Genomic DNA, 57,671 nt, shown 5'->3' with positions numbered 1-57,671 from the left:
GGCTCATCCGGCGATTCGCGTCTCTTTCGGTTTTTCGGCAGACCTTTCCCGCGGCTTAACCGGTATTGCGGCCCAGGAAAACCCTTAGCCGCCTTTTCCACAGCGGGTTATACATTTCGCCTTCCATCCGCCCCCGTTCGAGCGTACGCCGTGGCCCCCCCGTGAGCCCTCCGCGGCGCCCCCCCTCCCTCCGAAGCCCCCGATCGTCAAGTAATCGACGAATATGCCGAAACTTGGACTAGTCGGAAGGGCGGCATCCATCGGGGATTTCGCCGCACCGAAGAGTCCGCGCGGGAACGGGCCGGCCGGCCCGAACGGAAAACGAGACGGGAAGACCGGGAGAGGGCGCCGCGCGCTCCAAAGCCGCGCCGGCAGCCGCTAAAGCGAGGCGACACAATGCATACAAGCACCTTGCCGCTCGCGCGGAGAGGCTACACCGCGAACGATGATCCCGCCGAGGCGGCGCGCGAACTCCACGAACAAATCCACTGCGAAGAAACGGCGCTCGGCATTTTCTTCTGCTCGCCCCGGTACGACTTGAACGCGTTGGAAAGGGAACTGGCGGCGCGCTTCGGCGACGTGAACCTCATCGGGTGCACCACCGCCGGTGAGATCACACCCGCCGGCTACCGGAACGACTCGATATCCGGCGTCGGATTCTCTTCCCGCGAATTCCACGCGGTGACCCGGCGGATCGAGAACCTGGCCGGGTTCGAGGTGGGCGGCGGGCTGGAGATCGCCAAGTCCGCACTCGCGGAGCTTCGCGGAGCGGTGAAGGATTTCCGGCGCGAGAACGTGTTCGCCATGCTCCTGGTGGACGGGCTCAGCCTGCGGGAAGAGTCGCTGGTCAGTACGATCTACAACAGCCTGGGTGAAATCCCCCTCTTCGGCGGTTCCGCGGGCGACGGCCTCGAATTCGGGCGCACCTGGATCTTCCACGAAGGCGCCTTCCGGGCGAATGCCGCGGTTCTCACCCTGGTGCACACCTCCGCCCCCTTTTCCGTCTTCAAGACCCAGCACTTCATCAGCACCGACAACAAGCTGGTGGTGACCGGGGCCGATTCCCCCCTGCGCGTGGTCTACGAGCTGAACGGCGAACCGGCGGCGGACGCCTACGCGCAAATGGTCGATGTCCCCGTGAACGCTTTGGACCCGACCGTTTTCGCCACCCATCCCGTGGTGGTCAAGATCGGCGGCGCCTATTACGTCCGTTCCATACAGAAGATGAACGAGGACCGCAGCCTCTCCTTCTATTGCGCCATCGACGAGGGGATCGTGCTCTCCCTGGCGCGCGGGATGGACCTGGTGAAGGATCTTCACGATCTCTTCCGACATGTGCGGGACCGGGTGGGCGAGCCGCGGATCGTCATCGGCTGCGACTGCATCCTCCGGAATCTCGAACTGGACCGGAGAGGGATCAAGGACGAGGTCGGCCGGATCATGAGCGAGAACCACGTAATCGGCTTCAGCACCTACGGAGAGCAATTCAACGCCATGCACGTCAACCAGACCTTCACCGGGGTCGCGATCGGATCGAAGAAGGAAGGCGACGCGGAATGAACCCTCCGGAGACGGCGGGCCGGACGGAGGAGATCCATCTCCTCGAGGAGCGGATCGCCAAGCTCGAGAAGATCAACCGGGTCTTGATGGACCGTGTCGAGCGGAGCATGGATTCGCAGGGGAACGCCTTCTCCATGTTCCAAACGGCGATTCTTCTGGAGGACAAGGTCCGGGACAGGACGCGCGCTTTGGAAGCGGCGATGCGCGAGCTGGAGGAGACCAACACGCAGCTCCAGACCTCCAAGGAAAGGGCCGAAGCGGCGAACCTCGCCAAGAGCGAGTTTCTCGCCAACATGAGCCACGAGATCCGCACCCCGATGAACGGCGTGATGGGGATGCTCCACCTCGTCCTCGAGAGCGATCTCAGGGACGACCAACGGGAATACCTCCGTATCGCCCAGTCCTCCGCCGACAGCCTCCTGAAGGTGATCAACGATATTCTCGACTATTCAAAGATCGAGGCGGGAAAACTCTCCCTCGATTTGGTCCCCTTCCACTTGCGCGATCTGGTCGCCGAGTCGGTCCAGGCGATCGCCCTGCAGGGCCAGGAACGGCGGATCCGTTTCGTCCATCATGTCGAGCCGACCGTGCCGGACCGGTTGATCGGCGACGACGGGCGGCTCCGGCAGGTGCTCACCAATCTCGTGGGGAACGCCCTCAAGTTCACCGAGTCGGGTGAAGTGGCGGTCACCGTGAAACGCCTCCCCGAAGCGGAGCCGGGGCGGGTCCGCCTCCTCTTCCGCGTGCGGGACACGGGCGCGGGAATCCCGGCGGAGAAACGGGCGCTCATCTTCCACGCCTTCTCCCAGGCGGACGGCTCGACGACCCGGAAATACGGCGGCACCGGCCTGGGTCTCACCATCAGCACGCGCCTGGTCCGCATGATGGGAGGAGAGATCTCCGTGGAGAGCCGCGTCGGCGAAGGGAGCACCTTCTCTTTCACCGTTCTCTTCGAGGAAGCGGCCGCGGAAACGCGTCCCGATCTCAACTCGGGAGGGATGCGCGTTCTGGACGGCCTCCGGGCTCTCGTGGTGGACGACAACCCGACCAACCGGCGCTACATCCAGGACATGCTTCGCCAGTGGAAGATGGAGACCCTGTGCGTCGCGAGCGGCCCGGAGGGGCTTGCGGAGCTGGCGCGGGCGGCGGCCCGCGGCGAACCCTACCCCCTCGTCCTTCTGGACGGGGAGATGCCCGCCATGGACGGGTATGAAGTGGCGCGCCGCATTTTGATGAACCCCGCCGGCGGCGCCCCGCGCATCATCATGCTGACTTCCAGCCCGCGGCCCGGCCAAACCGACGAGTGCAAACGTCTCGGCGTCTTCTCCATTCTTCTGAAACCGGTCAAGCCGTCCAGCCTCCTCGAGATTCTGATCCGCTCGGTGAACGATCTGCCTCTAGGAGCGCTGTCGGCGGCGCGATCGGAGGCGGATGGGACGGAAAAGGCGGGGCTTCGCATCCTTCTCGCCGAGGACAACGTGATCAACCAGCAGGTGGCGGAGGCGTTTCTGCGCAAGAAGGGCCACACCTACCGGATCGCCTCCGACGGAATGGAGGCGGTCGCCGCATTCGGGGAGGAACCTTTCGACCTGGTGTTGATGGATCTGCAGATGCCGAAGATGGACGGCATTGAGGCGACCGCGGCCATCCGCGCCCGGGAGAAGGAAACCGGCGTGCACGTGCCGATCATCGCCATGACCGCCCACGCCATGAGCGGGGACCGGGAGCGTTGCCTCGAAGCCGGGATGGACGATTACGTGAGCAAACCGATTCAGATGAAGGAACTGACCGCCGCCATCGAGCGCCAGGCTCCGCGGCGATAACCGCCGGACCGATCCTCGCCTCGCCCCCGTTCCGATCAGCCTCCGGGGAAGTGCGTGACCCGCACCAGCCAGACGGTCATGCCGAAGCCGATGGCGAGTTTGATCGCCGAGGCGAGCGATCTTCCCAAAAAAGCGCCCCATCCCGCCCGCGCGGTGCGATCCTCGTCGGTACCGCCCAACCGCTCCCCCAGAACCGCGCCGAGCGCCGTCCCCGCGAAGGAACCGATCAGCGTCCCCACCAGCGGGAAGATGACGCTGCCGATCGCCGCGCCGGCCAGCCCCCCCGCGAAGGCGCCTCCCATCCCCCATCCGGTGGCGCCGTAGCGCCTCGCCACCAGCGATCCGAGAAGCGCCTCCAGCACCTCCCCCGCCGCGGTCAGCGCCGCGAGCACGAGCAAGGCGACCCAAGAGAAGAGGGTGAAACGGGTGACGATTCCGACCACGACCACCGCCCCGAGCAGGATGAAATTTCCCCCCAGCCCGAGAGGAATGGCGAGAAGCCCCGCCAGAAGAACGGCGTCGAGAAGAACGAGCCCCACGATCCGGAGCGCGGTCATGCCGATTTCAGACCACATCCGCTTCTCCTCCGCCCGGCGGCGTCCCTTTCCAGATTAACGGTCCGACCGGCGCGGCGCAAGGGAACGGTCCCGGGGAACACAAGGCGCCCCTCCGAAACGAACGGCTTTCCCGGCAAGGAGTTGCGCCGTTACACACCTCCCCTCCCTTATCCCGCCTCCCCCCCCACTCCCGGGGAAATCCTTGGATTTTCCGGGCTCCCTACCTACAATGGACGCGACATTCTACCGAACCGGTTTCCTTCAACTCGAAGATAGGAGCCCCAACGCGGTTCCCGGCACGGGGTGGGGCGCCCAAGGAGGGGTATAGAAGTGCCAAAAGGAGTCCCCACGACCATAGACGGTATCGAGGCGGTCGCCTATACCGCCTATCGGATCAACGAGGTCATCGCGATCTATCCGATCACCCCCGCGTCGGGGATGGGAGAGTGGGCCGACGCATGGGCGTCGGAAGGGATCCCCAACATCTGGGGGACCGTTCCCAACGTGGCGGAGATGCAGAGCGAGGCGGGCGCCGCCGGCGCCGTTCACGGATCCCTGCAGGGGGGCGCGCTCACCACGACCTTCACCGCCTCCCAGGGGCTGCTGCTGAAGATCCCGAACATGTATAAGATCGCCGGCGAGTTGACCCCCACGGTCTTCAACGTGGCCGCGCGCACCGTGGCGACCCACGCCCTCTCCATTTTCGGGGATCATAGCGACGTGATGGCCGCGCGGGCGACCGGCTTCGCGCTGATGCCCTCCGGCTCGGTGCAGGAGGCGACGGATCTGGCGTTGATCGCCCAGGCCGCGTCGCTCCGCTCCCGCGTTCCCTTCCTCCATTTCTTCGACGGCTTCCGCACCTCCCACGAAGTGCAGAAGATCGAACTGCTGTCCGAAGACGTGATGCGGGCGATGATCGACTACAAGCTGGTGGCGGAGCACCGCGCCCGCGCGCTCTCGCCGGATCGCCCCTTCATCCGGGGCACCGCGCAAAACCCGGACGTTTTCTTCCAGGCCCGCGAGACGGTGAACCCCTTCTACCTCGCCTGCCCGGAGATCACCCGGGAGGTGATGGATCGATTCGCCGAACTGACCGGCCGCCGCTACCGCCTCTTCGATTACTTCGGCCATCCCGAGGCGGAGCGTGTGATCGTCATCATGGGTTCCGGCGCCGAGGTCGTGCACGAAACGGTGGATCACATGGTCGCCGCGGGAGAGAAGGTCGGAGTCGTCAAGGTGCGTCTCTACCGCCCCTTCGACGTCCCCAGCTTCCTGGAAGCCCTGCCGCCCACGGTCAAGGCGATCGCCGCGATGGACCGCACCAAGGAGCCCGGCGCCGTCGGGGAGCCGCTCTACATGGATTGCGTCACCGCGGTGGAAGAGGGAATGGCCGGGGACCGGGGCACGCTCCAATCGCGGCCCCGCGTGGTCGGCGGCCGCTACGGCCTGTCGTCGAAGGAGTTCACCCCCGCCATGATCAAGGCGGTCTTCGACAACCTGTCCGGGGCGAAACCGAAAAATCGTTTCACCGTCGGCATCGAGGACGACGTGACCCACTCGTCGCTCCCCTTCGATCCCGAGTTCTCCACCGAACCGAAGGAAGTGGTCCGCGCCCTCTTCTACGGCCTCGGATCGGACGGCACGGTGGGCGCCAATAAAAACTCCATCAAGATCATCGGCGAGGGGACGGACAACTACGCCCAGGGTTACTTCGTTTACGACTCAAAGAAAGCGGGCGCGGTGACCGTCTCCCATCTCCGCTTCGGTCCGAAGCCGATTCGCTCCTCCTATCTCGTGACCAAGGCGTCCTTCGTCGCCTGCCACCAGACCGTGTTCCTGGAGCGTTACGACATGCTCCGAAACCTGATTCCGGGCGGCGTTTTTCTGCTCAACTGCCCCTGGGGGCCGGACGAGGTTTGGGACCATCTCCCCCGGGAGGTGCAGGAGGGGCTGATCGCCAAGAAAGCGCGCTTCTATGTCATCGACGCCTACCAGGTGGCCGGGGACAGCGGGATGGGCGGCCGCATCAACACGGTGATGCAGGTTTGCTTCTTCGCCATTTCCGGAGTGCTTCCCCGCGAGGAAGCGATCCAGGCGATCAAGGACTCGATCAAGAAAACATACGGCAAGAAGGGCGAAGAGGTGGTGAAGATGAACTTCGCCGCCGTGGACAACAGCATCGCCCACCTGCACGAGGTGAAGTACCCGGAGAAGGCGACCAGCGGAACCCGGATGCCGCCGCCGGTGCCGCCGGAGGCGCCGGAGTTCGTGCGCAAGGTGACCGCCGAGATCCTCGCCGGCCGGGGCGACTCCGTGCCGGTGAGCGCCTTCCCGGCGGACGGCACGTTCCCGAGCGGAACCACCCGCTGGGAGAAGAGGAACATCGCCCTCGAGATCCCGGTTTGGGACCCGGAGACGTGCATTCAGTGCGGCAAGTGTTCCGCCATCTGCCCCCACGCCACGATTCGGATGAAGGTGTACGATCCGAAGCTCCTGAAGGGAGCGCCGGCGACCTTCCGATCCACCGAGCCGCGTGACAAGGCGTGGAAGGAGAAGGGCTACGTCTTCACCCTCCAGATCGCGCCCGAGGACTGCACCGGCTGCGGTCTCTGCGTCGAGGCGTGCCCGGCGAAGAACAAGACCGAGACGGCGCGGAAGGCGATCAACATGGCGGCCCAACCGCCGCTCCGCGAGACGGAACGGGAGAACTGGGAGTTTTTCCTCGGCCTGCCGGATCCGGATCGAAGGGAGATCCGCGCCGATCTGCTGCGCCAGCAGCAGTTGCAGCTCCCTCTCTTCGAGTTCAGCGGCGCCTGCGCCGGTTGCGGCGAGACGCCCTACCTCAAGATGATGTCCCAGCTCTTCGGCGACCGCGCGCTCATCGCCAACGCCACCGGTTGCTCGTCCATCTACGGCGGCAACCTCCCCACCACCCCCTACTCCGTGAACGCCGACGGCCGGGGTCCCGCCTGGTCGAACTCGCTCTTCGAGGACAACGCCGAGTTCGGACTCGGCTTCCGTCTCGCCGTGGACAAACAGAAACAGTACGCGGCGGAGCTGTTGAAAAAGCTCGCCGGCGACGTGGGGGAAGGGCTCGTCAAGGAGATCCTCGGCGCGCAGCAGCAGACCGAGATCGACATCATGGCGCAGAGGGAGCGGGTGGAGCGCCTCAAGAAGGCGCTCGCCGCCAAGGACTCGGAGGACGCCCGCAGGCTTCTCGGCATGGCGGATCTCCTGGTTCGCAAGAGCGTGTGGATCATCGGCGGCGACGGCTGGGCCTACGACATCGGCTTCGGCGGCCTGGACCACGTTTTCGCCATGGGCCGAGACGTGAACATTCTCGTGCTGGATACGGAGGTTTACTCCAACACCGGCGGCCAGTGCTCGAAATCGACCCCGCGCGGGGCGGTGGCCAAGTACGCCGCGGCGGGCAAGCCGGCGCCCAAGAAGGATCTGGGCTTGATCGCCATGACCTACGGCACGGTCTACGTGGCGCGGATCGCCATGGGGGCGAACGACGGGCAGGCGCTCAAGGCCTTCCTCGAGGCGGATGCGTTTCCGGGAACTTCGCTCATCCTCGCCTATAGCCACTGCATCGCCCACGGCATCGACATGTCCACGGCGACGCGGAACCAGAAGATGGCGGTGGACACCGGGCAGTGGCCCCTCTTCCGCTTCCACCCGGGACGGGAGGCGGCCGGCGAGAACCCTCTGCAACTGGACTCAAAACCCCCGAAGGTTCCGGTATCGGAATTCATGGAGATGGAGAACCGCTTCCGGATGTTGAAGAAGAGCAAGCCGGAGAACGCCAAGCGTTTCCTCGCCGAGGCGCAGCAGGACGTGAACACCCGCTGGGCCTACTACCAGTACCTGGCGGATCGCGGCAAGGATTCGGCGAAAGGGAAATAGGAACGCGTCCCGCCCGGCGGACCGGACCGGCTCCGCGCCGTTTCCGGTCCCGCCGGGCTTCGCTAGGCCGGTTCGCGCCGGCGATTGGAGTGGCAGCGATCATGAATCTCACGACCCACTATCTCGGACTGGAGCTGAAGAATCCGCTCGTCCCCAGCGCCTCTCCGCTCATGCACGAGCTGGACACGATCAAGAGGCTGGAGGACGCCGGCGCCTCGGCCGTGGTGCTCCACTCGCTCTTCGAGGAGCAGATCCGCCACGAGAGCCGCGAGCTGGATCACCACATGACCGCGGGAACGGAGAGCTTCGCCGAAGCGCTCACCTACTTCCCCGAGCCCTCCGAGTTCCGGCTCGGACCGGAGGAGTATCTGGAACACATCCGGAAGGCGAAAGGCGCCGCGTCGATCCCGATCATCGCCAGCCTGAACGGCACGACGCCGGGCGGCTGGACCGGCTACGCGAAGAAGATGGAGGAAGCCGGCGCCGATGCTTTGGAGCTGAACCTCTACTCCATTCCCACCGACCGCGACGCGTCGTGCGTGGACGTCGAGAAGGCGTACCTGGAAGTGGTTCGCGCGGTGAAGGGTTTGGTGGGCGTTCCCGTGGCGGTGAAGCTCTCCCCCTTCTTCACCAACACGGCCCGCGCGGCGGCGGACTTCGTCTCCGCCGGGGCGAACGGGCTCGTCCTGTTCAACCGTTTTTACCAGCCCGACATCGACCTGAAGGAACTCGAGGTGAAGCCGGACGTTTCGCTGAGCACCTCCGCCGACATCCGGCTGCCGCTCCGTTGGATCGCGATCCTTTACGGCCGGGTCGAAGCGGACTTCGCCGCCACCGGCGGGGTGCACACCCACGAGGACGTTCTCAAGCTCCTCATGGCGGGCGCCAAGGTCACCATGCTCTGCGCCGCGCTCCTGAAAAAGGGGCCGGGCGAACTCGCCGTGATCGAACGCGGCCTCCGCGAGTGGATGGAGAAGAACGAATACGATTCCGTCGTCCAGATGCAGGGGAGCATGAGCCAGCGGAAGGTGGGCGATCCGACCGCCTTCGAGCGTGCCCAGTACATGCGCACCCTGCGCAGCTGGAAGCCCGTGATCTGATCGGTGCGCGAGACCGGGCCGGCGGACGTCCGAGGCGGGGCGCCCGCCGGCATCGGCGCCGAAACGAACGAGAAAGGATCCCACGGATCCATCCGAAGACGAATCCCCCGTAGGAAGGAGTGCGAGGCATGGCGCAAGAACTGCCGAAGCTGCCCTATCCGTACGACGCGTTGGAACCCCACATCGACGCGCGCACGCTGGAGATTCACCATTCGAAACATCACGCCGGATACGTAACCAACCTGAACAAGATTCTCGACGCGAACCCGGACCTGGCCGCGATGGATTTGAAGAAACTGATCTCCCATCCGGAGAAAGCGCCCGAAGCGGTCCGGCCGGGGGTGATCTTCCACGGCGGCGGAACCTGGAACCACACGCTCTATTGGAACAGCATGTCCCCCGACGGCGGCGGCGAGCCCTCGGGTCCTCTCGCGACGGCGTTGGACCGCGACTTCGGGGGTTTCGACGAGTTCAGGAAGGCCTTCGCCGCCAAGGCGGCGGGGCAGTTCGGGAGCGGCTGGGGCTGGCTCTCGGCGGACAAGAAGGGGAAGCTGATCGTCACCTCCACGCTCAACCACGAGGTGCCGATGACCGACGGCCTGGAGCCGATCCTGGTGGTGGACGTGTGGGAACACGCTTACTATCTCAAGTATCAGAACCTGCGCCCCACATACCTCGAGAGCTGGTGGAACCTGGTCGACTGGAAAGAGGTGGAGAAGCGCTTCGCGGCGATCGCCGTCTAGCGGTCCGCCTTTCGCCGGAAGGAATCGGAGAGGGCTCGGTCCGAACGACCGGGCCCTTTTCTCGGGCGGGCGGACCGGTCGCGCCCGGCTGCGCGCCCGTGGTAGAATAAGGGTTCGCTCCGGCGACGATGAACCAGGCCCACGCCCCGGGAGGAACGATGGAGGACCTGCGCTTCGACGACCGCGACCTCGAACGGCTCCGCCGCCACGGCGTCGCGCCGGAGGAGGCGGCCCGCCAGTACGAGCTGCTCCGAAACCCGCCGGGCTACGCCCGCCTCGACCGCGCCTGTCGCCCCGGCGACGGGATTCGAATTTTGGGACAAGAGGAGACTGAAGAAGCGCTCGCGGCGTACGAACGGGCCCGGGCGGCCAACCGGTTCAGCAAGTTCGTCCCCGCCTCCGGCGCGGCGACCCGAATGTTCCGGGCGCTCCAGTGGTTCCGAAACGAGCCGCGTGACCTCTCCCGTCGCGATGTGGAGGAGGCCGCGTCGAAGGGTGAGGATCGCGCCACGGGGCTCCTCCGCTTCCTGGACGCCCTCCCCCGGTTCGCCTTCTTCGAGGACCTGCGCGTCCATCTCGCCCGCTCCGGCGGAGGGGACGCGGAAAGCCTCGCCGCCGCTTTTCTCTATCGGCCTGTTCTGGACGCGCTCCTCGCGCCGGAGGCGATGGGATACGCCTCCCTCCCCAAGGGACTCATCCCATTCCATAAATACGGCGACGGACCCAGGACCGCCTTCGAGGAGCACCTGGTCGAGGCGGCGCTTTACGCCCGCGGCGCCGACGCCGGCGTCCGCCTCCATTTCACGATTTCCCCCGACCAGGAGACCCGCTTCCGGGAGGTTCTGGACCGCGCCTGCCCGAAGGGCGAGAGGGAAGGGACGCGCTACCGGGTCGGTTTCTCCGCGCAGAAGCCCTCCACCGATACGATCGCCGTGGACTTCGAGGACCGGATCTTCCGCGACGGGGACGGATCGATCCTCTTCCGGCCCGGCGGACACGGCGCGCTCATCGAAAACCTGAATGAACTTCATGGAGACCTGGTCTTCATCAAGAACATCGACAACGTCTCGCCTGCGCAGAACGGCGGCGAGGCGGTGCGGAGCAAGAAGACCCTCGCCGGTCTTCTGGTGCTTCTCCAGGAAAAAATCCACGCGCACCTGGAGGTGCTGGCCGGCGGCGCGGAGGGTGAGGAGCTGGAGGGGATCGCCGCCTTCGCCCGGACGACGCTCCACCTGGAAACGGACGGTATCGCGCGGCGCGGCGCCGGCGCTCTCCGGGAGTTCCTCCTTCGCCGGCTCGACCGCCCGATCCGTGTGTGCGGCATGGTGCGGAATCAGGGAGACCCCGGGGGCGGCCCCTTCTGGGTGCGAGGCGCAAACGGATTCGTCACCCCCCAGATCGTCGAGACCTCGCAGATCGACCGCGGTTCTCCGGAGCAGATGGAGATCCTCCGCTCGGCGACCCATTTCAACCCGGTGGACCTGGTCTGCGGCGCGCGGAACCATCGCGGCGAGCCCCACGACCTGACCCGCTTCATCGATCCCTCGGCGGTGTTTATTTCTCGCAAGTCCAAAGACGGCAAAGAGTTAAAAGCCCTCGAACGGCCGGGCCTCTGGAACGGCGCCATGGCGGGCTGGATCACCGTCTTCGTCGAAGTCCCCTCCCACACCTTCACCCCGGTGAAACAGGTGACGGACCTGCTGAAGCCGGAGCATCAGGCGGGGTAGGCCTTCCCCACACACGTACACGAAGATAAACCATGTACGGGTTCGGGTCCGTTCAGGCGCTGTCGGGCGTCACTCCCGATCCCGATAGCGATAAAAGAAAGGCCCCGTCCGGTGGGACGGGGCCCGTTCGTTTACATGCGGAGCGTTCCGCCGCCCGTCAGACCTTCTCCGAGATCGACCAGGCGGCGCGGACGTACTCCCGGTAGAGACGCTGGATGTTCGCCAGCTTGATCTCCTTGGGACAGGCGGCTTCGCACTCGCCCACGTTGGAACAATTGCCGAAGCCTTCCTTGTCCATCTGCTTGACCATGGCGACGGCGCGGCGCTTCCTCTCCGGCTCTCCCTGCGGGAGGAGCGCCAGCTGGCTGATCTTGGCGCCCACGAAAAGCATCGCCGATCCGTTGGGGCAGGAGGCGACGCACGCGCCGCAACCGATGCAGGCCGCCGCGTCGAAGGCGAGGTCCGCGTTCTTCTTGGGAATCGGGACCGCGTTCGCGTCCTGCGCGTTGCCGGTGTTGACCGAGACGAAACCGCCCGCCTGGATGATCCGGTCGAAGGCGGAGCGATCCACGAGCAGGTCCTTGATGATCGGGAAAGGCTTGGAACGCCACGGCTCGATCACGATCGTGTCGCCGTCCTTGAAGTTCCGCATGTGGAGTTGGCAGACCGTGGTCCCCTTCACAGGACCGTGGGCCTGGCCGTTGATCATCAGCCCGCAACAGCCGCAGATCCCCTCGCGGCAGTCGTGCTCGATGGCGACGGGCTCCTCCCCCTTCAGCACCAGGTCCCGGTTCAGATCGTCCAGCATCTCCAGGAAGGACTGGTCCGGCGAGACGTCGTCCATCGGGTAGGTGACGAGACGACCCTTGGCGTCCGGGCCGGCTTGCCGCCAGATCTTCAGCGTCAGCTTCATGTTGCCCGCGCTCACTTGTAACTCCTTGTCGAAAGCGAAACGAACTCGAAGTCGAGGTTCTCCTTGTGCAGCGCCGGTTCCTTGCCGACGCCCTGGAACTCCCACGCCGAGACGAAGGCGTACTCGTCGTCCTTGCGGACCGCCTCGCCGTCCGGGGTCTGGCTCTCCTCGCGGAGGTGACACCCGCACGATTCGGTGCGCTGAAGCGCGTCCTGCACCATCAACTCGGCGAACTCCAGATAGGCCGCCACGCGGTCCGCGTTCTCCAGAACCTGGTTGAGGTCCTCGTTCCGGCCGACCACCTTGGCGTCCTGCCAGAACTCCTCGCGGATCTCGGGGATCCTGCGGAGCGCCTCGCGCAGTCCTTCCTCGTTCCGGGACATGCCGCACTTCTCCCACATCAACAGGCCGAGATCCTTGTGGATCTCCTCCACCGTGCGGCTTCCGTTCAGGGAGAGAAGGCGGTTGATTCGATCCTTCACGCCCGACACCGCTCCGCGGCAGGCGTCGTGGTCCGCCGCGATCTTGGGGAGCTTCTCGCCCGAGAGATAGCCGCCGATGGTGTAAGGGAGGATGAAGTAGCCGCCGGCGAGCCCCTGCATCAGCGCGCTCGCGCCGAGCCGGTTGGCGCCGTGGTCGGAGTAGTTCGCCTCGCCGATCACGAAGAGGCCCGGCACGGTGCTCATCAAGTTGTAGTCCACCCAGAGGCCGCCCATGGTGTAGTGCGGCGCCGGATAGATGCGCATGGGCACCTGGTAGGGATCCTCGTCGGTGATCTCGTGGTACATCTGGAAGAGGTTGCCGTACTTGGAGTCGATCACGTCCCTGCCGTCCCGGGCGATCGCGTCGCGGAAGTCGAGATACACCGCGTGGCCCGTCGAGCCGACGCCGAAGCCGTCGTCGCACACGCGCTTGGCGGCGCGGGAGGAGACGTCCCTCGGGGCGAGGTTGCCGAAACTCGGGTAGATCCGCTCGAGATAGTAGTCCCGATCCTCATCGGGGATCTGTCCCGGAGGCCGGGTCTCCCCCTTGTTCTTGTAAGCCCAGATCCGCCCGTCGTTCCGGAGGCTTTCGCTCATCAGCGTCAGTTTGGACTGGCGGTCGCCGTGACGGGGGATGCAGGTCGGGTGGATCTGCCCCCAGCTCGCGTTGGCGAAGAAGGCGCCCTTCTTGTGGGCCTGCCAGATGGCGGTCACGTTGCTCGCCATCGCCATGGTGGAGAGGTAGTAGACGCGGGCGTAGCCGCCGGTGGCGAGCACCACCGCGTCGGCGGTGTGCGCCTCCACCTCGCCGGTGATCAGGTCGCGGACGACGATCCCGCGGGCGACGCCGTCCACGAGGACCAGGTCGAGCATGTCCTTGCGGGTGTGCAGCTCCACCTTTCCCGCCGCCACCTGCCGCATGAGCGCGCCGTAGGCTCCGAGAAGAAGCTGCTGTCCCGTCTGCCCGCGCGCGTAGAAGGTGCGCGAGACCTGGGCGCCGCCGAAGGAGCGGTTGGCGAGCAAGCCGCCGTAATCGCGGGCGAAGGGGACGCCCTGGGCGACGCATTGGTCGATGATGTTCACGCTCACCTGGGCGAGCCGGTAGACGTTCCCCTCGCGGGCGCGGTAATCGCCTCCCTTGATGGTGTCGAAGAAGAGCCGCCAGATGCTGTCGCCGTCGTTCTGGTAGTTCTTGGCGGCGTTGATCCCGCCCTGGGCGGCGATGCTGTGCGCCCGGCGCGGGCTGTCGTGATACGTGAAGACCTTGACGTTGTAGCCCAGCTCGGCGAGGGTCGCGGCCGCGGAACCGCCCGCCAGGCCGGTCCCGACGACGATGATCGAGAACTTCCGCTTGTTCGCCGGATTGACCATTTTCAGATCGAAGCGGTGCTTGTCCCACTTCTGCTCCAGCGGTCCGCCCGGCGTCTTGGAGTCCAGCTTCATATCTTAAGCTCCCCGCAAGAAGAGGTAGACGTAGATCGGAATCGATCCGAAACCGACGCCGACGATCACGCCCGCCGCCCGGGAGATCCACTCCAGCGCCGGGGTGTAGACGTCGTGGTTGACGCCGATGGAACGGAAGGCGCTCTGGAAACCGTGGCTGACGTGGAAGGCGAGAACGATCACGCCGAGAACGTACCAGAGCGAATAGAGACCGTTGGAAAAGACGTCCACGTTCTTGCTGTGGAAGTCCTTCAATCCGAACGCGTCGTGGTCGACCGTGCCGAATCGAAACACGGTCACGTGCAGGGCGATGAAGACGAGCACGACCAGGCCGGACCAGATCATCGTCTTGGAGACGGTGGTTTCCACGCCCCCCTTCTTGGTGCCGTATTTCTTGTACGATCCCGCCCGGGCGCGCCGGTTGTCGAACCAGAGCACCACCCCGAGGAAGATGTGCAGCAGGAAGAGGGCGTAGAGCGCCGCTTCGATGATCGCGAGAATCGGTATCTTCTCGAGAGCCCACGAGAATTTATTCAGGGCGTTCGGTCCCAGAAAGAAGAGCAGGTTCGCCGTCAGATGAAAGGCGATGAACCCGCACAACCCGAGACCGGTGATGCCCATCCACCATTTCTTCGCGACCGATGCCAGGAAGACCCTCTGGATCCAACTCATAGACGTCTCCGTTTCCGATAGGTGGCGAGTCGAAAACAACCGCCGGGCGCCGGGGATGGCCCGGTCCGCGCATCGAGCAACATGACCGGAAGTCCTTATCCGGCCATTCATTAAACGGGAAGGCGGCCGGGGTGTCAAGGGGTGCGTCTCGCGAGGCGCCGGCGCGCCGATCGGTTACAATGGAGGCGCGCGGCGGCGGAGCGGCCGTACCGCGGGAGGAGCGAGATGAGAGGGTCCGGTTCCCCCTTCGAGAGGCACGCGGAGGAGTACGACGGGTGGTTCGACCGGCGCCGGGAGATCTTCCGCGCCGAGAGGGAGACGATCGCCCGCCTCTTCCCCGCCGCCGGCCGAGGGCTGGAGATCGGCGCCGGCACCGGACGGTTCGCCGCCGCGCTCGGCGTTCCCTTCGGCGTCGATCCGTCGCCGGCGATGGCCGCCGCCGCCCGCCGGCGCGGCGTGTCGGTCGTCCTCGGCCGGGGCGAGTCCCTTCCCTTCCGGAGCGGCGTCTTCGACAGGGCGCTGATCGTCACCGTCCTCTGTTTCGCCCGCGATCCGGCCGCCCTGCTCGTCGAAGCGCGGCGCGTCCTCCGCCCCGGCGGCGCCCTCGCGCTCGGCCTTCTCGACCGCGACTCCCCCGCCGGCCGCCGAAGAGACGCATCGCGGAAAAAGCACCTCTTCTATCGTGAGGCGCGCTTCCTCTCCGCCGGCGAGGCGATCGATCTGGTCCTCGGCGCGGGCTTCCTCGTCGGCGCGGTCCGGCAGACCCTTTTCGACGACCCGGAAACCGAGGGGGAGATCCGGGAAGGTTACGGAGAGGGAGGTTTCGTGGTCGTCTCCGCGGCCCGCCCCCCTTCCACGGTCGGGACGGCGCCGGCGCGAAGGGCATAGAGGGTCACGCCGCTCTTCTCGAAAACGGGAATGAAGAAGCGCCGGAGTGTTTCTTCTCCGAGGAGAACGCTCGGACGGCGCCGCTCTTCCCAGTATGGATTCCCGTTGACCAGGAGATGGGTCATTTTCTCTTCGCGCATCCTGCGGACCGCCTCCTCTCCGCTCCGGGCCGTGTAGGCGAAGGCGCCGCGCGGGCTCTCGGTCGCGACAATCACTTCACGCTCAAAATAGAAACGCCGGTTGTCGTTCAGCGAGAGGATCCGGGCGTCGCGCGGCAGCTCCCGTCGCGCGTACTCCGCGGCGGCGTGGTTGTCCAGGCGTCGCGCGAGGTAGTCGCGCCTCGTTTCCGCGCCGTAGAGAACGGGGAGCTTTCTCGCCTGCCGCGCGGTGATCGCCCCGTTGGGAAGGAGGGCGTTCCCGATGGCGAAGGCGAGAAAGGCGCCGCGGAGACGGCTCTTCCCCGAACCGAGAAGGGGAAGGGCGGCGAAGGACGATGCCGTCACGAGCGCGAGCGGCGCCAGGAAAAAGCGCCACTGTTTCGGGAGAAACAGGTCGAACACCGCATAGAGGAGAATCCCGTAGCCGAGGGCGAGGGCGAGCGGCCGTCCCGGCCTTCTCCGATACAGAAACGGCAGGGGGAGCAGGAGAAGCGGCGCCGGGGAGTGAAGGAAAAAAAAATCGCGCAGGAAGGCGAGTTCCTCGCGCACGGCGTGGCGGGAGAGAGAGGCGAGGTGTTCCCGGAGCGCCCCTTCGGTAAAGGGGTCCAGGTTCGAACCGTGGAAGAAACCGTTCAGGAAGGGGGAGACCGGATTCCCCGTAAAGAGGGCGTTCCGGACGAGCCACGGAACGGCGAGAACGGCGAAGACGGGGAGGAAAACCGGCGCGATCCGCAGGCTCTCCCGGGAGAAACGGCGGGACAGGAGAAGCGCCGCCGGGAGAAACACCGTGACCGCGCCCGTATATTTTATGGCAAAAGCGAATCCGCAGTAGAGGGAGAGGAGCACGGCCCAAGCGACGCGTCGATTCTCGTCCCAGCGGAGCGCGGCCAGAAGGCCGAGCACCACGTAGAAGGCGAGCGGCGCGTCGACCAGCGGCTGCGCCGAGAAGACGCCCACCGACGGGAAGGAGTAGAAGAGGACGGCGGCGACGGCGGCCCACCGGGCATTCCCGGTCAGCTCCCGTGTCAGCGCTCCCGCGGTGATCGCCAGAAGCGCCCCGAAGAGGGCGCTGAGAAGCGACGCGAACACCGGTCCTTCGCCGAGGGAAAAACCGACGGCGAAGAGCATCTCCATCCCCTGGGGGAAGACGGAATAGCGGATAACCCCGGTCAGGTCGGCGAGACGATGCCCGTCGGCGTACGCCCGGGCGACGGGGAGATGATAGGTCAGGGCGTCGCTCTCGTCCGGCGGCGCGAGGGCGCCGGCGAGTATGAAGAGCGAGCAGAGCGCGGCGATCACCAGGGCGGCGCGCACCACAGGGTCCCGGGCCCATCGTCCGCGAAGGAAGGCGCGCGTCCCGCCGAGGAGCGGCCCGCCCTCCGCCATCCCCAGGAGAGTCTGCGCCGCGAGAAGGACGAGAACCGCGGCGGACCGCAGCTCACCGACGACGGCGAGGGCGAGGACCCCGTAAGAGAGAAGAACGAATCCGAGCCCGGCGGAGAAAAGAACGCGGTGAAGAAAGGTGGGGGGCTCCACGCCCAGGCGCCGCAAGAAGAAGCTCCCCGAGCCCCAGCAGGCGGCCGCGGTCCAGAGAAAGAGAAGGGGATCCCACATGGTTCGGCCCATCCCCCTCCCGTTGTCTCAGAGGAGCCTGTTTCGCAGGCAATAGACGAGGTACCAGGCCAGGACGAAAACCATCCAAGCGGCGATCCAAGTCTTCTTCACCGCTTCTTCTCGCACGGCCCCTCCGCTCCGGACGTCACCCCCGCCGCGGCGCCGTCGCCTCCGGCCCTTCCCGGCCGCCCCGGAGCGACAGGACGAGCGAGACGGCCACGAGCATCGTCTCCGGCATGATCGGGAGGGAGTAACGCATCCTCACGATCGTCAATGCATGAACGACCACGAAATAAACCGTAACGGCCAGAAAAGGCTTCAAATCGTACCGCCGCCACCCCCGGACGTAGCCGCCGATCGCCAGCAACAGCAGGGGGATCTGGATCGCCACGTTCCCCCAGATCACCCGGGGCTGCCCGTAGTACCAGAACGCGGCGGATTTCACCAGAAAGGCGCGGGCGAAGGCGCCGGGATCGCCGGCGATCCGGGCGAGGGCTTTGCCGATCAGCCCACGCTCGTCCCGCGCGCCGGCGCGGGCGCGTTCCAGCCGCTCCTCCTCGCCGAGCGCCGCCTCCGCCCGCTCCCGCTCCCGGCGCTCATTCTCCTTCAACCGATCCGGCAGCTCCTCCACCCACCGGTCCGCCCCGGCGAAACTCTCGTTCATCCCCTGGTTCAGCGCCCTTCCGGAACGCATGGTGATCGGCACGATCATCCCGGTGACCGCGTACTGCCGGGCGAGCCAGGGGGTGAGCGGCGCCGCCATCGCGAGGAGGAGGAGGAGGGTCCGCGCCCCCCGCCGCCGGAGACCGGCGCCCATTCCCGGAAGGGCGAGAAGGATCAGCAGAGGGGGAAGCAGGATCACCTTCTCCTTGACCAGCGCCGCCGCCGCCCAGAGGAGGCCGCAGAGCACGAGATCGGCGGTCCGCCCCGCGGCGCGGTAGCGGGCAAGGGTATACATCATCCCGGTGAGAAGAAGGATGAAAAGCGACTCCGGCGCCACCCGCGCGGTGTAGACGATCGCCTGCGGATAGAGCGCCCAGCCGAGCGCCGCGAGAATCGCCAGGCCGCGCCTCCGGAAGACGAGCGCGCCGAGCAGGAAGACGAGAAAACAGGTGGCGGTGTCGAGGAGCGGCTGCAGGATCCGCACCCGGACCCCCTCGTTCACCTCCGCTCCGGTGAGCCGGTAGAGGAGCGCGAGAAAATACACGTACCCCGGCGGCGTGATCAGGTTCGGCGCATCCCCCGCGCGGATGACGTATCCCTCGCCTTGGAGAAGGTTGCGGGCGATCTCGTCGTACTTGTCGTCCACCCCTTTCCACATCAACCGTTCACCGATTATTGGGAAGACCGCAAAGGAGTAGAGAAGGCGGAGGGTCAGGCAGAGCAGCAGAACCGCGCGAAGCGCCCGGTCCTCCCGGAGCGCGGCGAGGACGCCGCCCTGTTCGTTCATTCGCGCCATGGGACCTCGATCCCTTTCGGGGCGTGGGGACCTTCTCGACGCCCGAGCATAAGCCGCCCGGCGCGGTGATGCAAGCGGAGGGAACGAACCGGATCGCCGGCGGAGTCCTTTCGCTTTCCCACCATGGAACCGATCAGGAGCGACAGAGGAGGACCGCCGTCACGTCGTCCGAGAGGGCGCGACCGCTGGAAAAAGCGCGCACGGCGGCGATGACGCGCTCCACGAAACAACAGGGATCATCCATCTTCCCCTCGCGGAGGAGCGCCATCATCCGATCCTCGCCGAACTCCTCTTCGTTCTCGCCCCACGCCTCGGTCACGCCGTCGCTGTAGAGGAAGAGGGCGTCGCCCGGCTCGAGGCGCGCCTCGCCGGTTTCGAAGGAGAGGTCCGGGAACGCACCGAGGAAAACGCCCCCCGCTTCGAGAAGCTCGTGCTCCCCCGACGCGCGGAGCAGAACCGGCGGATTGTGGCCGGCGTTCACGTAGCGGATTTCGTGGGTTTCCGGGTCGAGGCTGAGAAGGACGAGGGTGATGAAACGCTCGCCGCCGGTGTCGCGATGGATCGTCCGGTTCAGGCGCGGCACGACTTCCTCCAGCGGAAGGCCCGCCTCCACCTGCGCCCGGAACCCCGCCTGGGCGCTGGACATCAGAAGCGCCGCCGGTATCCCCTTTCCGGAGACGTCGCCGATGCATACCCAAAGGCGGCCTCTGTCGTCATCGAAATAATCGAAGTAATCCCCCCCCACCTGCAGGGAAGGGACGTTCCTCCCGGCGACCCGGTACTCGCCGCGCTCGAAGACTCCCTCGGGGAGGAGCTTCTGCTGGATCGAGTGGGCGACCTTCAGTTCCTCCTCGAGCAGCCTCTTCCTCTCCAGCTCCTCGTGGGCCAGCGTCTCGCGGATCTTGACCGCCGCGAGGTGGCCGATCAGCGTGAGCAGCTGCAGGTCCTCGTCGCTGAAAATCGTGGAGGCGTTGCGGTCGTCGGCGTAGAGGATGCCGGTCACCTCGCTCCCGTTCCAGAGGGGCGCGCACATGGCGGAGTGTATGCGGAGGTTCGCCACGCTCTCCATGGCGCGGAAACGGGAGTCGCTCTGCGCGTCGGTGATTCGCACCGCTTCGCGCCTCTCCATCGACGAGAGAGCGATGGAGCGGCTGACGAGAATCTCCTCGTCTCCCCCCGGCCCGGCCTGGTCGAAGGCGCGCGGGACGAGCGTCCCCTCCTCGTCGATCAGGAGGAGCGCCACTCTCTCGGCCCGGGTCAGCTCACGGGCCAGATCGACGACCTTTTCGAGCAGGTCCTCCATCGGGTGGACCGCCAGAAGCGCGTCCCCCACGCGGTCGAGGCGCTCGAGGAGCCTCACCGCGCCCGCCGCCGACCGTTCGGTCTTCTCTCCCGATCCGATGATGGACGCGACCGGCATGCTCCCCATGGTCGTGGACGAGTCGAGATCGGCGACGCGCACGCCGCCGCTGGTCTCCTCCCATTCCAGGAGGACCGAGAAGGGGCCGATCTCGAGCCGCTCTCCCGGGACGAGCGCCTCCCTGCCGGCGAGTACCCGGTCCTCTTTCCGCGTCCCGTTGGTGCTCCCCAGGTCCTCGACGACGCAGCCCGTCTCATCGCATTCGATACGGGCATGGCGGCGCGACACCGCCGGATGGGCGAGAACGATCTCGTTCTCCGGCGTGCGCCCCACCGTATAGGCCCGGCCCGGCTCGATGCGGACGCGGTTCGGCCCCGTTCCGGCGCTCCGGATCACGAGCATCAAACGATCATCCGTCATGGAAGCCTCCCGTCCGAATCGATTCTAGCAGCCCCGCCGCCGCGGGGAAAGAAAGGATCGCATGGCCGGATCGGACCGGGCGGATGGAATCAGAGGCCGCCGGACTCGCTCTCGACGATGAGCCGGTCCCAGAGAAGCTCCGCGACCACCCGGACGCCGATGGCGATGGCGCGCTCGTCCGGGTCGAAGCCGGAGCTGTGGAGCGGTCCCGCGTCCCCACCCTCCGGCGAGACGCCGAGACGAAACTGGAAACCGGGAACGACGCGGCCGAAACGGGAGAAGTCCTCGCCGCCCATGCCCGGCGGGTAGAGCGTTTCATTCTCCGGACCGACGACGCGGCGAAAGACCTCCCGGGCGCGCTCAACGAGTTTCGGGTCGTTGTACCCCGCCGGCGTCCCGAAGAAGTACTCCAGCTCCGGCTCCGGCGCCCCCGCCGACGCGGCGAGTCCGCGCACCGTCCGCTCCACTTTGTCCCGTAGCGCCAGCCGCGTCTCTTCGTCGTGGCTCCGCACGGTGGCGGTCAACGTCACCTCGCCGGGGATCACGCTGCTCTTGTTCCCCCCCTCGATGGACCCGACGGAGATCACGGCGTGATGGTTGACGTCGATCTCGCGGGCGATGATGGAGGGGAAGGCGGTCACCATTCGCGAGGCGAGCAGGACCGGATCGACGGCCCGATGCGGATAGGCGCCGTGACCGCCCGAACCCTTTACGACCAAACGGAACACGTCCACGTTCGCCGTCGCCCAGCCGGGACAGGAGCCGATCCGCCCGGTCCGCAGGGTGGGGTGATCGTGCAGGGCGAACACGCAGGCCGGCTTCCTTTCGCCGTCGAAGACGCCCGCGTCCAGCATCGCCGCCGCGCCGTCCCCGGTCTCCTCCGCCGGCTGGAACAGGAACAGGATCGAACCGGGCATCCGGTCTCGCGCCGCCGACAACACCCGCGCGGCGCCGAGGGTGATGCTCATGTGCAGGTCGTGCCCGCAGGCGTGACTGAGCCCGGTCTCCTTCCCGCGCAGGGTGTCGGTTCGCGTCGACGCGAAGGGGAGCCCCGTGGTCTCCGTGATCGGCAGGGCGTCCATGTCCGACCGCCACGCCACCAGCGGCTTCGCGGAAAGGCCGCGCAGGATCGCGACCACGCCGGTCCCCCAATCCCCCTCCACAAGCTCCACGCCGGGGATCGCCGACAGTCTCTCCCTCACACCCGCCCGGGTCTCCCACTCCCGTCCCGCCAGTTCGGGCCGTGCGTGGAACCATTGCCGGTCCTCGATCGCCCGCGCCTCCTCCGCCGCGGCGAGCCGAGCGAAATCGGGGAGGATCTCCTCCCCCGCGGCGGCCGGAACGGGCGCCAGGAGGATGAGGAGCAGGGGAACGAGACGAGGGATGGGGACGATGCGCCGCATGACGTTCTCCTCTTCCCGGCGGGGAATCCTCCGGGCGACTTGCTCCCATCCTATACCATGCACGCCGGGCGCCCAAGGGACGGCGTTCGTGTTATAATGAGATCGCTCCCGTGACGAAGACCGCGACCCGCCTCCCCCCCGGAGCGAACGAGCCGTGCCACGATTCCGCGATCTCTTTCCCTCTGCGATTCTTCCCGCGTTGATCGCATGCTGTGCGGTCCTTGTCGCCGCTCGTCCCGGCGCCGCGCCCCCCGCGCGCGGCACGTCGATCGAGGACTTCGAGTCGGGGACGGTGATTCTCGCCGGTTATCCGGGCCAGGACGTTCAGCCGGACGCCTGGGAGCTGACCGGCGAGGAGACCTGGGGCGGAAGCGCATGGGCGCTCCGCCTTCACGGAAACACGTGGAAGACGGAGTCGATCGACTCCGCCGCCGTCGACTCGGGGACGGTCTGGCGCGTGGCGACGCTGGTCGAAAGGACCGGCGACATGCAGGCCTTCGGCGTCGGCGACGGGACGAACGAACTTCTATACACTTTCGCCGGCGCGGACCTCCCCCAGGGAAACGAGTGGTGGACCGTATATCAGGGCGCCTTCCCCGTCGGCGAATGGACCGCCTACCTCCTCCCCATCGGCCGGGACTGGATGGCGACCTACGGTTATCTCCCCGCGATCGACCGTCTTTTTTACATCAACGACGACGACGGGGGAAGCGGAGGCGAGATCGTCTTCGACGAGATCGCCGACGTGACCGACGACCTGCCCGTGGCGCCGAGCGTCACGATTCTGCGCGACGTGAAAAGCTGCAAGCAACTAGATGAAAAGCGGTTTCGCGTGGGCGTGCAGTTCCACTGCGCCGTCGTCGATCCCGATTCGGACACGCTTTTCTACTGTTGGGATTTCGGCGACGGCGGCGGGAGCGGGGAGACCGATCCCTATCACGAGTTCCTGATCGAGGCGGACTACGCCTATACCGTGGGCCTCACCGTCTATGATCCGGACCGTCTCGCCGGACACGACACCTGCCGCGTGGCGGTCGAGCCGGGCGAGGGGGACCTCCCCTTCACGATCAACTTCGTCGGCGACATCTTCACCGGCCGGGCCTACGAATACGCGGGCGGGATCATCGAAACGCAAGGAATCGAAGCGCTCTTCGAGCCTACGCTCGGTATCTTCGGAAACGCTGCGGACCTGAACGTCTGCAACCTGGAGTGTTCCTACACCGACCGGGGGACACCGCACCCGACCAAGTCGGTGGTCTTCCGCAGCCGGCCTGAGAACATCCACGGCATCCGCTATGCGGGCGTGGATCTGGTCACCCTCGCCAACAACCACATCGTCGACTACGGCGGTGAGGGGATGGCGCAAACCATCGATTCCTTGGACGCGATGGGGATCGCCTACTCCGGCGCCGGCGCGAACGAAACCTACGCGCTCCGGCCGGTCTTCCGTTCCATGCGCGGGATACGGGTCGCCTTCCTCGGCCAGTGCAATCGCTGCGGAAGAAAATGGAACTACCAGCCTTTCCTCGACGCCGGCGCCTGCAAGCCCGGTTTCGCCTACCTCGTCCCGCACAACCTGGAACAGGCGATTCCATACGCCCGGGACCTGGCGGACGTGGTGGTGATCCAACTCCACAGCGGCGACGAGTACCAGACCGCGCCGCCGGAGAGGGGCGGACCTCCGCGGATCGAGGCGTCGGAGATCGCCGCAGATGACCCGGATTTCCGCTTCCGCGTCGAGCCGACCCTCGGCGAGCGCGCGCTCCGCCGCATGGCGATCGACCTCGGCGCCGACGTGGTGATCAACCACCACCCCCACGTCCTGCAGGGATTCGAGTCCTACGACGGGCGCCTGATCGCTCACAGCCTCGGCAATTTTATTTTTGATCTTTATTATCCGGAGACGATGCCCACCATCGTGCTCACCCTGGAGATCGACGACACGGGGATCATCGGCTACACGTTCGTCCCCGCCTGGATCGACGACACCATTCCGCATCCGGCGACCGGCCGCCTCGGCCGCGAGATCCTGGACCGGATGGCGGATTACAGCCGGCCGATGGGGGCGCTCGTCGCCGTCGACCCGGAGGCCTGCCGGGCCCGGATCCACCTCTCGCGCTCCGCAATCGACTCGACGGTGAGCGAGGCGACCGTCTCGGACACCCTCGTCGAGGAAGACGGCTGGTTCCTCTCGCCCCCTCTGGAAATCGAGGGGCGGGGAAATCTCTCGGAGGTGGTCGCCATCGAGACCCCATCGCCGACCGGTTGGGATGTCCGTTGGGGACGGGAGATCCTCTGGCACGGCGGCTTCGAGGAGGAGGGGGCCACCCTCTGGGAGGTGAACACCTCCGACGAGTGGATCACGGACTCTCTCTTCCACTCGGGCAAGCGCTGCCTCGCCCTCAGGCGCACCTCCTCCAGCGGCGGCCAGACCGGAACGGATCTGGAGAGGCATCTCCCCTGCGATCCGGAAAAGGAACACAGCTCTTCCGGTCTCGTGCGCGCCGAGAACGCCGGCGATCCGCGCGTTTTGGCCCGCTTCTACGCCGACCGCTATTCCTCTTCCTATATGAGCAGCACCCAGCTCGCGGACCCCTTCGACGGCGACTGCGATTGGACCCGCCAGTGGCGGAATCTGGAGACGCCGGCGGGGGCGGACTACTTCGAGGTCCGCTGCGGCCAAGACCCGCCCTCCTCCGGCGTCGGCCTCGCCTGGTTCGACGACATCCGCTTCATCGAGTGGGAGCCTTGGACGCCGGCGGAAGGCGGCGCGGCGGTCCCGTCGCCGAACAACCATCGATTTCTTCAGGTGCGAACCTCATCCTCCGGAATCGACTCGGCGCGCGTGCGCTACGCCGAGACGGCCTACGACGCCGTCTCCACGGAAACCGCCGCCGGAACGCCCCCGCCGCCGGCGGCGCCGTTTCTCCGCAACGCGCCCAACCCCTTCAACCCGCGCACGATCATCGAGTGCGTCCCTCCGGGACGAGGAACGGCGCGCGCGTCCCTCGCCGTTTACGACATTCGCGGGAGGAGGACGGCGCTCCTCTTCGACGGCGCGCTCACCGGTGGCGAGACGAGCCGTTTCGTTTGGGACGGGAGGGACGACCGGGGCCGGCCGGCGCCGAGCGGCGTCTATCTCGCCCGGATGGAGACGGCGGGCGGAATCTTCACCCGTAAAATGGTTCTCCTCCGCTGACGCACCGCGGCGACGCGTCTCGAGCCGGCCGCTCTCTCGACGGGGGCGGCCGTTTTCTTTTCACCGGTTCCACATTTCCAAGGAATCAGAAGAAATCGGGAACGAGGATGAGATCGCGCGCGGAGCGCTCCACACGGTCGACGAGCGCTTCGCGCCCGTCCGGGGAGACGTCCAGGCCGGATCCCGCGGGCTCGGCGAACGAGACGAGGGTGTCCGTCTCGCCGGAGGCGAAATCGAGGAAGACGAGGAGGGTCCGTTCCCCCTCACGAAGGGTGGCGTAAACCCCCCGGTCGGCGACGCGCTCGCCGCTCCAGGAGGCGGTGCGATCCGCCGGCACAACGCACTCGTCCGGACCGTCCCCCGCGAGGGAATGCCGCCAGATTCCGTTCTCCGGCGGCCGGTAATAATAGAAGCATTCGCCATCGGTGGAGGCATGAAGCACACGGCAGCCGGGAACGAGCACCGGCTCCACCCGGCCGTTCTTGGCGGCGACATGCTTGATCTCCCAGCTATCGTCCCGGTGCGTGTAAAAATAGAGCCAACGACCGTCGGCGGACCAGCGGCAAAACTCTTCATGCCGCCTCCCTTCGGTGAGACGCCGAGGCGCTCCCCCCTCCGGATCGACCAGGTAAACCGCCGAATATCCCTCGGGAAAGGCGGTGAACCCGATCCGCCCCCCCTCGGGGGACCAATCCGCGCCTGAAATCCAAGTCCCCTCGAAATGGGTGATCTGCCGCGGGTCCGACCCGTCGCGCCGGCAGACCCAGATCTCCCGGTTCCCCGACCGGCTGGAAAGAAAGAGAAGCCGCTCCCCGTCCGGTGAGAAGCGGGCGCAGCAGTCTTCTCGAGTGGAGGCGATGAGCGGGCCGTTCTCCTCGTCCCCGCCGCCCGCGAGATCGAGGCGCCAAACATTCAGGTCCATGGCGAGTTCTTCGAAGACCAGGCCGCGCCCGCGCGAGGCGAGAGAGGGACGGAGCGGCGAACCGCCCCGGGTCGGCAGCCAGGTGAGCCGGCCGTCGGAGACGGAGAGGCTCCACAGGTTGTATTCGGTCGTCGGGGCGGCGGCGAAGACGATCCGGCGTCCGTCGGCCCTCCAATCCTGGCCGGCGATCCGGTGCTGCGACCGGGTGATCGGCCGTTCGTCGCCGCCGTCCGACGGAACGAGCCAAAGATCGTCCCGGAGCGCCGCGTCGGACCGTACGAAGGAGAGGGATCGACCGTCCGGCGAGAAACGGGGATCCCGATCCCCCCCCTGGCCCGGAGAGGGGGAGGTGATCCAACGCTCCCCGGCGTTCTCCAACGAATAAAGACGTATCCGGTAGATGTCGGCAAGGGAGTCTTTTACGGATAAAGCGAATTGCGTGCCGTCCGGCGACCAATCGAAACCGCGGATCCCGCGCACGGACGCCACCCGTCTGGCCGGTCCGCCGATGGCGGGGACCGTATAGATTCCCCCCCTGTCGCCGGAGCGGTAGAAAGCGACGGCGCTCCCGTCGGGAGACCAGACCGGGAAGTACTCTTGGGAGGGGTGATCGGTCAGTCGGAGCGGCGTTTCGGTGTTCGCCTGTTTCACGTAGATATCGAAATCGCCCGCCTCCTCCTCGCCCGTCCAGGCAAAGGCGACCAGGTTTCCGTCCGGTGAAAGGGCGGGATGGATTTCATCCCCTCGGAAGCTGGTGAATGGCATGCCGGAAAGGGTGGGCGCCGTCGCGGGTCCCTCGGAGGGGCGGCGGAGCCAGAGAAGGGCGGCGATAAAGACGGCGACCAGCGCCCCCGCCGGGATCAATAGGCGAAGCGTGAAGGAACGAGAGCGGCCCGGGCGGAGGGCGGAACGCCCGGCGCCGGCTTCTGCGAAGCGAACCGGCGCGATCAGCCTGTATCCCCGCTTCCGGATCGTCTCGATCATTTTCGGGGAGCGGGGATCGTCGCCGAGGAGACCGCGCAGGTCCGAGACCGCCCGGGTGAGGGCGTCCTCGCAGACGATCGTCTCCCCCCACACCGCGTCCAGCAGCTCGTCCCTCGTGACGATCTCCCCGGCGCGCCCCGCCAGAATCACCAGAACCTGCATGATCCGCGGCTCGACCTGGTGGGTGTTTCCCCCCCGGCTGATCCGGTTCAGCTGCGGTTGAACCGACCAACCCGCGAGATCGAACGGGCGGGGACGGTCGTACTCGGGCGCCGGGGCTTCCGCCATGGAAGTCTCCTTCGGTTTCGGATCGCCTGTATCGCGTTCCCGTTCCTGCAGGGAATCCGGATGGGAAACGGAGCCGATCCGGAGGCTCCCCTCAGGCTCGATCCGATTCTACCCGCTATCCTGGATTCGTCAAACAGAGGGGCCGTGCGACGGTCTCTCCGCTCACCTCGGAGAATAAGGAGGAAACCCGATGTTACCAAACGTTTTCCGCTCCATCGCCTCCCGGGGCGCCACGGCGCTCCTGGCGGTTGCGGCGTCCACCGCGGCGGCCGAAAACGCAGAACTCCTTGCCGGCGTTTCGGTTCCGTTCATCGAGAACCGGGGCGCCCGGCCGGAGGAGGTCGCCTTCTACACCCGCGTCCTCGGCGGCGGACTTTTCGTAACGTACGGCGGTTCGCTCGTATACGACCTCCGCTCCCGCCGGGGAGATGGAGGGGCGGTTCTTACAGAGAAACCGGAAGGGGGGCGGATATCCCGAATCGAAGGGGACGAACCGGTCTCCTTCCGCGTCGGCGAATTCCGAGGCTCCGATCCGAGCCGCTGGGAAAGAGGCGCCCCCGCCTATCGAAAACTCGACATGGGCGAGCGTTTCGACGGCGTGCGAATCACCCTCCGCGCGGGCGGCGGCAACGTGGAAAAGCGCTTCCACGTCGCGCCGGGCGCCGATCCGGCGGGGATCCGCATGCGCGTCGAGGGGGCGGACCGTCTGTGGATCGACGAGGGGGGACGGTTGGTCTGCGAAACCGCGCGCGGGCCCGTACTCTTCACCGCGCCCGCCGCCTTCCAGGAGCAAGACGGCGTCCGCGTGAGCGTCGCTGTCGCCTATCGGGCGGCGGAGGGGGATCTCTCCTACGGCTTTCGCGTCGGTCCCTACGACGAGAGCCGGGAGCTGGTGATCGACCCGCTCCTCGCCTCCACATTCCTCGGCGGGACGAGCGACGAGGGGGACTGGTCCTGCAACGCCGTCGCCGAGGACGCTTCCGGAAACCTCTACGTCGCCGCCCGGGTCCAGTCGATGGACTTTCCCTTCACCTCCGGCGCCTATGACACCATCTCGGGCCCGGGAACGGATATCTTCATCGTGAAAATGAGCGGCGACATGACCTCCCTTCTGGCCGCCACCTTTCTCGGCGGATCGAGCAGTGAAGGGACGGGACAGGGGGACTGTCTCGCCCTCGACGGCGACTGCAACGTGTATGTGGCCGGCTTCACGATGTCGAACGATTTTCCGGTAACGCCCGGCGCGAGAGACACGACCTACGCGGCCAACGGCGACGTGTTCGTCTCCAAGTTCGACCCGGACCTCACGACGCTCCTCGCCTCCACCTATTTCGGAAAGCGCCAGTACGAGTCGGCGAACACGGTTCTCGTCGACGATCAGGGCCGGGTTTTCGTGGCGGGGCGGACCAAGTCGGACAACCTCCCCACCACCCCCGGTTGCTACGACTCCACGTGGAACGGACAGGGGCCCGTCTCCTGGGGTGGAGATCTCTTCATCACCCGTTTCGACTCCGACCTGACCGTGCTCGAGGCGTCCACTTATCTCGGTTCCGCCGGTTGGGAGCAAGGAGGGTACATGGCCCTCGACGGAGAGGGCAACCCGGTGATCGCCGGCTCCACGGGCGGGAGCGATTTCCCGACGACCGGCGGCGTCTACGACGAGACTTATAACGGCGGTGTTTTAGCGGGCGGCGACGTCTTCGTCGCTCGGATGGATTCGGACCTGACCACTCTCCTCGCCTCCACATTCCTCGGCGGGTCCGCCAACGATTTCGGCCACGCCGTCACGCTGGACGACTCCGGCCGCGTCTACGTCACCGGAGAGACCGGCGAGGCCTCCACGTCGGACTTCCCCACCACGCCCGGCGCCTACGACGAGACCTACAACACCTGGGGGGGAAACAACCGGAACGATGTTTTTCTCTCCCGCCTTTCGCCGGATCTCTCGACGCTGCAGGCATCCACCTTCCTCGGAGGCGGAGGCCTCGAGATCGGTCTCTCGGTCCGGGTAAACAGCGAGGGGGACCTCTTCGTATCCGGGAGCACCGTCTCCTACGACTTCCCGACCGCTCCCTGCGCCTACGATCCGGGTTACAACGGCGGTTCGCAGGATTACGGCGGCGATCTCTTCGTCTCCCGGTTGGACGGGGATCTCACCGAACTCAGGGCTTCCACCTTTCTCGGCGGAAGCGGCGAGGAAAGCTCGGGACGGATGATTCTGGACGGCGACGAAAACCCGGTGGTGGTCGGCCAAACCCCTTCCGCGAACTTTCCCTGCGCGCCGGGCGCCTGGGCGGCGAATCACAGCGGCGGCTTCGGCGACGACGTGGTCCTCGTCCGGCTGGACGCGGGGCTCTCCGAGGCGGGGACGGCGGTGGAGGAAGGCGCTCCCCCGCCGGTCGGGGCGGCGCTCACGATCCGGCCGAACCCCTTCAATCCGAGCACGACCGTTTCGTTCGAAATGAAAAAGGCGGGGCGCGTCGCGGCGGACATCTTCGATTCCGCGGGGCGCTTCGTGGCCCATCTCGTCGAGGGGACCTTCGATCCCGGACCTGTTCGGATCGCATGGGACGGCGCCGGCCGAAACGGCGAACCGCTTCCGAGCGGCGTCTATCTCTGCCGGCTCCGCGCCGGCGGCGAGATACTCTGCGCCAAGATGATTCTGCTGCGCTGATTCGGATTACGCATAAAATTTCTTCGGCGGCTTCGGCGGGCGTGGCGGGCGCGTCCGCCGCGCCTCCGATTCAAGAGGCGGCGTCGCCCTCGCCGTTTCCGTCGATCCTCTCGGCGGCGAGAAGCGTGAAATCGTCTTCCAGCTCCGTCCGCCCGGTGTGGCGGAACACCTCCGTCTCGAGCCGCCCCAAAACGTCTCGAAGGGGAAGCCCCCCGCTCTCCGAAGCGATCCGGGCGACCCGGAGATCGCCGAATTCGGTCTCCCCCGCGTCCATCGCCTCGTTGACTCCGTCGGTGTACATCAACACGCGGTCCCCCGGCTCAAGCGTCGTCGAGCCCTCCTCGTACTCCGTCTCCGGGTCCACGCCGAGAAGAAGGCCGCTCCTCACGAGACCTTCCACGCCGCCATCCTTCCGGACCACGAGCGGGTAGTTATGGCCGGCGTTCACGTAGGAGAAATTCCCCGTACGCGGATCGAAGAGCGCCGTAAAGAGGGAGATGAAGAGTTCCGGAGGCGTGTTCCGGTACACGAGCGCGTTGACCTTGCGGATCAGATCCGGAAGCGGAGTTTGTACGCCGCTGGCGGTGCGCAGCGACGCCTGCAGGCTCGCCATCAGAAGCGCCGCCCCCACTCCCTTGCCGGCCACGTCGCCGATCGCCAGGAGGGTGCGGCCGTCCTCCATTTCAATGACGTCGTAGTAGTCCCCCGCCACATCGAGACAGAACCGGATGCTCGCCGCCACATGAAGCCCCGGCGTCGGCGGAAGCCGCCCCGGCAGGAGCCCTTCCTGGATGTTCCGGGCGAGCTGGAGCTGCTCCTCCAGCTTCCTCTTCTCCACCTTCTCCTCGAGGAGCCGGATGTTTTCCGCGGCGAGGCCGATCTGCGCCGCCAGGGAGCCGAGAAGGGAGAGCTCCTCCGGCGTGTAGTCCTCGCCGTCCCGCTTCGGACCGAGAAGGAGAAACCCGACCCGACCGGAAGGCGCGTTGAGCGGGAGGAGCACGGCGCCGAGCCGTTCGCCGAGCCATCGTTTCTGCTCCTCGTTCAGGTCGAAACGGCCGCTTTCGATCAGTTCGTCCACGAAGAGGGGATGATCCAGAGCGCCGATCTCCCGCACCGACGGATCCGAACGGTGGAAGGGGGTCGGCTCGCCCGCGAGAATCAGCGCGTCGCCGCCGTTCGCTTCCAGGAGAGGCGCCACCTCCCGCGCGGCGATCCCGGCGGCGAGCTTGCGCGTCAGCTCCCTCCAAAAGGTATCCGGATCGGCGCTCGAATCGGGTGAGCGAAGGAAATCGCGTATCAAGGCGCGCAGGCGGTTCCGCTCCGGATAGAGGCGGTCCGCGATTTCACGCCGGATCCGCCGCTGCGCGGGCGCGAAGCCGATGGCGAGTCCGAGGGCGACGACCAGCGTGGGGGCGCGGCTCACCACGCCGAGACGATCGAGAAGGATTTCGCTGAACAGATAAAGGAATCCGAAAAACACCACGAGAAGCGCCGTGTTCACCGCGAGGAGGCGCGCGCCCCGGTTCAGCCTCCCTTCCACCTCCAGCAGACGATAGCGGCCGAAGGCATAGGCGAACGTGATCGGGATGAGCAGGACGAGGAGGAAGTTCGCGTTGGCGGTCAGGAGCCGCACGGTGACCGTCCAACCCCGCGCCCAATCCCCGGCGAGAAGGGCGACCCAGGGGAGGACGCCATAGAGGAGCAGTCCGGGAACGGACCCCATGATCAGCAGCTTGGTTTGGCGGCGGGCGAGGAGGGTGTCGGCACGGAAGTAGTGCCTCGCCAGAAGGAGGCTCCCCGCGGCGAGGTACACGCTCCGGTGTACGGCCAGGGGGACCGGCAAGCGCACCACGCCGGTGAGGTAGAGAGCGCCGATCACCAAGCCGGGGAGGAAGAGGACCGCCGTGACCGCCCTCCGGTGGGCGTGGAAGAACGGCTCCGGCGCCGGGAAAACGAGCTGCAGAAGAAGCCAAAAGACGGGGGCGAAGAATGCGAAACCGGTGAAGATCTGCAGAAGGACTCTCCCGTAGGGGATCGCGAAAGCCGCGTAGTCTTCGGCGCCGATGATCCGGTTCAGAAGCATGCCGATCGCCATGGAATAGCAAAAAAACGCGAGGATCCGCACGCCCGGCGAATCGGGGCGCCGGAGGAGCGCCCAGAAACCGACGAGAACCAGCGCCGCCGTGATCAGCGTGCGGAGCACGAAGAGGCCGACGATCTGCGCGCGCAGGCTCAGCGGTATGGGACGGGCCCGCACCAGAGTGGTCCGCTCCTCGCCGTCGCTCTCGAAGCGAATCGTCACTTCCCGGCCCGGAGGCGTTTCGGGGTTGAAGACGAGAAAATAGTTCTCACTCGTCGCCGGCAGGCCGTTGAAGGAGAGGAGCCTGTCTCCCCGTTTCGGGATGGGGGGCCGGACGAAGTCCTCTTCGTCCACGTCATGGAACTCGGCGGGCGGCTCGGGTCCGAGGCGGAGCCAGCTCCATATGTCCACCGCCGTCACCAAGCGGTGAACCAATGTGTACTCCCGCGCCAGGTACGCCCCCGAATAGAGGAGCACCGCGAGAGAGATCAGAAGCAGGACACTCCGAGTCGGACGATCGGACAACAAGCACCTCCCGGAAACCGGCCGGCCGGTAAGTCTGAATATAAGAAGGAGTGCCGGATCGCACAGGCCGGAGCGGAAACCGCGTCACAACTAACGCTTAATCATACAGTTACAAGACCACCGGGCGAGGAAAAATCGGCCGGAGCGGCCCCCCGGATCGGAGCTCGGGGCGGAGACCATACGGAAGAGGAAACGCGGAGTTTCCCGTAGCGTGTTCCACGATCCCGATCAGCCCTTCGCCGCCGTGCCGATGGAAAAGCAGGCGGGGGCGGCGCCGAGATCGCCGGAGGGACCGCGCACCATGCGGAGCGAAGAGGTCGGTTTCTCCTCGAAGCCCGAGGCGCGCAGTTCGCCGATGGCGACGCCGTTCGACTCCAGAACGCCCAACTCGATCGGCGTGTCCGGCGCCTCGCGCGCCAACGCACGGAGCAGGTCCGCGGGGCAATAGGATCCCGGCCGCGCGATCCAGGGGGAAGCGGAGACGATCCCGTCCCCGTACCGGCCGATCACGAAACCGAGAATCTCCTCTTTGGGAGCGAGAACCAAGCACAGCTCCGGCGCCCGCTCGAACCGCCGCCGCAGAAAGAAGCTTCTGTCTTCACCGAAAGCCTCCCGGTCCATGGCGCGGACCGCATCCCAGTCCTTCTCCTCCATCGGCCGGACCCGGCCGTGAGTCTCCCCCTCGATCAGGCCGGTGAAGCGGAGAGAACGGCAAACCGGCCGAAAACCGGCTCGTTCATAAAGCCGGACCGCGCCGGGCACGCCGTCGAGAAGCACGCTGCGGACGCCGCGCCGTTCGAGGTGCTCGAGCGCCGCGCCCAGCAGCTTCGCGCCCACGCCTCGTCCGCGCCGCTCCGGAAGGACGATCAACTCGCCGATGAATCCCGAGTCTCGGTATGCGGTGGCGACGCCGATCCCGATCGGCCCGCCCTCCTCTTCGGCGATCAAGCAACCCTCGGAGTCGTGGGCCAGGAAATTCTCGAAGTCCTCCCTCGTCTCGTTCCGCCACCCCTCGGCGGTCGTCCGGGCCGCGGCGAAATCGAGGTCCTCTTCGGTCATCGTCCGGATGCGCATGGTCCCTCCCCGGGCAACCACCGAAATTGCCCCCGAATGCCCGCCCCTCAATCCACGTAGCCGAGGGCGCGGAGCCTCTCCTCGGTCACGGCGTCCACCGTAGCCCGTTCCGCCTCCACGCCTCCCCGAGCCGCCCGCTCCGCCGCGTCGTTTAAGAGCCGGAGCCAGGGATCCGCCGCCGGGGAATCGGCATCCAACAAGTTCGCTCGCTCCTCCCCATCGGCAAAAAGATCGAAGAGCATCCGGCTCCGCCTGTCGCCGACCCGCGCCTCGACGAACTTGGAGCCGTCCTCGAGAAGGATCGAGCGGAGCGTCCTCCCGTGGCCGCGGGCGACCTCGGCGAAGCTCTCCCGGACGCCCGTATCGCTCTCGAGGCCGAGGAGCACGGGCAACAGGCTCACGCCTACGAACTCGGGAGGGGATTCGGCCCCGGCCGCCGCCGCCAATGTGGGCGCCAAATCGACCAGCCGCGCCATCGCGGTCGATCGGCCCGGAGCGATCCCGCGCCCCCGGAAAAGCAGGGGAACCCGGACCAGCTCCTCGAAAAGAGAATTGCCGTGCCCCCAGCCGTCGTGATCCCAGAACTCCTCGCCGTGGTCGGAGGTAACCACGATCCATGTGTCTTCCCCGAGACCGCGTTTCTCGAGCCCGTCCATGACCGCGCCGAGCGCGCGGTCCGCGCGGTGGATGTCGTCGTCGTAGCGCCCCACCATGACGGCGACCCCGTCCCCCCCCGGACGGGGGGCGGTGTCGAAAGGATGGACCGGGGCGATGCCCACGTGAGGGGCGAGGGAGATCCCCACCGGTCCGAAACGCCCCTCTCCCACGTAGGGATCGTGAGGTTCCATGAACTGAACGTGGGCGAAGAAGGGATGGTCCCCACCGTCGTCGATCCAGCGAAGAAGCCTGCTCGCAAGGAGGTCCGCCGGCACGATCTCCTCGGTGATCCCGGGGCGCCAGAACGACTCGTAGCGCGTCACCCAGCGGTCCGTGTCCGCGCACCCGGGCAGTCGCCCGGCGGTTCGCTTCAGATAATAGGGGAGATAGAAGATTTTCAAATAAAGCGGTTTCGACGGTGCGACGGCGATGTCGAACCCGTTTCCGAAGCCGAAGGAAGGCTCGATGAAGGGATTACCGGAAAAGAGCCCGGTCCGGTACCCCTTCCCGCGCAGGAGGGCGGGGAGGGTGGTCACCGTTCCCGGGAGGGCGGCGGCCCGATGGGTCACGCCGTGTCCCGACGGGTAGCGAGACGTCAGGATCGACGCGGTGGAGGGGAGCGTCCAGGAAGAGGGCGCGTAAGCCCGCTCGAACACCGCTCCCTCCGCGGCGATCCGGTCCAGGCGCGGCGTGGTCTCCCTATCGTAGCCGTAGCTTCCCACGTGATCGAAACGGAGCGTGTCGAAAACGAAGAGAAGGATGTTCGGCGCCCTCCCGCCCTCCGCGGGCCGCGGGGCGCCGGAGGAACGCTCCTCCGGCATCCAGCGGAGCGGCAGCGTGAGTAAAACCACGGCCGCGGCGAAGAGCGGAAGGCGGGCGGGCCGCCGGAAAAGCCCGACCGGAAGGAACCGTCGAAAGAGAACGGCCAGCGGGGGGATCGCCGCCAGCACGGCGAGGTTCAGGAGCGTGGTCCAGGGACGGCGGATATCCACGAAAACGTGGGCGAGGAGCGCGCCGAGAACGCCGAAGGCGACCGCCGCGGCGAGCAGAATCGCCGGTCCGGTTCGCCGGTCCCGCGGAAAGCCGGTGCCCACCCGGCGGAGCACGGCGAGCGCCGCCGCGACGACGAATCCCGCCGCCGTCCAGTAGAGGACATAGAGAAGCGTCACGCCGGGGAGGAGAGCGGCGGAGAGGAGCGGCGCCCCCCGGATCGCGTGGAAGGCGAACTCGACGAGCCCGATGAGAGCGCCGACCGCCGGCCCGGAAGCCCAATCGATCGAGCCGGCGCGTTCGGCTTGTTCGGATGTCGTTATTTCTTTCACGGTGTTCTTTCCGCGTTTGTACGGAGCCTATCACCCTCGTTCCGCGGGGGTCAACGAGGTCCGGCCCACGGTTCGTCCCGGGCGCGCGGAGAGGACCGGCGGGCGCCCCGTTTCTCTAATCTATTACATAACAGCTTATTACACAACATGTTCGGCCTTGACCCGATCATTGGGATGTGAGATAATGAGATGGTCGAATGTGCTCCGTAGAATACGATCGGCGCAAGTCCCCCCTTCCCGTTCGTTTGCGGGAGAACCGTTGTTATCGTAAGGACCGTCCTCACGGTTCGACCGGCCGGCGCGGGAAGGTATCGGCGAAACCCGGAGGTGCCGGCAGTGACTTCGCCCGCCATCCCTGGCCTGCTTCTCTTGAATAAGGGTACACCCGCCCGAGCCGCGCACCGGTGCGCTCCCGCCCTCCTGCTCCTCTTTCTTCTCCCTTCCCTCGCCTTCGCTTTCTCACCCGAACCGGACTTCGAAGCTCCGGGCTATTTCCCCACGGGGGATTATCCGCACTTCGTGGAACAGGCGGATTTCAACGGCGACGGACTGATCGACTTGGTCGTCTCGAATCGAATCGACGACAACCTGGTCCTTTTTCTGGGGAACGGCTCCGGCGACTCGCCCGATGGAACCTTCACGCTTCTTCTCACGTTATCGGCGAGCGACCAGCCCTATCTCTGCACGGTGGCCGACCTAAACGGTGACGACATCCTCGACCTCGTGGTCGGAATCCGCTACCTGAACGGAGTGGACCTGTTCCTCGGCGGGGGATCGGAAGGCGTGTGGGACAGCACCTTTTCCGCGCCGAGCCACTTCTTCTCCGGGCACGGCGCCTACTCCGCGGCGGTGGGGGACTTCAACGAGGACGGCATCGTCGACCTGGCGGTGGCGAACGACTGCATCGCCTCCGACATCGGAGACAGCGTTTCGGTACTGATCGGAACCGGCGCGGACAGCGTTTGGGACGGCGGATTCGAAAGTCCCGTGGGTTACCCGACGGACCATACTCCCCAGATGATTCTCGCGCACGACTTCAACGAGGACGGCATCCTCGACCTCGTCACCTGTAACGCCCATGGCGCGAGCGTTTCGGTATTGATCGGCGACGGCGGCGGCGGCGTGGGAGACGGCACCTTTCACCCGCGGGTCGACTATTCCGTCGGGAGCGGCCCCCACTCGGCGGTCGTCGAGGATTTCAACGAAGACGGGATCGCCGACCTCGCCGTCTCCTGTTGGGACGTGGACAGAGTATCGGTCCTGCTCGGCAACGGCGCGGGGGGCGTCGGAGACGGCACCTTCTCGGCCGCGACGCACTACGCCGTCGGCGACGCGCCCCGTCGGGTGGTCATCGCCGATTGCGACGGCGACTCCATTCACGACCTCGTGACCTGCGACTATTACGGCCGAACCCTCTCCGTCCTGACCGGCTACGGTGACGGGACCTTCGCGAGCGCGCGGACCTCCTTCGCCGGCGGAACCTGCTGGTCCTTGGTGGCCGGTCGCTTCGACGAAGACGGCTTTGTCGACGTCGTCGCCGTCTCCCCCAACGACGAAGGCGCGACCTTCTACGCCGGGAAAGGAGACGGGACGTTCCGCTCGGTGGAATGCCTGATCGTGCCGGATCGTTGCCGCGCCGTCGTGACCGGCGATTGGAACGGAGACGGCCATGCCGACCTCGCCGCGGCCGGACGGAATGAATTCCGGGAGGGAACCATCTTCGTGTTCACGGCCGACGAGGCCGGCCATGGCTTCACGCACGCCCAAACCTGTTCCACCGGAACCGATCCGGCGGACATGATCACCGAGGATTTCAACGGCGACTCCATCCCCGATCTCGCCTCGCTGAACCGCGGCGACGGAACCCTGTCCATTCTTCTCGGCGCGGGCGGCGGCGCTTTCGGCTCCCCTCTCTTCACGTCCGTCGGGAACGAGCCCGCCGCGCTCGTCACGGGCGACTTCGACGACAACGGCGTCCGCGACCTGATCTTGACTCGGAGGCTGAATGGGACCATGAGCGTTCTGCTCGGCGTGGGAGACGGCACCTTCGCCGCCCCCGTCGCTTACGCGGTCGGTTGGGGCCCACGGGGGGCCGCCCTCGGCGACTTCAACGGCGACGAAATCGAGGACGTGGCGATCGCTCTGCTCTACGACAACGCGGTGTCGGTCCTCCTCGGCAACGGCGCCGGCGGGATCGGAGACGGCACCTTCGCCGCGGCGACCCCCTTCGCCGTCGGCGAAAACCCGCACGACGTGATCACCGCGGATTGGAACGGCGACGAAATCCCGGACCTGGCGGTGACCGAAACCGGCGCGGACAGCGTGGTCGTCCTCCTCGGAAACGGCGCCGCGGGAGTCGGCGACGGCACCTTCAGCACCGCGGGCCGTTACGCCGTCGGCCTCTCCCCGATCGAGATTCTCACCGCGGACTGGAACGGAGACGGGATCCTCGACCTCGCCACGGCGGATTCCCTCTCCGGCACACTCTCCATCCTGACCGGAAACGGCGGGGCCGATGCGGGGGACGGCACCTTCGACGGTCCATACGTCTTTGCCGCCGAGGAGTGGGTCTCCGATCTCGTCGACGGGGACTTCGACGGCATCGGCGGCCGGGACATCATCGCGGCGGGCGCGGGATTCTACGTGAAGAACCCGGATTGCCGGATCAACATCATCCGGAACCGCTTGGAAATCACCGCGCTCCCGGGCGGAAGCCCGCCGCCGGCCCTCCCGCGGCTCCGCGTCCGGGTGCGGCCGAACCCCTTCAACCCGGTCGCCGCCATACGCTACGAACTGGCCCGGCGGAGCGCGGTCCGCGCGACGGTGCACGAGCCCTCCGGCAGGCTCGTCTCGGTTCTTTTCGAGGGCGTGGTGGAAGGAGGGGAACACACGCTCCCCTGGAACGGAAGGGACGGCGACGGCCGTTCGGTCGCCTCCGGAGTCTACTTGATTCGGGTCGAAACGGATCACTCGGTCGGCGCCGCAAAGGCCGTTCTTCTCCGTTGAAGGGCGAAGAGAGCCTCCCCGTCCCGTCGCCGCCTTTTCGCGAGACCTCTTCTTTTATTTATGTGCGCACTTTTCGCAGACCCCGACCACCGACAGATTGTAGGCGCGTAATTGAAACCGCCTCTCCCGGCAGACCCGTAGAATCGCTTTCGACAACGCCGGCTCGGTGAATTCGATCACCCTTCCGCACCGCTCGCATACGAGATGGTCGTGGGGGGAGTCCGAGACCCGCTCGTATCGTCTCGGACCATCCACCTCGCCCACGCGGCGAATCAGCCCGAACCACTCCAGCAGATTCAGGGTGCGGTAGACCGTGCCTCGGGAAACGCGATCCGGTCCCCCTCCCAGTTCGGCCGCCAGCTCCTCCGCGCCGAAATGACGGTCCATGCGGGAGACCGCGCACACCACGATCTCCCGGGCCTGGCTGAAATGCAGCCCCCGGCTTTTCAGACAAGAACGAAACCGGGCGAGCACCGTTTCGCTGGTCGATCCCACGATCCTATTTCCTCCGCCCGGCTTGGCCGCCGGTGAATGACCCCAGTGTACACCGACGAGAGATGCCCGGCCAGTGGGCGTGGCGCGACACATTCTTCTCCCCAACCGACGCGCGAAACGCTATACTCCCGATGCGCCGGACGCCGGCGGATCCGCTTTCCGGGAAAGGAGATACCGTGGCGGACCGATACGAAGCGGAGATCCTGGATCGAAGCGATCTCGACGGCTGGGACAGGCTCGTGGGTCACGCCTCCGGTGGGACCCTCTTCAACACCGGTCGATGGTTCCGGATCTTGGGGGAGACGCTCGGCAAGGATTGGCTCGTAATCGGGTGCCGCAAGAACGGCGTCTTGGTCGGCGGCTGCGCCGGAGCGACGACACGCCGGGCGGGCCTCGATCTCTTCCTCCCGCCGCCGCTCACGGCCTACGCCGGGATGGTCCTCGCCGATCCCGAGAGCGAGAAAGCCTGCGAGGGAACCGAGGACACGCTCCGCCGCGCCTCCGTCCTGGAAAGCGCGCTGCGACTCCGGTTCGCCCTCTCCTGGACGGTTCATCATCCGTCCACGCCCGATCTTCGCCCCTTCGTCTGGAACGGGTGGGAGTCCATCCCCCGCTACACCTACCTCCTCCCCCTCCGCGCGGACGGCGATCTCTGGTCCGGTTTGAAGAGCAGCCTGCGAAACAAAATCCGCAAGGCGGAAAAAGCGGGGATCCGGGCGCGCCGCGCGGAAGACCTGTCGGGGGCGATCCGCTTCTACGCCGACAGCTATGAAAAGCACGGCGCCTCGCCTCCGATCCCGCCGGAGCGCCTCCTCGCCTGGTTCGACGGGCTCCGCCGAGAGGGGATCGCCCGCGGCTACCTCGCCGAAGACGAACGGGGCGAACCTCTCGCTTTCCGGATCGCCCTCGTCGACGGGGAACGCGCCTACGACTGGGTGGCGGGGGCGGACACGGCGCGCCTTTCCGATGGAGCCACTCCGCTCCTCTACTGGAAGGAGATCGAGGACCTGCGGGCGGACCGCGAATTCCTCGACATGATGGGCGCCAACACGCCCACCATCGCCGGTTTCAAGTCCGGCTTCGGCGGCGACCTCGTCCCCTACTGGGAGACCAGGCGCTTCCGCTCCCCCCTCGTCCGCGCCCTCTTCCGCGCCCGCGGACGCTTCGGACGCTGAATCCTTGCGGGGAATTCGACGACGCGACACGATTGTCCGTAGACCGAGACAGAACCGGGCCCGGGATCGTTCCCGGGCCCGGTCGCGTCTTGGCGCGGCGTTCGTCGGCGCCTATACCCGTTTCCGGGCCCGCGCGATCAGCTCCTCGAACGCCGCATAGAGCGAAGGAATCAGGATGAGCGTGAAGAGGGCGCTTACCAGCACGCCGCCGATCGTCGTCAGCGCCATGGCGACGCGGATCTCCGATCCCTGTCCCGTGCCGAGCGCTTGGGGGATCATACCGATGGCGGTCGCCAGGTTGGTCATGATCACCGCCCGAAGCCTGACCGGGCACCCCTCCAGGATCGCCTCGTGCAGGCCGAGCCCCCTTCCACGCAACTGTTTCACGTAGTCGATCAGGAGAATCGCGTTGTTCACCACGATCCCGATCAGCATCACCATCGCCATCAGGCTGAAAATGTTGATCGACTGGCCACCGAAAAAGATCCCGAAGGAAGCGCCCACCAGACCGAGCGGCAGCGTGAGCATGACCGTGATCGGGTGGGCGAAGGACTCGAGGATCATGGCGAGGACCACGTAGGTCAGGACGATCGCCAGAATCATCGCGGAAAAAAGAGCGGAGAAGGACTCCTCCTGGAATTCGTACATCCCGCCGAACACGATCTTGTAACCGGGCGGCAGATTCATGGCCTCGAATTGCGGCCGGGTCGTACGAACCAAATCGGAGATCGTCCCCTCCGCCAAATTCGCGGAAATGGTGATCCGTTTCTGCCGGTCCCGGTGCAGAATCTCCGCCTGACCGGTCCGGCGCTCGATCCGGCCGAGCTGGACGAGAGGCACTTCGCCTCCGCCGGTGGGGATGCGGATTTCCTCGAGGGTCGCCGGATCGTTCCGCGTTTCCTCGTCGAAATGCACGCGGATCGCGTATTCCTCTCCTCTCTCCCGGAACACCGCCTCGTCGTTCCCTTCGAAGGAGTTGCGGAGAAACATGGCGATCCGGCCGGTGGTGAGCCCCCGCCGGGCGATCTCCTCCCGATCCGGGATGAAGAGGAGCTCCTCCCCCCCTTCCCTCCAGCTGCTCTTCACGTCCACCGCGCCGGGAGCGGCGGCCACGATCTTCCGCACCCGCTCGGCGTACATGCGGAGCTTGTCGGTCTCGTCCCCCATCACCTCGATCTCCGCGTCCGACTCCACACGGCCGGTTTCACTCGCCGACCCCGCGACGACCACCTCCGCGCCGGGAAGCCCGGCGAGAAGAGGGCGGAGGGCGTTCACCAGCTCGTCCACCATCCTGTCCCGGTCCGACTTGTCGGCCAACTTCGCTTTCAGAATCGCTTCATCGACACCGCGATCGCTTCCGCCGATGGTGCTGATCACCGAGACCACCTCAGGGAGGGCGCGGATGATCTCCTCCGCCTCGGCGACGATCTCTTCCGTTTTCTCAAGCGAGGAACCCGCCGGTAGCTCGATCTCCACGTTCATGTACCCCTGATCCATTTCGGGCATGAACTCGCCGCCGGAGATCCCGAGGAGGAAGAAGCTCAAGGCGAGGAAAAGGAGCGCCGCGACGGAGAGGATCACCCGGTTCCGAACGCGCCGGAGACTCCAGTCGAGAAGAGAACGATAGGAGACCGAGAGACGGCTGATCCGGCGATCCAAATAGTGCGTACCGTTCACCGCGGCGGCGCCCGCGTCTCCACCGTGATCTTCCTCGCCCGCCTCCCCCGCGTCCATCCGGCCGGTGCGCTTCAGGAAGAAAGCGCAGAGCATCGGCGTCAGCGTGAAGGAGATGAGAAGCGAGAAGAAGGTGGCGAAGACGACGGTGAGGCCGAACTGGATGAAGATCCTGCCGATGATTCCCTGCATGAAGGCGATCGGGACGAAGACGACCACGTTGGTCGCCACCGAGGCGAGCACCGCCAAGGCGACCTGGTTCGTCCCGTCCACCGCCGCCTGCTTGGGATCCTTCCCCTTCCGTAGATGGCGGATCACGTTCTCCAACACCACGATGGCGTTGGTGACCAATATGCCGACCGAGACGCCGAGCGCGAGAAGGGAAACCACGTTCAGGCTGAACCCGGCGATCTGCATCAGAAGGAAGGTGGAGATGATCGTCGCGGGCATCACCACCGCCACGATCAGCGTGGCGCGCACGTTCCGGAGAAACACCCAGAGAAGGAGCGCGGTGAGGAGAATGCCGATCAGGATGTTGGTCGTCACGTCCCGCACCGACTCCTGGATGAACCGGGAATCGTCCGAGGCGTACTCGATGACGAACCCCGGGGGGAGTTCCGCCCGCAGGTCCCGCACCGCGTCGTAAACGCCGAGGGCGGCGCCGATGGTGTTCGCGCCGGAGCGCTTGATCACGTCCACCTGCACGGCCGGACTGCTCCGGAAACGGGCGACGGAGCGGGCCTCCTCGTATGTGTCCCGGATCCGGGCGATCTCGCCCAAGCGGATCGTGCCTCCCGCCGCGAGAGGAATTCGGATTCGGCCGATTTCGTCCACGCTCTCGAACTCGCCGAGGGTCCGGATGGTGTACTCCCGGTCGCGCTCGATGACGCGGCCGCCGGGGATGTTCACGTTCTCGGCGGCGATGAGGGCGGTCACCGTTCCGATGGAGATCTCGTAGCGCTCCAGCTTCCGCCGGTCCACCTCGACGCGGATCTCGCGCTCCTGGCCGCCGAAGATATCGATGGTGGCGACGCCGCTCACCTGGGAGAGACGATCCCGCATCGTCTCGTCCACCACCTTATAGGTGGCGTTCACGCCGAGGTCGCTCGTGACGGCCAGGGAGATGATCGGCGCCGCTCCGACCTCGAACTTCTCGACGACCGGCTTCTCCGCCCCGTTGGGCAGATCGTTCAGAATGCCGTCCACTTTGGCGCGCACGTCGTTCGCCGCCTCGTCGCCGCTCGCCTCCAAACGGAAACGCATGACGACGAGCGACACCCCTTCCCGTGAGATCGACTCCAGGAGATCGATGTCGGCGAGGGTGCTCACCTCGTCCTCGATCTTCTGCGTGAGTTGGGTCTCCACCTCCTCCGGACCCGCGCCGGGGTAGATCGTGGTGACGAGCACGAAAGGGAAGTCGGTGTTGGGGAAGAGTTCGACGGAGAGAAGGTTGTAGGAGTACGCGCCGAGCACCACAAGCCCCAGCGTGAGCATGGTCGTGAAGACCGGGCGTTTGACGGAAAAGGAGGCGATGTTCATCGGGCGGACCCCCTATCGTTCCGCGCCGAGGTAAGCCTCGGTCCGGTCCGCGTGAATCGCCGCCTTCACGCCGTCCCCGAGCTTGGTCTGCCCGGCGACGACCACCCGTTCGCCCGGACGGAGCCCCTCGGCGATCGCGACGAGATCGCCGTTCGACGCCCCCCGGCGGACATCGCGCAGTTCGGCGCGCGGATCCTCGCCCGTACCGGCGAGGACGAAGAGGCGCGCCGCGTGATCGTGCCGGAGAAGGGCGATCGCGGGAACCACCGGGAGGTCTTTCGAGGAATCGACGAGAATTTCCGGCGAAACGAGGGCGCCCGGCTTCAGGAGATGGTCCGGGTTCCGGATCTCCACCTCCACGCGGTAGAGACGGGTGCGCGGGTCGGCGCTGATCGCCGCCTTGACGACCTCTCCATCGAGTCGCGTCTCCCGCCCGCCGTCCGCCGAGCCCTTCAGAAAGAGTCGAACCGGCCGGCCCTTCTCGACGAGGGCACGTTCCGATTCGGACAACTCCAACGGAATCCGTATCCGGTCGTAGGAAGATATGGTGGCGAGCACCTGGCCGGCGGCGGCGTACTCGCCCGGCTCCATGTGGATCGCGGTGACCACGCCGGCGATCGGCGTGTCCAGCTCCACGGCCCGGCGAGCGGAGATCCAGGCGATGCGCGCCGCGTCGCAGGCGCTTCGGGTATGATCCAATTGCTGCTTGGAGATCGCCCCGGCGCGGAACAGCTCCTCCATCCGGCCGCTGTCGATGCGCGCCGTTTCATAGGCGCTTCGGGTGGTCTCCATGTTCATCTCCGCGCGGCCGGGGTCGAAACGGTCCAACGAGACGATCACCTTTCCGCGGGGAACCACGTCGCCCGTTTGGACGTGGACGGCGCTCACGCGGGTGCGGAAATCGGCGACCAGATCGGTCTGATCGAAGCCCTCCGCCGCGCCGGTGAAGACGCGCCAGTCCTCCACCGGAATCACGCGGGCCTCCACGACGTCGACCGGGATTCCCTCCGCCTGCTGAATCGCCTGGATGCTCTGCGTCTCCTTCTTTTCCAGCCTGCGCGCGGCGGTGATTGCGAAGAGGACGGCGATCGCCGCTCCGATCGCGATCCAGATGCCGATGCGTGCTCCTCGACTCATGATCGTCTACTCCCGCTCCGCGCGCCCGTCCCCGGCGGTCGATCCGTCGCCCTCCTCGAGAGAGCGGCCGATCGTCTTCTCCAGCCGGGCGAGCGCCACGTCGTAATCGTAAAGGGTTTTCGCGTAGTTCGTGCGGGCCGCGTCGAGGGCGGTTTCCGCGTCGGCCAGTTCCAGGCGCGTCGAGAGACCGTTCCGGAAGCGTGTCTCGGCGATCCGGTACGCCTCCTCGGCGAGCCCGACCGTGGCGGTCTCGGCCTCCCACGACTTACGGAGCGACTCCAGGTCCTTGACCGCCTTGGTCGTTTCGAGCCGAACCGCCTTCCGCGCTCCTTCCAGTTCATATTCGGCGCGCCGCAAGTCGGCGCGGGCCTGCATGACCTTCCCCTTGGTGCGGAAGCCGTCGAAGATCGGCATGGAGACGGCGATCCCCGCGGCGCTCGAGACGGCGCGGTGGTTCTCGTCGAACGGCTCGATGACGTCCCAACGATCCGCCTGACCCTGCAGGGCGATTTGCCCGTAGAGGCCGAGGATGGGGAGCCTCTCCGCCTTCCGGATCGAGAGAACGCGCCGCTGCCCCTCCACGTTCTTCTCCAGCGCCAGAATCTCCGGCCGCCGGGCGAGTGCGTCCCGCACCGCCTCTTCCTCGCCGATCGCGAAAGGACGATAGAAAAGCGTGTCCGTCAGGATCGGGTCCGGATCGCCGTCCAAGCCGACGACCCTCTTCAGGTCCTGCATCGCCAGGGCGAGGTCGTTTTCGGCGGCGATCCTCTCCGGCAGGCGGTTCTTCACCTCCACCTCGGTCCGCAACAGATCGAAACGGGATGCCGTCCCCTGATCGTGTTTGCGCCTCGTCTCCTCCAGCTGCGACTTCGCCTGCTCCAAGGATCGTTCTCGTATCGAAAGGACCTCCCGCGCGAGGAGCACGCCGTAATACGCGCTTCGCGCCTCCAGGACCACCGCCGCCCGCGCCCGCTCCACGCCGAGCCCGGCGATCCTCTCGTAGACCTCGGCGTAGCGGATCGCGTTCCCGACCCGGCCGAAAGCATAGAGAACCTGGTCGAGACGAAGCCGTCCTTCCACCTCGAGATCGGACCCGATCTCCAGTTTCCCGCCGCCGAACTCCTCGGGCGCGAAGAAAGCGGGGAGCTGGAAGTTGTTCTGATAGGTTCCTTCCACGGAGAGGTTCGGTAACGCGCCCGCCCACGCCTCCTTGACGACTCCCGCCGCCTTGCTCGCGTCCTCCCGCGCCATGAGAAACGTCTCGTTCCTTTCCACCGCGAGGGCGACCGCCCGGTCCGCCGTGAGGCGGAGCGGTTCCGCGGAGACGGCCGGACCGGGCGCGACGACCGAACCCGCCAGGAAGCAGAAGCAGAGAAGAGGGGCGGCCGCCGCGGCCCGGAAAGGAACCGCTCCGTCGCTTTTATGACCACACTGTTTCATCACTTGTCGTCGTCCTTATCGGGGGCGAATGCTCGAAAGAAGTACTTCTCCACGAAAGCCGGATAGGCGGACCAGTCTTTTTCCACCCGATCGTGATAGATATCTTCATGTATAAATCCCCAGAGGAGCGCCCCGAAGGTGCGGGTCACCCACTGCGGGTCTTCGTCGCACAAAATCCCCTTGCGGATCGCCTGCTCGAAGATGCGGTTCATGTCCCCGAACATCTTTTCGTCCTGCTTCCGCATCCGGGGACCGTACACCTTATGATTCATGGTCAGCACCATCATCTCCCGTACGTAGCTCATGGCGATGGTCGGGTTCTCCGCGAGAAACCCGAACATGTCGTGGATGAAGCCGGAGACTTTTTCTCTCTCCGTCCCTTCCCCCTCCAGGCGCCGGCGGACCAGATCGCCGATCTCCTCCATCTTGCCCAGAATCAAATCGCCGTAAATCTCTTCCTTCCCGGGAAAAAGCTTATACAGGTAGCCGACGCTGAACTCCGCCTCGGCGGCGATCTCCTGGACGGTGATCTCACCGAAACTCTTCTTCCCGAGGAGACGCTCCGCCGCGGCGAAGACATCCCGCCGGTGCATCTCCTTCTCCCGCTCCTTGCGGGGGAGACGGGCTTCCTCCCCGCCGCCGCCGGAGTCGCCGGAGGACCTTTCCGCCGGAATCTCCATCGCCTCGGAACCGAACCCGGCCATCTCGATCTCCTCTCTCCGACAGGCAAGGAACGGCCGTTCAGGGGAGAAACGCCGTTCCGTGCCGTGAATTCATATTCACAGACTACTCCGTGGAATGCTGTTTGTCAATATGAATTTGCATTCACAATATGATTTATCGTTCAACCCGGAGCCCCGCTTGACTGGTTTTTCTATCTCTATGTATGACAACGTCTTTCCGCCTCCCCACAAATCATGTTTTCCCGCCCCCTTTCCGTGTATGCTGGGCGGGATGTATCCTCTTGGTCCCTTTCCGAAGGGGAGGCGGCACTATATGGAAGAAAAGAAGGAGTTCCGCATCGAAAGGGACTCTCTCGGCGAAGTGGAGGTGCCCGCCGGGGCGCTCTATGGAGCGCAGACCGCCCGGGCGGTCCGCAACTTCCCCGTCTCGGGTCTCCGTCCATGGCCTGCGTTCATTCGGTCCATGGCGGCGATCAAGGGGGCGGCGGCGGAGGTCAATCGGGACCTGGGTCTCCTGGACGGCGAGCGCGCCGAGGCGATCGCTCATGCCGCCCGGGAAGTCATGGAAGGCCGCTGGGACGATCAGTTCGTGGTCGATCCCTTCCAAGCCGGCGCCGGCACGAGCCACAACATGAATGTGAACGAGGTGATCGCCAATCGGGCGGCCCTTCTCCTCGGCGCCGGCCTCGGCGAGTACCGGGTCCACCCGAACGATCACGTCAACATGTCCCAATCGACGAACGACACGGTCCCCGCGGCGATCCGCATCGGCTGTCTGCTGCGGCTGGAGGAGCTGGTCGGCGCGGGGAACGACCTCGCCGCGGCGCTCCGCGAGAAAGCGGAGGAGTTCGACGACGTGGTGAAGTCGGGGAGAACCCACCTGCAGGACGCGGTGCCGGTCCGCCTGGGGCAGGAGTTCGGCGCCTATGCGCGCGCGGTGGAGCGGGACGGCGCGCGGATCGTCGCCGCCGCCGAATCTCTCCGGCGAATCGGTATCGGAGGGACCGCCGCGGGGTCCGGTTTGAACGCCCACGCCGAGTACCACGAGAGGATGGTCGCCCGCCTCGCCGAATGGACCGGCCTGGATCTCGAGGGCTCCGACGATCTCTTCGAGTCGATGCAGTCCATGGCGGACGGCGTCCACTTCTCCGCCTCCCTCCGCACCCTGGCGCTCACGCTCATCCGGATCGCCAACGATTTGCGGCTCCTCGCGTCGGGTCCTTCCACCGGCCTCGCCGAGATCCGGCTTCCGGCGGTGCAACCCGGATCGAGCATCATGCCCGGTAAGGTGAACCCGGTCCTCGCGGAAATGCTCGACATGGCGATGTTTCATGTCGTAGGGCTGGATTGCGCCGTCGCCCTCGCCTCTCAGTCGGGCCAGCTCGAGCTGAACGTGATGATGCCGGTGATTGCGCACGACCTCTTCGAAATGATGCAGGTGACGATCGGCGCGGTGCGCGCCTTCACCGACCGGTGCGTTCGGGGTATCGAGGCGGACCGGGAGCGCGCCGCACAATGGCTCGACCGAAACGCGATCGTCGTCACCGCGCTGAATCCGCTGATCGGATACTCCCGAGGCGCCGAGCTGGTGAAGGAGGCCGCCGCCCGCGGCGTGACGGTACGGGAAGCGGCGCTGGAGGCGGCCCGCGCCGGCTCGCTCGCCCGCAGGGAAGGGGGAAGGCCGGTCACGGAGAAAGAAGTGGAACGTGCGCTCGGCGACCTCCGGCGCCTCACCGAAGGCGGATTGATCTAGATGCGTTCCTCCGCGCCGAAAGAAGGGGCGCGCCCCCTTCTTCTCCCGAAGCGCGTCCGGGACGCCCTCATCCGCGAAGCGGAGCGGAGCGATCCGAGGGAATGCTGCGGTTTTCTGGTCGGATGGACGGGGCCGTCCGGACGCACGGTCGCCGCGATCCGGCCGGAGAGAAACCGGGAGGAGGGGCCGCGCGCCGCGCGCCGCTTTCTGATTCCCGCGGAAGCGTTCTGGAGAGAGCGCCTCCGCGCCGACCGCGCCGGACTCGCGATCCTCGGCTTCTATCACTCCCACCCGGAAAGCCCGGCCCTTCCCTCCGCCGCGGACGGCCGCCGCGCCTGGCCCGGCCGCTCCACACTGATCATCGGCGCGGACCGCTCGATCCGGTCCTGGCTCCCGCGACCCGAAGGAGGCTTCGACGAGGAACCGATCGAGTCGACGGACGCCGACGCGCCCCCTCCATGCGCGGCACGCTTCGACCCGTCCCCTTCCGCGTTTCTCGGCGCGATCGCCGGCGCCGCCCCGGAACGGGAAGAAGAACGCTTTACCGGCGAAGAAAAAACCCGCTACGCGCGCCATCTGGTCCTGCCCGAGATCGGCCCGGAGGGACAGGCGCGTCTCCGCCGCTCGCGGGTTCTCGTGGTCGGCGCGGGCGGACTCGGTTCGCCGGCGCTCCTCTACCTCGCCGCCGCGGGGGTCGGCCGGCTCGGCGTCGCCGATCCGGACACCGTCGACCTCACCAACCTGCAACGCCAGATCCTCCACGACACGCCGGGGATCGACCGCCCGAAGACGGCCTCCGCGGCGGAGAGGCTCCGGGCGCTCAACCCGAACACGGAGGTGATCGAACACGAGAGGCCGATCCTTCCGGAAAACGCTCTCGACATCCTCGGCGGGTACGATCTCGTCGTGGACGGAACCGACAACCTCCCGAGTCGTTACCTTCTCGCCGACGCCTGCGGAATCCTCGGCCTTCCGATGGCGCACGGAAGCGTGGATCGCTTCGGCGGCCAGGTTTCCCTCTTCCCGAGCCGGGGAGGACCCTGCTACCGTTGCCTCTACCCGGAACCACCCCCTCCCGGCGTTCCGGCGCCTCCGCCGATGGCGGGCGTCTTCGCCCCGCTCCCCGGCGTGGTCGGCGCCCTCCTCGCTTCGGAAGCGCTCAAAACGTTGCTCGGCGCGGGGGATCCGCTCGCCGGCCGCCTCCTTCTCGTCGATCTGCTCCGTCCCCGCTTCCGGATCATCGAGGTTCCGAGGGACCCGGGCTGCCCGCTCTGCGGCGAGCGCCCATCGATCCGCGCCCTCGACCGGAGCCTCTACCGGGACGCCGGCTGCTTCCCCGGCGAGGAGGACGCGGCCTGCCTCGAACGGGCGGACCGCCGGGCTTTCGCCCCCATGCTCGCCCGCGCCGGCCTTCCGCCCCTGCAAAACGGCGAATCGCTACCCGCGATCGAAACCATGACGCCTCAAATACTTCGCGGACGGCTCGACCGGGGCGATCCGATCCTCCTCCTCGACGTGCGGCGGCCCGCCGAGGCGCGCATCGTCCGCATCGAAGGCTCCCGCCTCCTCCCCATCGAGGAGTTGCCGGAGCGGACCGCCGAACTCGACCGCGACGCAGAGATCGTCTGTATCTGCCGCGTGGGGATACGGGCCGCCCGCGCGGCGATGCTCCTCCTCCGCCTCGGTTTCCCGCGGATCGTCAACCTGGAGGGAGGGATACTCGCGTGGATCGAGGAGACGGACCCGGGACTCCCCCGCTACTGACGATCGCGTCCACCGCTTGCCCGGGGCGCCGCCGCCCGATAGAATCGGCGCGGACCGCGGCTACGGCGGAAACCGCGACGGAGGAACGGCCATGCGCACTTTCGTGGAACTACGGATCGACGACCCGGATCTTCTGATCGGCTTGGTGGAGGCGGAAGGGATTCGCGTAGGCGAATCAAGCGATGACCTGCGCCGCGAGATGGAGGAGCTCGTTCGGCGACGCCGCGGGGAGGAGTTCCCCCCGCCGGAGCGAAAAAGGGCGATCCGGAACATGCTCCGCCGGGGCGGCTTCCGTCCCGCCGGCCGAAACAAACCGGCCAGCGAATATCTGGCCGGGCGCGCCGCGGCCGACGACTTCCCCTTCCACGCCAACGTGGTCGACATCGGCAATCACATCTCCCTCTTCACCGGGCTCCCCGTCTCGGTGCTCGACGCCGACCGCTCCCTCGGCGAGGCCTCCGGTCTGGAGATCCGTCTCGGCCGCGCGAAGGAGTCCTATGTCTTCAACCCGGCGGGCCAGGAGATCGACCTGACCGGTCTCGTCTGCGTCGCCCGCGCCGGAGGGCCGGCCCTCGGCAATCCGGTGAAGGACTCGATGGACGCCAAGGTGGTCCCCGGGACGACCCGCGTGATCGCCGCGGTCTACGCCGATCGAACCACCGCGGATCGGGAGGAGCTGCGGGAGATCCTGGGCCGTTTCGCCGCGATGCTGGAGCGCCACGCCGGCGCCGAGGGGACAGCCGCGGCCATCCTCGCCAACGAGTGAAAAAACCCTTGAATCCCTTGCCTATCGGCCGATATTCCGAATAGAATGGAATCGCATCCCGAGAGGCGAGAAGGCCTTTTGATCTCGCCCGGCAACCGGCTGCGACGTCACGGTGCCCAGGCCAGCCCGACCGGGAACGATGCGGCTTCGAGCGATCGGACCGTTTCGAGGTAATCGTCGTCCCGCCAGGAAGAGGGTCCCGCCACGCCGGCGCGGGTCGTTTCCCGCCGGAGGAGGACCGGGACCTCCGGACCGGACCCACCGTCCGGTTTCGGACCCCATCGACCGGTCATCGGGCGAAGCTTCGGGCTCCATGCGTAAACGCCGCCCCTCGGCGTACCCCGCCTCGGCGGAACCGCGGAACGACGGGACCCGCCGGGCTCGCATATTGGAGGACCTCAGAATGGCGTATGTTTTCACCTCGGAATCCATCACCGAAGGGCACCCGGACAAGGTCTGCGATTTGATCAGCGACTCGATCCTGGACGCTTACCTGGAACAGGACCGGCAGAGCCGAGTCGCCTGTGAGACGATGGCGAAAGGGAACGCGGTCGTCCTGGGCGGCGAGATCACTTCGCGCGGAAAAATCGACCTGGACCGGGTGGTCCGCGACGCGATCCGCTCCGTCGGCTATGTCTGTCCCGACGAGCCCTTCTGCGCGGACTCGGTGGAGATCCACCGTTTCCTCTCCAAGCAGTCGCCGGAGATCTCCCGCAAAGTGGACCAGGAGAGCGGCGAGCAGGGCGCCGGCGACCAGGGTCTCATGTTCGGTTTCGCCGCCCGCGAAACGGAGACGCTGATGCCCCTTCCGATCCACCTCGCCCATCGCCTCTCGGAGGGGCTGGCGGAGGACCGCAAGAGCGGCCGCGCCCCCTTCCTCCGGCCGGACGGCAAGACGCAGGTCTCGGTGCTCTATGATGGAAACACCCCGATGCGGTTGTCCACGGTGGTGGTCTCCACGCAGCACGAAGCCGCCGCGACGCCGGCGAAGATCGAGGAGTACGTCATGGACGGGCTTCTCCCGCGCGTGCTGGGCGATTGGCATCGCGACGACATGACCGTGCACGTCAACCCGGGCGGCAGCTTCGTGGAGGGAGGTCCCTCGGCGGACTGCGGGCTGACGGGCCGGAAAATCATCGCCGACACCTACGGCGGGATGGGCCGCCACGGCGGAGGCGCCTTCAGCGGGAAGGACCCCTCCAAGGTGGACCGGAGCGCCGCCTATTTCTGCCGCTACGTGGCGCGTCGCGTCGTGGAGGAGGGGCTGGCGGATCGGGCGGAGATCCAGGTCGCCTACGCGATCGGTGGAAACCGGCCCGTGTCCGTCAAGGTGGACACCTTCGGCACCGGCGACGAGAAGAGGGCCGAGGACTTCGTCTGCGGGTTCGACTTCTCCCCGCGCGCGATCGTCGATCAACTCGGACTGCTCCAGCCGATCTTCAAGAGCACCGTGAACTACGGACATTTCGGCCGGCCCGGCTTCACATGGGAGGGGGCGCCGGTCCCCTCTTCCGCCGGGGCGGAAAAGCGCTGAGCGTTCTTACACAAACGGACGAAGAATGAAAAGGCGGCCCCCGCGGGGACCGCCTTTTTTCATCGATCACCGCTTCCGAGACGCCCCGATCCCCATAAAAAACCCCGGAGCCGTCGCGCGGCTTCGGGGCGGCAAAACACCGAATCGGCTACGCCCCGGCGGGCGCCTTTTCGTTCGCGAAGAGATCGAGGATCGCTTCGGGGATCCGGGCCAGGTGTTCCACCCGGTCCGCGGCGCCGGCCTCGATCGCCGCCTTGGGCATGCCGAAGACGACGCAGCTCACCTCGTTCTGGGCGATGGTCCGCGCGCCCGCTTCCTTCATCTCGAGAAGGCCCTGGGCGCCGTCGTTCCCCATGCCGGTCAGAATCACGCCGACAGCGTTTCGCCCGGCGTTGCGCGCAACGGAACGGAACATCACGTCCACCGAGGGACGCTGGTTCTTCACGCGCGGGCCGTCCTTGACCTCCACGTAGTAGCGGGCGCCGGAGCGGCGGAGCAACATGTGTTTGTTGCCGGGGGCGATCAGCACCGTGCCCGACGCCACCGAGTCGCCGTCCTCGGCCTCGCGGACGTTGAGATCCATGAGACCGTTCAGCCGGTCCGCGAAGGATTTGGTGAAGAGCTGCGGCATGTGCTGCGTGACCACCGTGCCGGGGAGGTTGGCGGGGAGCTTCTTCAGGATCGCCTCCAACGCCACCGTGCCCCCCGTGGAGGAGCCGATGGCGAGGATCTGGTGGGTGGTCTTCGCCAGCGCGGGCAGCGCCTTCATGTGGCTCCCCTCGCCGGTTCCCTCCACGATGCGGCGCACGTTCGCCCGCGCCGCTCCCTTCAGCTTCTCCGCCAGCTCCATCGTCATGTCGCCCACGGTGTAGGCGGCGCCCGGCTTGCAGAGCACCTCCACCGCTCCGGCCTGGATGGCCTCCAGAGCCATCACGCCCCCCCTCTCGGTGAGGGAGGAGACGATCACGGCCGGGATCGGATGGTGGCGCATCAACTTTCGGAGAAAGGTCATGCCGTCCATCCGGGGCATCTCGATGTCCAGGGTGATTACGTCCGGCTTTTTTTCGAGGATCATGTCCCGCGCGACGAAGGGATCCGGCGCGGTCCCCACCACCTCGATCTCCGGGTCCTTGGACAGCTCGCTCTCGAAGATCCGGCGGACCACCGCCGAGTCGTCGACGATAAGGACTTTGACCACGTCGTCCTCCTCCGTGGGCGGCTCAGTCGGCTTCAACGGACAGATCGAGCCTGGCCTCTTCTTCGGTGATGAGAGCCCCGCTCCAAGAGGCGCGCGCGCGCCTCTCCTCGTGCTCTTCACGGCTCACCACGGCCGCGTCGGGGATACCGAGACTACAGATCGCGTCGGCGCCGAACCACTCGCTCATCAGCACGCCGCCGATCATGTTCAGCAGTTCCTTGAGGCCGTCGCGCCCCTTGTCCGCCGCGTCGGGATCGTCCGGCTCGATGCCGAGAAGATTCGCCGCGAGATCGATGCTGAAGGCGGGAGTGGCGGCAAACACGAGCCGTCCCGAGTCTCGGTCCGGGTCCGGGCCGCCGAAGGCGAGGGTGGTCTCCAGCACGTCGCCGGCGGGGAAGGAGCCGTCGTCGACCGGTTCGGTGAAGACGAAGGATGCCTCCTCCAGCACCCGCGCCGTCACCTCGCGCAACGTATCGAGAGAGAGTTCAGCTTTCATCGGAACCTCCGCCGACGCCGTCCAGGACATCCTTGACCACGTCCGTGAAACACTCCGGGCGGAAAGGTTTTTTAATATAGGCGCGGATGCCCCGCTCCTTCAGTTCCTCGATCCGCTTCTCGCTGTGCTCGGAGGACACGATCACCACGGGAATGCTGACCAGCAGGTTGTCCTCGGACATCTTCTCCACCATCTCCACGCCGCTCATCTCGGGCATGTTCAGGTCGGCGAAGACGATATCCACCCATTCCTTGCCGAGCACATCGAGAGCCTGTTTACCGTTTTCCGCCTCGTAGATCTCCCGCACGTCCATTCCGGACATGGAGATCGTTTTCTTGACCATCGTGCGGACGATCCGGGAATCGTCCACCACGAGAATGCTGTAACTCATCCCACTCCCCCTGCGCATTTCGAGAAGAGCTCGGTCATCCCGTAAATCTGACCGATCGTTTCGCTCGCCGTGAATTCCAACCTCCGGACATTGACCCCCAGGCGTTCGATGGCGCTCGGGAGAATCGTCCGCGCCAGCTCCCCACGGTCGGCGCCCAGGCCGAGTGAGTGAGCGAGTCCGTCGGCGACATGCACCAGATCCACCAGGTTTCGGTCCACATTCTCCGGAGCCTCGCCCGGATTGTGGTGCCAACGCGCCGCCCAGGAAACGGGACCGGGCAGATTCCAATGCTCGGCGAGGTCGGAGCCGACATCGGCGTGATCCATCCCGAGCACGATTTTCTCCGCCGCCGCCAGATCGATGCTGTCGTCCAGCACGCGACCGAAGACCTCCTCGGAAGCGTCCACGAGGAACGATCCGATCGCCAGCTTGCCCATGTCGTGGAGCAGACCGGCTGTGAAGATGAGGTCGGGCGCTTTCCGTCCCAGCTCTTCGGCAAGACGCTCCGCGAGGACGGCGACACCGACGCAGTGGAGCCAGAAGTGCGTCGCGTCGATCTCGTAACCCGGCACGGTCGCCGGGAGCATCCTCGAGAAGGTGACGCTGGACGCCACTTCGTAGACGCGCTTGATTCCGAGCAGGGTGATGGCCTGCCGGACCGAAGTCACCTCCCGGGAGAGACCGAAATAGGCCGAGTTGGCCATACGAAGAAGGTTTGCGGTCAGCGCCGGATCGGGGCGGATCACCGCCTCGAAGTCCGAGGCCCCGGCCTTCGGATCGTTGACGAGCGCGCTCAAACGTGCCGTGGACGCGGGAAGTGTGTGCAGGCTCTGGATCCGCTTCAGGATTTCTTCTTTCCCGATCACAGGTCCGCCTCCTTTCCCTGCGAACGTACGACGACACGTCCGGACCCCACGTGCAGCCGAACCGTGCGGGACTTCGCCCCGCCCACGTCCTCGGCGGCGATGATGATCTCGTTTTTCCAGAACATCTTACGGAGAACCGTGTAGTTCCTCTTGCCGATGTTAAAGGTCCCTTTGTCGTCGTAAAGGGCGCCTCCGCCGGCCACCTTGACCACCATGTCTTTTTTCTGACAACCCAGTTCGTACATTTTTTCGAACAGCAACGGTATACCCGTGTCGGCGAACATGGCCGGCTTGCTCTTCGCCTTGTCGGGCGAAGTGGCGGAAAGGGGAAGCATGTAGTGAATCATGCCCCCCGCGCCGCGAACCGGATCGTGCACCATCACGGCGATGCAGGAGCCGAGCGCGTAGGTGACGATCACCGCGCCCGGATCCGCGCTGACCTGGATGTCGGAGATATCCACCGTGATCTGGTTGGCGCTCTTCGATGCTTGTTCCTCGCGGTGTTCCCCCGAACACACCGGTCCGGTCGCTTCCTTTGTTGCGCTGTTCATGAAGCCCCCTGCAGTACCTCCGCATCCACGCTATTCCGAAAAACCGAAGACCTGATATACTTCAAGTGATTCTTCACCGTGCTCAGCGTCTCGGAATGTCCGATGCATAAAAGACCTCCCGGCGCGAGCAACCGCTCGATTTCCGAGACGAGCCGTTGTCGGACCGGTTGGTCGAAATAAATCATCACGTTGCGGCAGAAGACCACGTCCAGCGGCCCCTGCATCGGGAAGGGCGGATCGGCGAGATTGAGCCGCCGGAACACCACCCGCTCGCGGACCGCGGGCCGGATCCGGTAGGACTCCTCCTCCGAACCCCGCCGGCCGATCCTCTCGAAGTATTTGTGCCGGAAGGCTTTCGGAACACCCTCGAGCCGTCCCGCGGCGTACACTCCCTCCTCGGCGCGCGCGAGCATCCGGGTGGAGATATCGGTGGCGAGGATTCGGAAGTCCGCGGGAGCGCCCTCCAAGGCCTCCAGCACGGTGATCGCCATCGTGTACGGTTCCTCGCCGCTGGAGGACGCGGCGGACCAGAGACGGATCCGGCGACGCCCCTTTTCCAGGACGAGGCGCTTCACGTCCTCGGCCAACACATCGAAATGATCGGGCTCGCGAAAGAAGTTGGTGAAGTTGGTGGAGATCACGTCGAGAAAGAGAACCAGCTCCTCGCCGCTCTCGTCCCTCTCCATGTATTCGAGGTATTCCCGGGGATGATCGAGCCCGAGGGCGCGGAGCCGCTTCGCCACACGCGCCTGCACGAGCGATTCCTTCCCCTCTTTCAGATGGATGCCCGCCTTGTCGTGGGCGAGCTTGCAGAACTTTCGGAATAGGGCCTGATCCATTCTTTCGTTCCGCCGGTGCGGTGGGAATCCCGTGGGGATCCGCCATCGCCCTCCGTTCGTGCCGCCCGTTTTTCCGCGCCCCGGATCGGGGCGCGGAGGAACCGGCGACGGGGCGGCGAGCGGTTCGCCCGCCGCCCCACGCCTTCGTCTTCTTCTAGAAGTCGGCGAAATCGGGATCGCCTTGAAGAGGAATCAGCTCCTCTTCGGTGAGCGGAATCCCCGCCGCCGCTTTCTGCTCGCTCGTCATTTTCCGGGAGGCGCGCTTGGGACGGGGCGACGCCTTCTTCACGGTTTCCGCGGGCGAGGAAACGGCCGCGTTGGCGCGCCGGTTCAGCTGGAACCGTCCGACCATCGCCGCCAGCTCCTGCGACTGGCCCGCCAGCTCCTGAGCCGCGCTCGAGGACTCCT

The 57,671-nt window shown here is 66.4% G+C and carries 40 protein-coding genes; 15 read left to right on the top strand and 25 right to left on the bottom strand.

Annotation, left to right across the window (positions count from 1 at the left end; translation table 11 throughout):
- Nucleotides 1–396: 396 nt before the first annotated feature.
- Both JW958_01025 and JW958_01020 read left to right on the top strand, forming a co-directional pair.
- Nucleotides 397–1,560 (top strand): FIST C-terminal domain-containing protein, encoded by a 1,164-nt coding sequence (locus tag JW958_01025; protein MBN1824814.1) that lies wholly within the window; start codon nucleotides 397–399, stop codon nucleotides 1,558–1,560.
- Nucleotides 1,557–3,383: a response regulator gene (locus tag JW958_01020; GenBank protein ID MBN1824813.1), complete on the top strand. Its 1,827-nt coding sequence runs from the start codon at nucleotides 1,557–1,559 to the stop codon at nucleotides 3,381–3,383. The genes JW958_01025 and JW958_01020 overlap by 4 nt, the downstream gene beginning before the upstream one ends.
- Before the next feature lie 35 nt (nucleotides 3,384–3,418).
- Here the strand turns inward: JW958_01020 and JW958_01015 are convergent, their stop codons facing one another.
- Nucleotides 3,419–3,958, bottom strand: coding sequence for a DUF456 domain-containing protein (locus JW958_01015; GenBank protein MBN1824812.1), 540 nt, complete (start codon nucleotides 3,956–3,958; stop codon nucleotides 3,419–3,421).
- Between the two features lie 312 nt (nucleotides 3,959–4,270).
- Between JW958_01015 and nifJ the strand changes: the two genes are divergently transcribed.
- The 4 genes from nifJ to JW958_00995 all read left to right on the top strand — a co-directional run bounded on the left by nifJ (nucleotide 4,271) and on the right by JW958_00995 (nucleotide 11,419).
- Nucleotides 4,271–7,849, top strand: a complete 3,579-nt coding sequence (gene nifJ / locus JW958_01010) for a pyruvate:ferredoxin (flavodoxin) oxidoreductase (protein MBN1824811.1) — start codon at nucleotides 4,271–4,273, stop codon at nucleotides 7,847–7,849.
- Nucleotides 7,850–7,950: 101 nt separating this feature from the next.
- Nucleotides 7,951–8,949, top strand: coding sequence for a dihydroorotate dehydrogenase-like protein (locus tag JW958_01005; protein ID MBN1824810.1), 999 nt, complete (start codon nucleotides 7,951–7,953; stop codon nucleotides 8,947–8,949).
- A 128-nt stretch (nucleotides 8,950–9,077) separates the two neighbouring features.
- On the top strand, nucleotides 9,078–9,692 hold the full coding sequence (locus JW958_01000) for a superoxide dismutase (GenBank protein ID MBN1824809.1): 615 nt from the start codon (nucleotides 9,078–9,080) through the stop codon (nucleotides 9,690–9,692).
- A 158-nt stretch (nucleotides 9,693–9,850) separates the two neighbouring features.
- A complete protein-coding gene (locus JW958_00995; GenBank protein MBN1824808.1) occupies nucleotides 9,851–11,419 on the top strand; it encodes a DUF4301 family protein in 1,569 nt (522 codons plus the stop codon).
- A gap of 157 nt (nucleotides 11,420–11,576) precedes the next feature.
- On the opposite strand, the gene JW958_00990 is transcribed toward JW958_00995, so the two are convergent.
- From JW958_00990 to JW958_00980, 3 genes are read right to left on the bottom strand one after another with little or no spacing between them, the layout of a single operon-like run.
- Nucleotides 11,577–12,332, bottom strand: coding sequence for a succinate dehydrogenase/fumarate reductase iron-sulfur subunit (locus JW958_00990; protein ID MBN1824807.1), 756 nt, complete (start codon nucleotides 12,330–12,332; stop codon nucleotides 11,577–11,579).
- An 11-nt stretch (nucleotides 12,333–12,343) separates the two neighbouring features.
- Entirely contained in the window at nucleotides 12,344–14,257 is a 1,914-nt protein-coding gene (locus tag JW958_00985; protein ID MBN1824806.1) for a fumarate reductase/succinate dehydrogenase flavoprotein subunit, read from the bottom strand.
- Nucleotides 14,258–14,260: 3 nt separating this feature from the next.
- Complete coding sequence (locus JW958_00980) at nucleotides 14,261–14,929, bottom strand: succinate dehydrogenase cytochrome b subunit (GenBank protein ID MBN1824805.1); 669 nt, start codon at nucleotides 14,927–14,929, stop codon at nucleotides 14,261–14,263.
- 225 nt (nucleotides 14,930–15,154) lie between these two features.
- On the opposite strand from JW958_00980, the gene JW958_00975 reads away from it, so the two are divergent.
- Nucleotides 15,155–15,817 carry a class I SAM-dependent methyltransferase gene (locus tag JW958_00975; protein MBN1824804.1) on the top strand — a complete coding sequence of 221 codons (663 nt, stop codon included), beginning with the start codon at nucleotides 15,155–15,157 and terminating at the stop codon, nucleotides 15,815–15,817.
- Here JW958_00975 and JW958_00970 read toward each other — a convergent pair.
- The 4 genes from JW958_00970 to JW958_00955 all read right to left on the bottom strand — a co-directional run bounded on the left by JW958_00970 (nucleotide 15,736) and on the right by JW958_00955 (nucleotide 22,231).
- Nucleotides 15,736–17,601, bottom strand: a complete 1,866-nt coding sequence (locus JW958_00970; protein ID MBN1824803.1) for a phospholipid carrier-dependent glycosyltransferase — start codon at nucleotides 17,599–17,601, stop codon at nucleotides 15,736–15,738. The two genes, JW958_00975 and JW958_00970, sit on opposite strands and share 82 nt — an antisense overlap.
- Nucleotides 17,602–17,734: 133 nt before the next feature.
- On the bottom strand, nucleotides 17,735–19,048 hold the full coding sequence (locus JW958_00965) for a glycosyltransferase family 39 protein (GenBank protein MBN1824802.1): 1,314 nt from the start codon (nucleotides 19,046–19,048) through the stop codon (nucleotides 17,735–17,737).
- 133 nt (nucleotides 19,049–19,181) lie between these two features.
- Nucleotides 19,182–20,828, bottom strand: a complete 1,647-nt coding sequence (locus JW958_00960) for a SpoIIE family protein phosphatase (GenBank protein ID MBN1824801.1) — start codon at nucleotides 20,826–20,828, stop codon at nucleotides 19,182–19,184.
- A gap of 89 nt (nucleotides 20,829–20,917) precedes the next feature.
- Entirely contained in the window at nucleotides 20,918–22,231 is a 1,314-nt protein-coding gene (locus tag JW958_00955) for an amidohydrolase (GenBank protein ID MBN1824800.1), read from the bottom strand.
- Nucleotides 22,232–22,430: 199 nt separating this feature from the next.
- Here JW958_00955 and JW958_00950 point away from each other — a divergent pair, with 199 nt between their 5' ends.
- The gene (locus tag JW958_00950) at nucleotides 22,431–25,430 is read left to right on the top strand and encodes a CapA family protein (GenBank protein ID MBN1824799.1); all 3,000 of its coding nucleotides are present in this window, start codon (nucleotides 22,431–22,433) and stop codon (nucleotides 25,428–25,430) included.
- Nucleotides 25,431–25,515: 85 nt separating this feature from the next.
- Here the strand turns inward: JW958_00950 and JW958_00945 are convergent, their stop codons facing one another.
- Complete coding sequence (locus JW958_00945) at nucleotides 25,516–27,624, bottom strand: PD40 domain-containing protein (GenBank protein ID MBN1824798.1); 2,109 nt, start codon at nucleotides 27,622–27,624, stop codon at nucleotides 25,516–25,518.
- Between the two features lie 190 nt (nucleotides 27,625–27,814).
- On the opposite strand from JW958_00945, the gene JW958_00940 reads away from it, so the two are divergent.
- Nucleotides 27,815–30,298 carry an SBBP repeat-containing protein gene (locus JW958_00940; protein MBN1824797.1) on the top strand — a complete coding sequence of 828 codons (2,484 nt, stop codon included), beginning with the start codon at nucleotides 27,815–27,817 and terminating at the stop codon, nucleotides 30,296–30,298.
- 70 nt (nucleotides 30,299–30,368) lie between these two features.
- On the opposite strand, the gene JW958_00935 is transcribed toward JW958_00940, so the two are convergent.
- From JW958_00935 to JW958_00925, 3 genes are all read right to left on the bottom strand, one after another.
- Entirely contained in the window at nucleotides 30,369–32,903 is a 2,535-nt protein-coding gene (locus JW958_00935) for a SpoIIE family protein phosphatase (GenBank protein ID MBN1824796.1), read from the bottom strand.
- Nucleotides 32,904–33,131: 228 nt separating this feature from the next.
- Nucleotides 33,132–33,977, bottom strand: a complete 846-nt coding sequence (locus JW958_00930) for a GNAT family N-acetyltransferase (GenBank protein MBN1824795.1) — start codon at nucleotides 33,975–33,977, stop codon at nucleotides 33,132–33,134.
- 47 nt (nucleotides 33,978–34,024) lie between these two features.
- Nucleotides 34,025–35,956 (bottom strand): sulfatase-like hydrolase/transferase, encoded by a 1,932-nt coding sequence (locus JW958_00925; GenBank protein MBN1824794.1) that lies wholly within the window; start codon nucleotides 35,954–35,956, stop codon nucleotides 34,025–34,027.
- A gap of 336 nt (nucleotides 35,957–36,292) precedes the next feature.
- Here JW958_00925 and JW958_00920 point away from each other — a divergent pair, with 336 nt between their 5' ends.
- Nucleotides 36,293–38,962 (top strand): VCBS repeat-containing protein, encoded by a 2,670-nt coding sequence (locus tag JW958_00920; GenBank protein ID MBN1824793.1) that lies wholly within the window; start codon nucleotides 36,293–36,295, stop codon nucleotides 38,960–38,962.
- 54 nt (nucleotides 38,963–39,016) lie between these two features.
- On the opposite strand, the gene JW958_00915 is transcribed toward JW958_00920, so the two are convergent.
- Complete coding sequence (locus tag JW958_00915; GenBank protein MBN1824792.1) at nucleotides 39,017–39,457, bottom strand: transcriptional repressor; 441 nt, start codon at nucleotides 39,455–39,457, stop codon at nucleotides 39,017–39,019.
- A gap of 176 nt (nucleotides 39,458–39,633) precedes the next feature.
- Here JW958_00915 and JW958_00910 point away from each other — a divergent pair, with 176 nt between their 5' ends.
- Nucleotides 39,634–40,632 carry a GNAT family N-acetyltransferase gene (locus JW958_00910; GenBank protein MBN1824791.1) on the top strand — a complete coding sequence of 333 codons (999 nt, stop codon included), beginning with the start codon at nucleotides 39,634–39,636 and terminating at the stop codon, nucleotides 40,630–40,632.
- A gap of 111 nt (nucleotides 40,633–40,743) precedes the next feature.
- Here the strand turns inward: JW958_00910 and JW958_00905 are convergent, their stop codons facing one another.
- The 4 genes from JW958_00905 to JW958_00890 are packed head-to-tail and all read right to left on the bottom strand — an operon-like array spanning nucleotide 40,744 to nucleotide 47,126.
- Nucleotides 40,744–43,845: an efflux RND transporter permease subunit gene (locus JW958_00905; GenBank protein ID MBN1824790.1), complete on the bottom strand. Its 3,102-nt coding sequence runs from the start codon at nucleotides 43,843–43,845 to the stop codon at nucleotides 40,744–40,746.
- A gap of 12 nt (nucleotides 43,846–43,857) precedes the next feature.
- A complete protein-coding gene (locus tag JW958_00900; protein ID MBN1824789.1) occupies nucleotides 43,858–44,982 on the bottom strand; it encodes an efflux RND transporter periplasmic adaptor subunit in 1,125 nt (374 codons plus the stop codon).
- Nucleotides 44,983–44,988: 6 nt separating this feature from the next.
- Nucleotides 44,989–46,425 (bottom strand): TolC family protein, encoded by a 1,437-nt coding sequence (locus tag JW958_00895; GenBank protein ID MBN1824788.1) that lies wholly within the window; start codon nucleotides 46,423–46,425, stop codon nucleotides 44,989–44,991.
- On the bottom strand, nucleotides 46,422–47,126 hold the full coding sequence (locus tag JW958_00890) for a TetR/AcrR family transcriptional regulator (GenBank protein MBN1824787.1): 705 nt from the start codon (nucleotides 47,124–47,126) through the stop codon (nucleotides 46,422–46,424). Before JW958_00890 ends, JW958_00895 begins: the two co-directional genes overlap by 4 nt.
- 292 nt (nucleotides 47,127–47,418) lie before the next feature.
- Here JW958_00890 and JW958_00885 point away from each other — a divergent pair, with 292 nt between their 5' ends.
- From JW958_00885 to JW958_00875, 3 genes are all read left to right on the top strand, one after another.
- Nucleotides 47,419–48,858, top strand: coding sequence for an aspartate ammonia-lyase (locus tag JW958_00885; protein ID MBN1824786.1), 1,440 nt, complete (start codon nucleotides 47,419–47,421; stop codon nucleotides 48,856–48,858).
- Nucleotides 48,859–50,622: a ThiF family adenylyltransferase gene (locus JW958_00880; GenBank protein ID MBN1824785.1), complete on the top strand. Its 1,764-nt coding sequence runs from the start codon at nucleotides 48,859–48,861 to the stop codon at nucleotides 50,620–50,622.
- Between the two features lie 91 nt (nucleotides 50,623–50,713).
- Nucleotides 50,714–51,388: a hypothetical protein gene (locus JW958_00875; protein MBN1824784.1), complete on the top strand. Its 675-nt coding sequence runs from the start codon at nucleotides 50,714–50,716 to the stop codon at nucleotides 51,386–51,388.
- A gap of 107 nt (nucleotides 51,389–51,495) precedes the next feature.
- Here JW958_00875 and JW958_00870 read toward each other — a convergent pair whose 3' ends face one another.
- Entirely contained in the window at nucleotides 51,496–51,681 is a 186-nt protein-coding gene (locus tag JW958_00870; protein ID MBN1824783.1) for a hypothetical protein, read from the bottom strand.
- 20 nt (nucleotides 51,682–51,701) lie between these two features.
- Between JW958_00870 and JW958_00865 the strand changes: the two genes are divergently transcribed.
- Nucleotides 51,702–52,922, top strand: coding sequence for a methionine adenosyltransferase (locus JW958_00865; protein ID MBN1824782.1), 1,221 nt, complete (start codon nucleotides 51,702–51,704; stop codon nucleotides 52,920–52,922).
- Nucleotides 52,923–53,070: 148 nt separating this feature from the next.
- Here JW958_00865 and JW958_00860 read toward each other — a convergent pair whose 3' ends face one another.
- The 7 genes from JW958_00860 to JW958_00830 form a co-directional block, all read right to left on the bottom strand.
- The gene (locus tag JW958_00860) at nucleotides 53,071–54,120 is read right to left on the bottom strand and encodes a chemotaxis response regulator protein-glutamate methylesterase (GenBank protein ID MBN1824781.1); all 1,050 of its coding nucleotides are present in this window, start codon (nucleotides 54,118–54,120) and stop codon (nucleotides 53,071–53,073) included.
- 22 nt (nucleotides 54,121–54,142) lie between these two features.
- Nucleotides 54,143–54,616, bottom strand: a complete 474-nt coding sequence (locus JW958_00855; protein MBN1824780.1) for a hypothetical protein — start codon at nucleotides 54,614–54,616, stop codon at nucleotides 54,143–54,145.
- The gene (locus tag JW958_00850; protein ID MBN1824779.1) at nucleotides 54,606–55,007 is read right to left on the bottom strand and encodes a response regulator; all 402 of its coding nucleotides are present in this window, start codon (nucleotides 55,005–55,007) and stop codon (nucleotides 54,606–54,608) included. Before JW958_00850 ends, JW958_00855 begins: the two co-directional genes overlap by 11 nt.
- Nucleotides 55,004–55,873 (bottom strand): HDOD domain-containing protein, encoded by an 870-nt coding sequence (locus JW958_00845; GenBank protein ID MBN1824778.1) that lies wholly within the window; start codon nucleotides 55,871–55,873, stop codon nucleotides 55,004–55,006. The genes JW958_00850 and JW958_00845 overlap by 4 nt, the downstream gene beginning before the upstream one ends.
- On the bottom strand, nucleotides 55,870–56,424 hold the full coding sequence (locus JW958_00840) for a chemotaxis protein CheD (GenBank protein ID MBN1824777.1): 555 nt from the start codon (nucleotides 56,422–56,424) through the stop codon (nucleotides 55,870–55,872). The genes JW958_00845 and JW958_00840 overlap by 4 nt, the downstream gene beginning before the upstream one ends.
- On the bottom strand, nucleotides 56,421–57,263 hold the full coding sequence (locus tag JW958_00835) for a protein-glutamate O-methyltransferase (protein ID MBN1824776.1): 843 nt from the start codon (nucleotides 57,261–57,263) through the stop codon (nucleotides 56,421–56,423). Before JW958_00835 ends, JW958_00840 begins: the two co-directional genes overlap by 4 nt.
- A gap of 154 nt (nucleotides 57,264–57,417) precedes the next feature.
- Nucleotides 57,418–57,671, bottom strand: a 254-nt coding sequence (locus JW958_00830) for a hypothetical protein (protein MBN1824775.1), incomplete at its 5' end; no start/stop codon positions are given.

The sequence above is a fragment of the Candidatus Eisenbacteria bacterium genome, from assembly GCA_016930695.1.
Lineage (GTDB): Bacteria > Orphanbacterota > Orphanbacteria > Orphanbacterales > Orphanbacteraceae > JAFGGD01.
Note: the sequence above shows the minus strand (reverse complement) of the source record. Positions and strands in the feature narration are given on the sequence as shown.

Excerpts from the sequence above, each read along its gene's own strand:
- JW958_00865 (MBN1824782.1), top strand. The coding sequence starts at position 51,702 with ATGCGTAAACGCCGCCCCTCGGCGTACCCCGCCTCGGCGGAACCGCGG.
- JW958_00855 (MBN1824780.1), bottom strand. The coding sequence starts at position 54,616 with ATGAAAGCTGAACTCTCTCTCGATACGTTGCGCGAGGTGACGGCGCGG.
- JW958_00885 (MBN1824786.1), top strand. The coding sequence starts at position 47,419 with ATGGAAGAAAAGAAGGAGTTCCGCATCGAAAGGGACTCTCTCGGCGAA.
- JW958_00990 (MBN1824807.1), bottom strand. The coding sequence starts at position 12,332 with ATGAAGCTGACGCTGAAGATCTGGCGGCAAGCCGGCCCGGACGCCAAG.
- JW958_00945 (MBN1824798.1), bottom strand. The coding sequence starts at position 27,624 with ATGGCGGAAGCCCCGGCGCCCGAGTACGACCGTCCCCGCCCGTTCGAT.
- JW958_00900 (MBN1824789.1), bottom strand. The coding sequence starts at position 44,982 with ATGAGTCGAGGAGCACGCATCGGCATCTGGATCGCGATCGGAGCGGCG.
- JW958_00975 (MBN1824804.1), top strand. The coding sequence starts at position 15,155 with ATGAGAGGGTCCGGTTCCCCCTTCGAGAGGCACGCGGAGGAGTACGAC.
- JW958_00905 (MBN1824790.1), bottom strand. The coding sequence starts at position 43,845 with ATGAACATCGCCTCCTTTTCCGTCAAACGCCCGGTCTTCACGACCATG.
- JW958_00980 (MBN1824805.1), bottom strand. The coding sequence starts at position 14,929 with ATGAGTTGGATCCAGAGGGTCTTCCTGGCATCGGTCGCGAAGAAATGG.
- JW958_00840 (MBN1824777.1), bottom strand. The coding sequence starts at position 56,424 with ATGAACAGCGCAACAAAGGAAGCGACCGGACCGGTGTGTTCGGGGGAA.
- JW958_00940 (MBN1824797.1), top strand. The coding sequence starts at position 27,815 with ATGTTACCAAACGTTTTCCGCTCCATCGCCTCCCGGGGCGCCACGGCG.
- JW958_00970 (MBN1824803.1), bottom strand. The coding sequence starts at position 17,601 with ATGGGCCGAACCATGTGGGATCCCCTTCTCTTTCTCTGGACCGCGGCC.
- JW958_00985 (MBN1824806.1), bottom strand. The coding sequence starts at position 14,257 with ATGAAGCTGGACTCCAAGACGCCGGGCGGACCGCTGGAGCAGAAGTGG.
- JW958_00890 (MBN1824787.1), bottom strand. The coding sequence starts at position 47,126 with ATGGCCGGGTTCGGTTCCGAGGCGATGGAGATTCCGGCGGAAAGGTCC.
- JW958_00880 (MBN1824785.1), top strand. The coding sequence starts at position 48,859 with ATGCGTTCCTCCGCGCCGAAAGAAGGGGCGCGCCCCCTTCTTCTCCCG.
- JW958_01020 (MBN1824813.1), top strand. The coding sequence starts at position 1,557 with ATGAACCCTCCGGAGACGGCGGGCCGGACGGAGGAGATCCATCTCCTC.
- JW958_01015 (MBN1824812.1), bottom strand. The coding sequence starts at position 3,958 with ATGTGGTCTGAAATCGGCATGACCGCGCTCCGGATCGTGGGGCTCGTT.
- JW958_00870 (MBN1824783.1), bottom strand. The coding sequence starts at position 51,681 with ATGACCGGTCGATGGGGTCCGAAACCGGACGGTGGGTCCGGTCCGGAG.
- JW958_00965 (MBN1824802.1), bottom strand. The coding sequence starts at position 19,048 with ATGGCGCGAATGAACGAACAGGGCGGCGTCCTCGCCGCGCTCCGGGAG.
- JW958_00875 (MBN1824784.1), top strand. The coding sequence starts at position 50,714 with ATGCGCACTTTCGTGGAACTACGGATCGACGACCCGGATCTTCTGATC.
- JW958_00960 (MBN1824801.1), bottom strand. The coding sequence starts at position 20,828 with ATGACGGATGATCGTTTGATGCTCGTGATCCGGAGCGCCGGAACGGGG.
- JW958_00835 (MBN1824776.1), bottom strand. The coding sequence starts at position 57,263 with ATGGATCAGGCCCTATTCCGAAAGTTCTGCAAGCTCGCCCACGACAAG.
- JW958_01005 (MBN1824810.1), top strand. The coding sequence starts at position 7,951 with ATGAATCTCACGACCCACTATCTCGGACTGGAGCTGAAGAATCCGCTC.
- JW958_00850 (MBN1824779.1), bottom strand. The coding sequence starts at position 55,007 with ATGAGTTACAGCATTCTCGTGGTGGACGATTCCCGGATCGTCCGCACG.
- JW958_00930 (MBN1824795.1), bottom strand. The coding sequence starts at position 33,977 with ATGCGCATCCGGACGATGACCGAAGAGGACCTCGATTTCGCCGCGGCC.
- JW958_00955 (MBN1824800.1), bottom strand. The coding sequence starts at position 22,231 with ATGCGGCGCATCGTCCCCATCCCTCGTCTCGTTCCCCTGCTCCTCATC.
- JW958_00995 (MBN1824808.1), top strand. The coding sequence starts at position 9,851 with ATGGAGGACCTGCGCTTCGACGACCGCGACCTCGAACGGCTCCGCCGC.
- JW958_01025 (MBN1824814.1), top strand. The coding sequence starts at position 397 with ATGCATACAAGCACCTTGCCGCTCGCGCGGAGAGGCTACACCGCGAAC.
- JW958_01000 (MBN1824809.1), top strand. The coding sequence starts at position 9,078 with ATGGCGCAAGAACTGCCGAAGCTGCCCTATCCGTACGACGCGTTGGAA.